We start from the raw sequence: 57,671 nt of genomic DNA on the forward strand, positions 1-57,671 counted from the left end.
AACAATGTCGTCTACCGCCACGCACACCGCCGCGGCGAGGAAGAGGCAAGCATGAGCGACCCGACGCCGCAGGCCTCCGGCTGGCAACCGCCACCGGAATACCGCCAGCCACCACGGCACGAGCTGGCCTACTGGCTCGCTCCCCGGACCTCGGCGGTGGTCCCGATCGAAGCCGGGTCGGCCCTGCGCACCATGGCGCAAAACCTCGGCGCCCGCCGCGGCGCCGCAAGCGTTCCGGTGGGGCTGGGCATCGCGTTGGCCTGCGCAGCCCTCACCAACCTGTTCACCTCCGATGCGCTGCCGGGTGCCTTGCCCTGGATGCTCCTTGCCTCCGTGGTCCTGGCCGGGCTGGGGCAATACTTCTGGCGCCGGGTCAATTCCTCAACGCCCAAGCCCAGCCACGTCTCCACCATGCATGCCAGCCGCAGCGTCGCCGGCGGATGGGCCATGGCCGTGCTGCTCGGCGTTCCGCTGTGCGCCATCGCGCATCTGGTGTTGGTGTCCCAGTTCGATGGCACAGTCCAGGGTGCGCTGGCCTACGCCGGGTACCAGCTGGCCCTGCTCGCCGGCATCACCAGCGTCTTCTTCCTGCCCGGTTATTTTTCCGCGCATTCCCGGCGGGACCTGCGCCGGCACATTGCCGGCAATCCCCGGGTGCGCGCCGAGGTCGAGGAGCTGTCGCGGTCCTGGGTCGATCCGGTTGGAACCATGTCCTTCGGCCCGCTTTAGGCCTCGGCCAGCAGCTGCCCGATGCCATGGACCCCCACCCCGTGCAAGGGGTCACCGGTCGGCAGCCCGGCCATGAGCACCGCGTAGTTCACCGCCCAGGCCCGGGCACGGGCCCAGGTCCCCGGTGAGTACAGCTTGTCCCCTTCCAGCCGCGTGCGGAATACTTCCCTGCCCGACTCGCTGAAGTGCAGCCAGGCCACGGCCAGGTCGCTGGCCGGGTCCCCCGCGGTCAGGTCCCCGAAGTCGATGACCGCGCCCAGCCGGGGCCTCGCGGTGCCCGCGGCATCGCCGCCGTCGGCATCGCGCACGAGCATGTTGTGCGGGTGCGGATCCCCGTGCAGCCACAGGCGCGGCCCGGCGTGCAGGACCTCGGCGAGTCCCCGCTCCCAGATGGCCCGCAGTGCCGCGCGCTCGGGCTCCGGCACCGCTTCCAACCGCTCGCGCAGCGCCTGGTCCCGATCCCGCAGCGGCACACCGCGCACAAGGTTGCGCGGGGCATCGGCCGGGGCCGGGACATGCAGCGCCCGGAAGAACGCGGCCAACTCCCCGGCGTATCCGTCGCGCACCCGTGCGCCCACGGAAGCCGCGCTGGAACCGGCAAACCACGGCACCACCGCCCAGTGGTACGGGTAGCCCTCCCCCGGCCTGCCGCGGTACAGCGGCACCGGGACCGGCAACGGCAGCCGCGGCGCCAGGAACGGGAGCCAGCGCACCTCGTTGAGCAGCAACGCATGGGCAACTTCCCGACGCGGCAGCCGCACCGCCAGCTCGTCTCCCAGCCGGTAGATCACGTTGTCCCAGCCGTCGTCGGCGAACCGAAGTTCCAGTTGGGCCAGGTCCGGGTGCTGGGCGCGCAACAGGGCACGCACCAGCGCCGGATCGACGGCCACGTCGGCATCGGGCACGGGCGTGGGAGTCATTCCCCCGGTGCCTGGATCATCGCGGCGATCTGGATCAGGTTCCCGCAGGTGTCATCGAACACCGCGGTTGTCACCGGTCCCATGGCGGTCGGCGGCTGGGTGAATTCCACGCCCAGGGCCACCAGCCGTTCATATTCGGCCTGCACGTCGGTGACGGCGAAGGAGGTGAACGGGATTCCGTCGGCCACCAGCGCGTCGAGGAACGGCCGCACGGCGGGGTGGCTGTCGGGTTCCAGCACCAGCTCCACCCCGTCCGGGTCCTCCGGCGAGACGACCGTCAGCCAGGAGACCTCGCCCATCGGCACGTCGTTCTTCTTCACGAACCCCAGCTTGGTGGTGTAGAACTCCAGCGCCTTGGCCTGGTCGCTGACCAGCACGCTGGCAAGATTGATCCTCATGGTTTTTTCCCTTTCGATGCGCCCGATGCACCCGTGCGCGGCGCGCCCGGGTCTGTGGAGCTGCCGGTGGCGGCCGGTTCCGACGCGGCGGGTTGCCGCCCGGGGTCCGGCCAGCGCTCCGCAATCCGACGCAACGGCGCGGTGTCCACGTAGTGGAACTTGTAGCGGCCCGAGCGCTCGCTGCGCACGAGCCCGGCCGCCTCGAGCACCTGCAGGTGCTGCGAGATCGCCTGCCGGCTCGGGTTGATGCCATGCCGCGACGACAACCGGTTGCAGATCTCAAAGAGCGTCTGGCCGGTGTGTTCCACCAACTCGTCCAGGATCACCGCCCGGGTCGGGTCCGCCAACGCCTTCAACAGCTCTTCCACACCCACCATTAAGGCAAGTGACCGCTTGCCTGTCAAGTGCCTCGGCAACTTCAAACCACGTTATCCACATCCCCGCGCACCGAGTCCCACTTCGGCATTCAGCGGCGCATCATTGAAGCATGACCACAGCAGCAGCCATCGCCCTGCTCGCGGGAGACCGTGAGGATCCGAGGTACCCAGTGACCCCGGACGATGAGCTGCGCGCCTACACCGCACTGGCGCTGGCCCTCGAAGAACTCGCCCCGCGCATCGCCAAGCACACCAGCTCCCCCACGGACGCCGCGTACTTTCTCCAGGTTGTCGAACGCGCCCACCGAGCCACCGGATTCGCCCAGCTCTCGGCCACCGACCTGGCGCAGCGCACACTGGTCCACGAGCTGCCCGAGGACACCTTGGTCGGGATCAACCGGTGCCTCGCGGACCCGGACGCTTACATCGACGGAACCATCGATGTGCCCGAAGGCCCCGCCACCGCGCCGAAGGGACGGCCCACCTTCAAGGACACCACCGAGTTCCTGCAAAACACGTTCCGTATCGGCTTCATCGAGGCCCGGGACCGTGTGCAGGCCGCCACCCGCTTCTTCCCGCACACCGATGTCCACGGCATCGAGCGGCCCCCTCAATTCCCTTTGCTGGCCGAAGCACTCGCCAGCGGCAAGGCCTCACCGGCCCAGATTGCCGATGCCGCCAAGAAACTTGAGCGGTTGCAGCCGGATATCAAGCAGTATCCGAACGCCGAGGAGCTTGCGGCCCGGCTCGAGGCCCAGGTGGCCGAATCCGTGCGCGAAGAAGATCCCCGCTCCACCAACAAGTTGTTCAGCTCCATCGGGGTCTCGCTCGCTGGGGGCGTCAAGGAACCATCCGAGGAAGTGCTGCGCGCCAAGCTCGGCGCGTTCTACCGCGGCACCAACGCCGGGATCGCGGAGTTCCTGCTACGTGTCCGGGCGGCCGACGCCGAGGCATTGCTTGCGCTCTTTGCCCAAATGGACAACCCGCGCACCAAGGCCGGGGACCGCGACGCGTTGCTTCAGCAGGCAAGCGACATTTGGAACGGTGCCGATGCCTCCAATACCTCCAACGGTTCCAACGAATCAGATGCTGCCACCACCGAGGACGGAAACGGCACGAAAACCGGCACCGCACCTTCGCTCCCGGATTTCCCCGACTTCCTGGTCGATCCGGCAACCGGCCTCCCGCTGACCGACCCTGCCGAAGCCAACAAGCTCACCCTGGACCCGGTGCCCTCCGAAGCCAACATCCTTGAAGCCATGAACAACACCGAATATGGCTCCGACGGACTCACTCCACCGCAGCGGCATCTCCAGGGTTTGATGAACCTGCTCAAGACCAACGGCAGGGAACCCAAGGGAACCAAGACCTCGGGGCTTCCCTCACCGGAAATATTCATCATCACCACGCTGGCCGAGCTCGAGGGCCGGGCGGCGCAATCCGGGCTCACGCTGCACGGGCAGAAATACACCCCGGCCGAGCTCAGACACGCCCTATGCGTCGGCGGGGCGATCCCGATCACGATGAACGGGGAAAGCCGGATCCTGGATCTGGGCACCGAGCAGCGCTACTTCCCCGACTACATGCGCAAGGCAATCCTCGCCATCTATGGCGGGTGCATCTTCCCGGGGTGCACTGTGCCACCGGAGCATTGCGAGATCGACCACGACGACGAATGGGCCAAGGGCGGATCCACCAAAATCAACGAGGGCAGACCATTTTGTTCGAACCACCATCATGCCAAGCACACCGGACTCATCGACGTGGTCCGGGATGCCGACGGGCTCTTCTCCGTCATCCTGCCCAAGTTCTTGGATCCGGAGCAGAAACCGCGACGCAACGCCTACTGGCGGCAGTTCACCAGCAACCCGCCGCTGTTCTGAGCCCAACCGCCGTTCCGAGCCCGGGCCGCCATTGCGGAAAATCCACCTTTAACGAGGTCGAGCCCCGGCCCCACACACAGTGGGTGACCGGGGCTCGAAGCCGTCCAAGCGGAAAACGGGGAACTAGCCCTCGATGCCCAGCTTTTCCAGCACCAGTTCGCGCACGCGGCCGGCGTCGGCCTGTCCGCGGGTGGCCTTCATGACCGGGCCCATCAGCGCACCGATGGCCTGCAGCTTGCCGCCCTTGACCTTGGCGACCACGTCGGGCATGGCCTCCATGGCAGCGTCGATCGCGGCACCCAATGCCGAGTCGTCGTTGACGACTGCCAGCGAGCGCTTCTCGACGATCTCGGACGGGGTCCCCTCGCCGGAGACCACGAACTCGAGCACCTGGCGGGCGATCTTGTCGTTGATCTTCTTGGCCTCGATCAGCGAGTTCAGTTCGACGATGGTCGCCGGGGTGACACCCATGTCGACAACGTCCTTGTCGGCTGCATTTGCCAGACGTGCGATCTCGCCCATCCACCACTTGCGGGCCACCGCAGCGGTGGTACCCGCTGCAATGGTCTCCTCGATCTGCTCGGTGATGCCGGCGTTGACGACGTCGCGGAACTCGGCGTCCGAGTAGCCCCAGTCGGCCTGCAGGCGCTTGCGGCGCTCGGCCGGCGGCTCGGGCAGGCGGGAGCGCAGCTCCTCGATCCACTCGACGGTGGTGATGACCGGAACCAGGTCCGGCTCCGGGAAGTAGCGGTAGTCATCCGCATCCGACTTCGGGCGGCCCGAGGTCGTGGTGCGGGTGTCCTCGTGCCAGTGGCGGGTTTCCTGCACGATGGCAGCCCCGGAGTTCAGCACCGCCGCGTGGCGCTCGATCTCAAAACGCACCGCGTGCTCGACGGCACGCAGCGAGTTCACGTTCTTGGTCTCGGTGCGGGTGCCGAACTTCTCCGCGCCCTTGAGCATCAGCGAGACGTTGGCGTCGCAACGCACGTTGCCGCGCTCCATCTTTGCGTCCGAGACATCCAGTGCCTTGACGATTTCGCGGATCGCCGCGACGTAGGCCTTGGCCAGCTCGGGGGCGCGCTTGCCGGCACCCTCGATGGTCTTGGTGACGATCTCGACCAGCGGCACGCCGGAACGGTTGTAGTCGACCAGCGAGTAGTCGGCACCCTGGATGCGGCCGGTGGAACCACCCATGTGGGTGAGCTTGCCGGCGTCCTCTTCCATGTGCGCGCGCTCGATCTCCACGCGGAAGACCTCGCCGTCTTCCAGTTCGATGTCGATCCAGCCGTCGTACGCGATCGGGTCGTCGTACTGGGAGGTCTGGAAGTTCTTCGGTGTGTCCGGGTAGAAGTAGTTCTTCCGGGCAAACCCGCAGCGCTCGGCGATCTTGCAGTTCAGCGCCAGGCCGATCATGATCGCGTATTCCACCGCGGTCTTGTTGACAACCGGCAGCACGCCGGGAAGGCCCAGGCAGACCGGGGTCACGTTGGTGTTGGGCGTATCACCGAACACGTTCGGTGCGGAGGAGAACATCTTGGTCTTGGTGTTCAGCTCGACGTGGACCTCGAAGCCCAACACCGGGTCGTACTTTTCCAGGGCGACGTCGAAGTCGACAAGTTCTTCTTGGTGCATGGCCATGTTAGGCAACCCCTCCGGTGGTGGCGGCGGACAGTTCGGGGGCCTGATCCAGCAGACGGCCGCCCCACTTGTCTTCCAGCAGTTTCTCAAGTGCCGCTCCGGCACGGTACAGGCGGGCATCCTCGCGGGCCGGGGCCAGGAACTGGATGCCGACCGGCAACCCCTCGGACAGGCCGCCGGGCACGGTGATACCCGGGATCCCGGCCATGTTCGCCGGGATGGTCGCCACGTCGTTGAGGTACATCGCCAGCGGATCGTCGGTCTTCGAGCCCAGCTCGAAGGCCACGGTCGGGCTGGTCGGGGAGATCAGCACGTCGGCCAGCTCAAACGCGGCGTCGAAGTCGCGCTGGATCAGCGTGCGGACCTTCTGCGCCGAGCCGTAGTAGGCGTCGTAGTAGCCTGCGCTCAGCGCGTAGGTGCCCAGGATGATGCGGCGCTTGACCTCGTCGCCGAAGCCCGCGGCACGGGTTGCACCCATGACGCGTTCGATGGTCAGCGGACCCTCCGTGGGAAGCACGCGGGTGCCGAAGCGCACGCCGTCGAACTTCGCCAGGTTGGAGGAGACCTCCGAGGGCATGATCAGGTAGTAGGCGCCCAGCGCGTACTTGAAGTTCGGGCAGGAAACCTCAACGATTTCGGCTCCGGCGGCGCGCAATGCCTCGAGCGATTCGTCGAAGCGCTCCTGGACACCGGCCTCGTAGCCTTCGCCCTGCAGTTCCTTGATGACGCCGACGCGCACGCCGGTCATGTCGCCCGATGCACCCTGTTCGGCGGCGGCAACCAGTGCCGGCACCGGCTCGTTGAGCGAGGTGGAGTCGGCGGCGTCGTGCCCGCCGATCAGCTCGTGCAGGTATGCGGAGTCCAGCACGGTCCGGGTGACCGGGCCGATCTGGTCAAGCGAGGAGGCCATGGCGATCGCGCCGTAGCGCGAGACCCCGCCGTAGGTCGGCTTCACGCCGACGGTGCCGGTGACGGCACCGGGCTGGCGGATCGATCCGCCGGTGTCGGTGCCCAGGGCCAGCGGCGCCTCGAAGGCAGCCACGGCTGCTGCGGAACCGCCGCCGGATCCGCCCGGGATCCGGTCCAGGTCCCACGGGTTGCGGGTCGGGCCGTAGGCCGAGTGCTCGGTGGAGGAACCCATCGCGAACTCGTCCAGGTTGGTCTTGCCCAGCATCGGCAGCTTCGCGGCGCGGATCTTTTCGATCACGGTCGCGTCGTAGGGGCTCATCCAGCCTTCGAGCATCTTCGATGCCGCGGTGGTGGGCTGGCCCTTGGTGACGATGAGGTCCTTGATGGCGATCGGCACGCCGGCGAACGGGTGCAGCGCCTCGGCTGCGGCTCCGCCGGCGGCGCGGATGGCGTCGACCTCTGCGGCAACGGCCAGTGCCTCTTCGGTGTTCACGTGCAGGAAGGCGTGGACGCCGCGCTCCCCGCCGTCAACCTCTGCGATGCGGTCCAGGTGTGCCTGCACGGCGGCCACGGACGTGATTTCGCCCGCGCGCAGCTTGGCTGCGAGCTCGGTGGCGGAAAGTTGGATGATCTGGTTCATGAATTACTCTCCATCCAAAATGGCCGGCACCTTGAAGCGGGTGTCGACGGAGTCCGGTGCGTTCATCAGCGCTTCCTCGGCGGTGAGCGTCGGACCCACGACGTCCTCGCGGAAGACGTTCGACAGGGCAATGGGGTGCGTGGTGGCCGGGACGTCGGCCGAGGCGGCCTCAGAGACCGACGCGATTGATTCGACAATGACACCGAGTTCGCCGGTCATTTTGTCCAGCTCGGCATCGCTCATCTCGATGTGGGCCAGCTGCGCCAAATGCGCAACGTCCTCACGGCTGATGGCAGACATGTATCTCCCTAGGTGGGCGGATGGGGTTTCCCCCCTAGTCTAGTACGCCCGGACCCTGCCAATGGCTTCGCGCGGCCCGCCCGCAGGGCCCTCCCCGGCCCCGCTCCTCCAAGGACCGGAGCACCTTGTGGCTAGGAGAATTCGATGACCGCGCCGCGCACCGGCACACCGGCTTCGGTCCATGGTGAGGTGACCCACGCCGCGGCGCCCGACGAGCCCGCGCCACCGGCCACCGGGCGGCGGATCACGGTGATCTTGCCGTTTCCCGCAGCCACACCCGTACCCTCTCCTGCTCCCTGGCCGGCGGCGCGATCCACGCCCACCAGCGGCTCGAGGGTGTGTGAATCGTTCTGGTGCTGTGCCGCCACGTCCCCGGCCAGCAACGCACGCACCTGTGCCTGCCACACGGGGTCGCCCTCGCCGTCGTAGATCCAGCGCGTGCCCAGCACCCCGTGGTCACTGGTGCCAAGCAGCCATGCCTCTGCCCCGGGCAGTTCCGCCCCGCGGTAGGCCAGCGGCACGTGGTAGATGGCCGGTTCCCCGGCGGCGGTGTCGGCCACGACGATGAATTCCATGCCCACCGCGCCGGCCGGGTCATCGAGCCGGAATCCGCCGAGGGTCTCAAGCACCGCCTCCCCCTCGCCGGCGAACCACTCCTGGCGCGGCAGCCACGCCGCGATGAGCTGGTGCTTGGTGGGATCCATGGTGGTGGCAAAAATCTCGCTCATGTTGCTCTCCTGCACGACGTCGACGGATGGAACCGGCAGCGAAACGCCATCCGCCCGTGCGGCGGCATCCCGGCCCTGGGTCCAACCCTATCGAATCGGCCCACGTCGGTGGTCGGATCACCGTCACACACCAAATGCAGCAGGCTCCCGCGCCGCGGAAGAATCCGCGGCCCGGGAGCCTGGGCCCCGGCACTGTCCCCATCGCTTTCGGACGGCGGGAACAGCTCGGCGGGGAAGCCGATAGGCGCTCATCGCCAAGTACCAAGCGCTAAAGCGCCAAGGTGTAGACGACCAACACGATCTCGGTGTTCGGGACGTACCAGTCGCGCGCCGAAGCATGGATGAAGCCGTCGGCCTCGTAGAGCGCGCGGGCGGCGACCCAGTGGCCGCCGGTGGTCAGCGAGACGGTGTGCACGTCCTCGAGCTCGCGGGCGCGGGCGATCACCGCGTTGAGCAGGGCGCGTCCGGCACCGGAGCGCTGCACGGCAGGGTCCACCACCAGCATGCGGAATTCCAGTTCGCCCTCGAGGGCGATGTCCGCGTACTCGCTGCCCGGGCGCACCAAGGTGACCGAGCCGATGACCACGCCGTCGCGCTCGGCGACCAGGATCTCGGCGGCGGCGTGGCGCTTGGCGACCTGCTGCACGAACTGCAGGTACTCGTGGTCCGGGTCATCGAAGTGCCCGGCGTGCAGGTAGGAGTCCACGGTGATCCGCGCGATGTGCGGGTAGTCGGCTTCGGTGGCCGGACGGATCAACAGGGTGCTGGCGGGTGCGAGGGTTGCGGTAGTCATTACCTTCAAGTGTGCCAGCCCCCGCGGTCACCGGGCACCCGGCAACGGCCGCTTGTTGCCAACCTCACCCCGGAGACAATAGCGAAAGCGGTTCCCTTCCGGCCAACCGATTCGCCGCACCGCACCGCGCTGCGCCATCGCCCCGTTGCCCCGTCACCGCGCCGATCCGGCAGCAACGATCCCCGACCTCTGGTCTTTTGCCCGTTGGTGCCGTTGGCTGGTTGGCATGACCAATTCACGCACGCCTCGGTTTTCCCCGGCCCGCCCAGGCGCCCGCCCAGGCGCCCGCCTGCGCTCCCACCCCTACGCCCGCAGCCTCTCCCTTGCGGTGCCGCGCTGATGTCTTCCGATACCCCCGCTCCGGTCCGTCTGCCGGAGGGCTTCATCGCAACCACGCCGCCAACGATGGCCAAGGCCAAGGTCCCGGCCCGGCCCGGCGAGGCCCGGCTGCGCACCCTCGCCGCGGCCACGCTGATGCCCGGGTTCACCGGCACGCGGATGCCGGACTGGATCGCCGACGCGCTGGCCTCCGGGGTCGGGTCGGTGTGCATCTACGGCACCAACCTCTCCTCCCCGGCGCAACTGGCAACGCTGATGGCCCAGCTGCGCGCCGCCTCGCCCACGGTGCTGCTGGCCCTGGACGAGGAGGGCGGGGACGTCACCCGCCTGCACTACCTCACCGGTTCCAACCAGCCGGGCAACGCGGTGCTCGGGCGCATCGACGACGTCGCCACCACCGAGGCCTCCGCAGCGGCCATCGCCGCGGAGCTGGTGGCCCTGGGCTTCAACCTGAACCTGGCACCGGACGCGGACGTGAACTCCACCGCCTCCAACCCCGTCATCGGGGTGCGCAGCTTCGGCGCCGACGCAGCCCTGGTCGCCCGGCACACCGCGGCCTTCACCAGCGGGCTGCAGCGAGCCGGGGTCGCCGCGTGCGCCAAGCACTTCCCGGGCCACGGCGACACCGCCACCGACTCGCATCTTGCACTGCCCACCATCGAAGTGAATGAGCACACGCTGCGCACCCGCGAGCTGGTGCCCTTTGCCGCCGCCATTGCCGCGGGCACCGCCAGCATCATGACCAGCCACATCATGGTCCCGGTGCTCGACGCGGAGCATCCCGCAACGTTCTCGAGGGCGATCCTGCAGGATTTGCTGCGCGGGGAGCTCGGCTTTACCGGTGCGGTCATCACCGATGCACTGGACATGGCCGGGGCCTGCGCGATCACCGGCATCGAGGCCGCGGCGGTGCGGGCGCTGGCCGCCGGCGCCGATTTGCTCTGCCTGGGTTCACGGACCTCCGCCGAGCGCTACGCGGGAATCCTGGGGGCCATCGTCGATGCCGTGTACGCCGGGGACCTGCAGGCAGCCCGGCTGAAGGATGCCGCCGGTCGCGTCGCGGTGCTGGCCGCCGGCTACCGCCCCCGCGCAGCCGCTTCCCCGGTTCCCGCGGCAGGAACCGCGGGCGCCGTCCCGGATGCCGTGGCCATCACCGCGGCCTTCGACATCGGCCCCGCCGCGCGCGCCTGGCTGGCGGACCGCTCCGTGCCTTTGCTCATCCAGGTCGACAGCGAGGCGAACATGGCCGTCGGGCACGTCCCGTGGGGCCCGGCATCCGCCGGGGCCGCGGGCACCCTGAAGCATGCCGACCCGTCGGCGAAGATCGCCCTGGTCGGCCGCGGACTGGATGACGACCACCGGATCTGGCAGATCGCCGACGAGCTGCGCGCCGATGGGCGCACGCTCATCACGGTGGAATGCGGCTGGCCCCGCGGCGGGGCGGACCTGGTGACCTTCGGCGCCTCGCGCACCGTCTCGCGGGCGCTGGTCGAGCTGTTGGCCCCGGGCCCGGCTGGAATGCCCGGCCACGATCGGGATACGCTCTAGGTTCGCCATGCGTGCCCGCACGGCCGCACCGCTGGCCCACTTTCCCGCACCACCTTGAAGGAACACACACATGGAAGTACTGATCGCCGCCACCGCCGAGGAAGCCGCGAAGTTCGCCGCCGAGGCGGTGCTTGACGGGCTGCGTTCGCGCACCGAAGGCAACACCGTCCTGGGCGTGGCCACCGGGTCCACGCCGCTGGGCCTCTACGGCGAGCTGGCCAAGGCGGTGGCCGGCGGCGAGGTCGACTTCGGCGACACCCTGGCCTTCGCGCTGGACGAGTACGTCGGCCTGGAGGGCACCCACGAGCAGTCCTACCGCCAGACCCTGGTCCGCGAGCTGTGCGGGGTCATCGGCATCCGCGAGGAAAACCTGTTCACCCCCAACGGCTTCGGGGACTCCGAGGAGCAGATCCGCGCGCAGTCCGCCGCCTACGACGCGGCCATCGCTGCGGCAGGGGTCGACGTGCAGATCCTGGGCATCGGCGCCAACGGCCACATCGGCTTCAACGAGCCCGGTTCCTCGCTGCGCTCCCGCACCCGCATCAAGCGCCTGTCCTCCAAGACCCGCGAGGACAACGCGCGCTTCTTCGACGGGCTCGACGCGGTCCCCACGCACTCGGTGACCCAGGGCCTGGGCACCATCCTCGAGGCCCGCCGCGTGGTCATGGTCGCCACCGGCAGCCACAAGGCCGCCGCGGTGGCCACCGCACTGGAGGGCCCACTGTCCTCGGCCTGCCCCGGCTCGGTGCTGCAGCTGCACCCTGACGCCGTGGTGGTGCTCGACGAGGCCGCCGCCGCGGGCCTGAAGAACCGCGACTACTACGACGATTCGGCCGCCGGCCTGCAGTTCGGCATCTAGCCCTCCGCCCGGCAGCACGCCCAGGCGCCGGCGGTTTCCCGCTTTTTGGGTGCCGACGACGAAGCCCGCCGCACCCGTGGTGAAGCCACGGGGGCGGCGGGCTTTTGCGTGCCCGCTGCGCCAGGTCCCGGCCCACCATGTCCTGGCCCGCTGTGGCGCGGGCTGCTGCGCCAGGTCCCGACCGCTGCGCTACGTCGCGGGTTGCTCTTGGGGCAGCGCGTCGAAGTCCAGGTGGCCGGCGGCCTGCCAGCCCGGGTCGGTGCGCGGGCGCAGCACCGGCAGCCCGGCCTCGGCCACGATGAGCGCGCCCGCCGCCCAGTCGAACTCCTGGGTGCCGTACTCCGCATACGCATCGAGCGTGCCGTCGGCGACCAGGCACAGGTCCAGCGCGGCCGAGCCGATGCGCCGGACGTTGGCGAAGCCGGGCATCAGTCCCAGCAGCGCGCCGACCTGGAACTGGCGGCGGTCCGCGTCGTAGCCGAAGCCGGTGGCCAGCAGGCGGCCGGCTTCTTCCCTGTCGCCGCCGGCCAGCTGCTGTGCCCGGGTCGCGCTGCCGCCGCGGCGGGCATCGGAACCCACGTGCAGCGTCGAATCGACCAACCAGGCACCGTCCCCTGCGGCGGCGTAGTACTCGGTGCCCAGCGCCGGGGCGTTGACGGCGGCGGCCAGCCAGCCGTGCGTGCCCGCATCCATGGCCGCGGCGTCGGCGGCCAGCGAGTTGCCGCCGGATGCGGCCGGGCTCCCCGGGGCCGCAGGTGCATTGGCCGCAGGTGCATCGGCCGCGGCTGCGGCGGTGGCCTTCCCGGCGGGCGTTGCCGCCGCGGTCTCGTCGAGCGGCCCGAAGACCGCCACCGAGGTGCAGTAGTACACGATGCCGCGCACGAAATTCGCGGTGCCGTCGAGCGGGTCGATGGACCAGCGGTAGCCCGAGGGGTCCGCCGGCACCGTGCGGCCGTATTCCTCCCCGGTGATCGCGTCGTTGGGGCGGGCCGCGGCGATCACGTCGCGCACCGCCATTTCCGCCCGGCGGTCGAAGTCCGTGACCCAGTCGCCGGCTGCACTCTTGGTGTCGGCGGCAACCCGGCCGCGGCCGCGTTCGGCCAGTACCGCGGCCCCGGCGGCGGCCGCCTCGCGGGCCACGGCCAGCAGCTGGCGGCGCAGCGCGGGATCCTGTCCGTCGGATGTCTCGGCGGCACCCTGTGCCGATTGCTTGTGCTTGGGGTTGGTGCTCATGTACTGCTCCTTGGTGACGTCGGGACCGGGACCTGCGAACAGGACGGCCGGGATTGCGGGCCGGGCCGCCGTGGGCCCGCGGCGCTAGGCCTCGGGGTTGGGCCGCCCCTGAACGGCTTCGGGTCCGCCATTGAGCAGCAGCACGAAGCCCTCCTCGTCGAGCACCTGCACACCCAACGAGACGGCCTTGTCCAGCTTCGAGCCGGCGGCCTCGCCGGCCACCAGGTAGGCGGTGTTCTTGGAGACCGACCCGGCTGCCTTGCCGCCGCGGATGATGATCGCTTCCTTCGCCGCGTCGCGGCTGTAGGTCGGCAGCGTGCCGGTGACCACGATGCTCATCCCCTCCAGGTGCTTCACGATGGATGCGTCCTGCTCGTCCCTCATCAACACCCCTGCCGCGGACCAGGCCGCGATGATGTCCCGGTGCCAGTCGACGGAGAACCACTCGATCAGGGCGTCGGCGATGATCGCGCCGACCCCGTCGACCTCGGCCAGGGCCTCGCGGGCCCCCTCGGCCTCCAGTGCCTTGATGATCTCGTCCATCGACCCGTACCGGGTGGCCAGCGAGCGCGAGGCGGTGGGCCCCACGTGCCGGATGGACAATCCCACCAGCACCCGCCACAGCGGTCGGCTCTTGGCCTTTTCCAGCTCGTCGAAGAGCTTTTCGGTGGTCCGGGTCGGGCCAGAGGGCTTCTTGGCGGTGGCCTTGGAGTAGAAGTACGGGACCAAGGCGAACTTGCCGGTGCCCGCGCCCTTGGAGCGGATTTCACGCCACACGTTGACCTCGGCGAGCGTCTCGCGCAGCGTGGAATCCGGGTTGCCGGTGGCCAAATCGAAGATCGCCGCCTCGTTGCGCAGCGGGCCGGGGCCGGCCGGGGCGATGAGACCGCCGTTCTCCGCCGGGTCTTCGCCGGGTCCGATGGTCAGCGCCTGGGCGGCCTCGTAGCCCAGCGCCTCGATGTCGAAGGCGCCGCGCCCGCCCAGGTGGGCGACGCGTTCGGTCAGCTGCACCGGGCAGGACTCCGCGTTGGGGCAGCGGATGTCCACGTCTCCCTCCTTGGCCGGGGCCAGCGGCGTCCCGCAGGAGGGGCAGGTGGTGGGCATCACGAATTCGCGTTCGCTCCCGTCGCGCAGCGGGAGCACCGGGCCGACGATTTCCGGGATCACGTCCCCGGCCTTGCGCAGGATCACGGTGTCCCCGATCAGCACGCCCTTGGCCTTGACCACGTCCTGGTTGTGCAGCGTCGCGCGGTTGACGGTGGACCCGGCGACCAGCACCGGCTCCATGATGCCGAAGGGGGTGACCCTTCCGGTGCGGCCCACCTGCACCTGGATGTCCAAAAGCTTGGTGTTGACCTCTTCGGGCGGGTACTTGTAGGCCACGGCCCAGCGCGGGACGCGGGAGGTGAAGCCGAGGTTGCGCTGGATCTCGAACGCATCGGTCTTCACCACGATGCCGTCGATCTCGTGCAGCAGGTCGTGGCGGTGTTCCCCGTTCTGGGCGATGAACGCGAGCACCTCGTCCAGGGTGTCGACGACGCGCGAGTACGGGGAGACCGGCAGCCCCCAGGAGGCCATGAGCTCGTAGGTTTCCGACTGCGTGGCCGCGTTTAGGCCGGCGCGCACGCCGAAACCGTGGACGAACATCTGCAGCGGGCGCTTGGCGGTCTCCGCCGGGTCCTTCTGCCGGATGGAGCCGGCCGCGGCGTTGCGCGGGTTGGCCAGCGGGGCCTTGCCGGCCTCGATGAGCGCCTCGTTGTAGGCGACGAAGTCGGCCGAGGGGATGAAGATCTCCCCGCGCACCTCGACCTCCTCGGGCCAGTCCTGGCCGGCCAGCTGGGTGGGGATCGACTTGATGGTCAGCACGTTGTGGGTGACGTCCTCCCCGGTGGTGCCGTCCCCGCGGGTGGCTGCGCGCACCAGCTTGCCGTGGCGGTAGAGCAGGTTCACCGCCAGCCCGTCGATCTTGACTTCGCAGAGCCACTTGAGCTCGTGCCCGGCGGCGCGCAGCGCGGCGTTGGCCTCGGTCTTCTCGCCCCAGGCGGTGACCTCCTCGAGGGAGAACACGTCCTCCAGGGAGTACATGCGCGAGAGGTGGACGACCTCGGCGAAGGCGGCGGAGACCTCGCCGCCGACCTCCTGGGTGGGCGAGTCGTTGGCGACGATTCCGGGGTGCCGGGCCTCGAGCAGCTCGAGCCGGGAGTACAGCTTGTCGAACTCGGCGTCGGAGATCAGCGGCGCGTCGTCGTTGTAGTAGGCGGCGCGGTGCCTGCGCACCTCGTCGATGAGCTGCTGGTATTCGGTGCGCAGGGCCTCGTCGGGGACCACTGCCTCGGCTTCGAGGGCTTCGGCCAGCGCGTGGGCATCCTCGGGCGGGCGGGCGGCAACGGGCTGGTGCGTCTCGGGCTGCGGGGTCGGTTCTTCGTGGCTCACCCCTCCATTTTGCCCCAGAACGCCCCCGGGTTGGTGTCCGGGGCCGATGCCCGTGTGGCGCGTCGTGCCCGGCGTGCGGCCGATCAGGCCGCGGGGCCCTCGATATCGACGATGACCACCGAGATGTTGTCCCGTCCGCCGCTGGCCAGGGCGGCGTCGATGAGCCGGCCCACCGCCTCGGTGCGGTCCGGGGTGTTGGCCAGGATCTGTTCCATGGCCGCGTGCTCGACCTCGCCGGTGAGCCCGTCGGTGCACAGCAGGTAGCGGTCCCCGGGGCGCGGGTGGTGGAACTGGGTGTCGGGGACCGAGTTGCCGCCGGCGCCCAGCGCCCGGGTGATCAGGTTGCGCTGCGGGTGGATGCGGGCCTCGGCCTCGGTGATGATGCCGCCGTCGATGAGTTCCTGGACCGCGGAGTGGTCGCGGGTCAGCTGCTTCAGCACTCCGGCGCGCAGCCGGTAGCCGCGCGAGTCCCCCACGTTCAGCAGCATCAGCCGGACCTCGTCGGCCTCCGGCGGGGTGCCGGCCCCCGGGAGCGGGATCTGCGTGACCTTCGCGGAGATGTCGGCAACCGCCGGCGGCACGGAGCCGGCGGCGAGTGCCGCGTCGGCCTGCGCGCGCGGGAGCACATCGGTGGTGGGCTCGGGGTCGGTCGCCCCGGCATGGCCGGTCGCATTGGATGTCCCGGGCCCGTCGCCGGCTCCGGGGGAATCTTGGGACGCGACCGGCTCGTTGGATTCGCGGGTGCTGGACAGGTAGCGCGGGGTGCCCAGCGCCGGAAGCGGCAGGTGCAGCGCCTCGGTGGTGGCCGGTCCCTGCCCGGCGGGCCCGGCGACGGCCGGAAGCGCCGCGGTTTCGGGGGTTGCGGGGGTGCCGGCGTTCGCCGAGGGCCAGGTGCCGCCGTCGTCTTCCACGCGCACCAGCGCCAGCGCACAGAGCGTGGTTCCGCCGCGGGCCCCGATGGCCTGGCGGATGCGGGCGTCGGCCGCGGTGACCTGCGCCAGCACGTCGCGCGCGTGCGGCAGCAGCGGCTGCTGGTCTCCGGCATCGCAGGGGCCGGCGGCGATCTCGTTCAGGGTTCCGATGCCCAGGCGCGAGGCCAGGTCACCGGCCTCGTGCCCGCCCATGCCGTCGGCCACGGCAAAGATGGTTCCGGCCTCAAGCACCGCGTCCTCGTTGACGGCGCGGCGCAGCCCGATGTCGGTTGCCGCCGCGGCATGGACCTGACCGAATCCGAAGCGCATCTAGTCCAGCACCAGCCCCGAGCCGGTGCCCGGTGCCAGGAGCACCGGGTTGATGTCGCCGAAGCCGCGCACCGAGGTGGTTTCCTGCGGGTGCAGCACGAAGCGGGCGTCCCCGGCCAGCGTGGAGGCTGTCAGTTCGTCGGTGAGCACGGTGCCGGGCTCGGCCAGCGAGGTCAGCCTCGCGGCCAGGTTCACCGTGGGCCCGTAGATGTCGCCCAGCCTCGAGAGGATCCGTCCCCAGACCAGCGCGACGCGGGTGTTGGGCAGCAGCTCGTCGGCCGCGAACTCCCGGGACATCGCCAGGGAGATCTGCGCGCCGGCCTGCGGCGTCTCGGCCACGAAGAGCACCTCGTCGCCGACTGTCTTGACCAGCCGGCCGCCGCCGATGGAGATGATTTCCGCGCACTTGGATTCGAAGCGCTGCACCAGCTGGGCCAGGGTGCGTTCGTTCATCCGGCGCGAGAGCGAGGTGTAGGAGACCAGGTCCGCGAAGCCGACGGCGCGGGCCAGCGGCAGCGGGGCGTCGTCCTCGGAGCCGTCGCGGCCCTCGGCGGAGGCGGCCAGGCCGGTCTCGGCGCGCACGGCCAAGCGGTGGACGGCGGCGTTCAGCTGCCGGCGCCAGGAGTAGACCAGCAGTTCCTCGAGCGGCGAGATGAGTTCGGGCAGCAGGTTCACCAGGTTGCGCCGCGCCTCGGGGTCGCTCAGCTTCTGGTTCTGCACCATGTCCTCGACCAGTGCCTCGACCTGCCAGACCACCATGCGGTCGGTCATCTGCCCGATGGAACGGGTCAGCGAGATCGCGGTTTCCTCGGTGAGGATGCCGTCGCGGACCATGTTGAGCATCAGCTTGAGCGCGTCTTGGTCGACCGTGGTGAAGAAGACCTCTTCGTCGCCCAGGTTCGGGAAGCCCATGGCGCGCCAGATCTTGCGGGCCGAGAGCAGCGAGACGCCGGCCCCCGCGGCCATTTCGCGCCGCCGCATGGTGCGGTCGGCTCCCAGCAGGCGCCGCTCCAGTTCGCGGACCGCGTCGCGTGCCGGTGCCGGGGTGGACCCGTTGACCTGGTCCGGGCGCTTCATCGCCTCGACCAACTCGGCCAGCGGGTCATCGAGCGCCGGTTCGATCTCCGCCGCCTGCTGCACCGTGGCCGGGTGGACCGTGGCCGGGTGCCCGGTGGGTGGGTGCGTCGTGCCGTTGCCATCGGACGCCGGGGACTCGGGCGCCTCGGAGGGATGGCGCTGGGCACGCGCCGCGTCGCGGGCAGCGGTGGGCGCGGCGGGTTGGGTGCCCGTCGCCGGCGACCGCTCACTCATGCTGCGTCCATTCTCTTCGTTCGTGGTGGTGTTGCTGGTCATGCTGGTGGGGCGCTTCGTTCGTCGGATTCGCCGGCGGCCCGCTGCCGTCGGCTTCTTCCATGTTTACACCATCAACCCGGGGGAAGTGCGGCAGTGCGCCGATCGCCCCGATGCAGTATCCGCGCATGCGGGCCACCGCCGGGACGTGCGGGATGTTGAAACGTTGTTCGGCCAGCACCAGGGTCAGCGTCCCGGGGGCAAGCTGCGGCGCATTGGGTCTCACCACGGCAACGATATCGTGGATTGCGTACAACCCGATGGAATGTTGCCCCGCGGCCCGGCGTCCGCGCTTGGTGACGATGCGCTCGGTGGTCAGGTAGATGAAGCTGTTGGCCCAGCGGATCCACGGCCGCAGGCACCAAATGACCAGCAGCACGGCGAACACCACTGCCAACAGTGCCAGCGCCAGCGCGCGCGCCTCGATGAGCCAGCCGGGAAGGTCCTCGCGCAGCAACAGGCCCAGCAGGTAGCAGGTGCCGGCGACCAGGAGCAGGAAGCGCAGCAGCGGCCAGCGCAGCACCCGGCGGTGCGCACGGGTCTTGACGAGGACTCGCTCGCGCTTCTCCAGTATCAATTTCACGTCCCGGCTCCTTCAACCCACACACCGGTTGTGCGTGCCGGTCTTGCTCCTTCCATGGTAGGGCCAGTGCACCCACGTTTCGGGTCCGGGCGCCGCACATCGTTGCGTGATGTGTCCTTCACCGGCCGCATTGCTTCGGTGCCCGGGGACTTGTGCCGCCGGTTCGAGGCACCGGCCGGGGAGGAGTTTTCGCCAATGCCCGCCGGGCGGCCCCGGTGCCCGGTGCTAGGCGTAGGAGCCGTCGGAGCGGCGCAGGTGCTTCACGTCCCCGGCCATCACGCTGTGCACCGTGCCGTCGTCCCCGCGCACCTTCAGCGATCCGTCGGCGTCCAGGTCGATGGCGGTGCCGCGCAGCACCGTGCCGTTGGGCAGGTGCGCATCGACGCGGTGCCCGATCGTCACCATGACCGAGCGAACCACCTCGCGCAGAGTGGCTTCCGGCGCCTCGGCATCCGGGGTTTCGGGTGCAACCGCGTAGCGGGCCTTGGCCGACGCGTTCCCGCCGGCGGCCTCGAAGGTCCCGAAAAGCTGCGCCACCCGGCGCAGGTAGCCGCCCAGCAGCTCGGTGCGGTCAAGCGTGGCCGCACCCAGCATCCCCAGGCTGGCGGCGGTGTCCACCGGCAGCTCGGCGGCGGTGAGGCTCACGTTCAACCCGGCACCGACCACAACCACCGGGCCCTCGGGCCGCATGACCAGTTGGGCCAGCACGCCGCAGACCTTCTTGCCCTCTGCCACCACGTCGTTGGGCCACTTCAGCCCGGCGGCCAGGGAAGCGTCCTCGCGCAGCGTCTGCACCATGGCCGCGGCGCAGAGCATCGACAGCCAGGCCAGGCCCGAGGAGTCGAAGCCGGGGCCCGGGCGGAAGTAGATGGACGTGGCCAGCGCGCTGCGCGCCGGGGTCTGCCAGCCGCGCCCCAGCCGCCCGTGCCCGGCCATCTGGTGCTCGGTGGTTTCCACCGACAGGTTGGCCAGGTCCGCGCCGTGGGCGCGTGCGGCCAGGTCGTCGTTGGTGGACCCGGTGTGCTCGGAGATCCACAGCTCCCCCATGCCGGCCGCGGCCATGCCCCGGCGCAAGGCGGCGGCATCCAGCGTCGCGCGCCCGGCCTCGGAGATCTCGAAGGCGTTGAAGGTTTCGTGCTCCGGCCCGGGGCCCTGTTGGTTGCTCATGCACCCCAGACTATCCAGTCCCCGGCCGCATCCGCCATGGGGCCGGCGGCCCGTCGCCGCCGGTGGCAACCGGCGGCGGGCACCGGCGCGTTCCTACAGGAAGATGTCGCCGATCAGGTCGGATTCGGCCGCTCCCATGGAATAGCCGGACAGGTCGGTGGTGCCGGCGGCGGCCAGCACGGCCTCGTCGGTGAAGAAGTTCCCGCTGCAGGCTCGCGCGTCCGAGGTCAGGATCGCGTGCGCGGCGTCGGCCACGATGCGCGGGGAACGGGCGGCCTTCATCAACTGCTCGCCGCCGGGCATGTTGCGGATCGCGGCGGTGTCGATCAGCGTCGCCGGCCACAGCGAGTTCACCCCGATCCCGGTGCCGCGCAGTTCCTGCGCCAGGCCCAGGGTGGTCATCGACATGCCGTACTTGGCCATGGTGTAGGCCAGGTGCATTCCCGCCCATTTGGGGTCCAGGTTCAGCGGCGGGGAGAGGGTCAGGATGTGCCCGTTCGCACTTTCGCGCAGGTGCGGCAGCGCGGTCTTGGACAGCAGGAAGGTGCCGCGGACGTTGATGTCCATCATCAGGTCGTAGCGCTTCATGGACACATCGTCGGTCTTGGACAGGTCGATGGCCGAGGCGTTGTTGACCACCACGTCGATGCCGCCGAAGCGCTCTTTTGTTTGCGCGACGGCGGAGATGACGTCCTCGTCGTTGCGCACGTCCCCCACGATGGCCAGCGCCGCCCCTCCGGCGGCGGTGATCTGGTCGGCGGCGGTGAACACGGTGCCGGCCAGGTTGGCCTGGGCCGTGGCGGTCTTGGCCATGATGGCCACGTTCGCCCCGTCGGCGGCGGCGCGCAGCGCGATGGCCAGCCCGATGCCCCGAGATCCCCCGCTCATCAGGATGGTCTTGCCCTTCAGGGGCTTGGCGTTGGCGGCGACCACGTCGCGGTTCGATTCACTCATGTGAGCCACATTACGGGAAGCCACGGCACTAAAGCTACTCGTGAGTAACTTGATTTATGGACGACTTGGCCCCCAACACGACATGATTTTGTAGCTTTCCTACACACGAATGCGCCCAGAGCCTCATTAGACTGGCCAAGGTGGCATGGTTGTTGTGCCTTTCCTACTACGTAACTACTTCAAGGGAGCCATGGGATGACCCAGAGCCGCATCGCTGACGCCACGGAATCGATCGACCTGTCGACAACTGCCGGCAAGATCGCCGAGTTCCGTCGCCGCGAGGCCCTCGCCCAGGCACCCTCGGGCCAGGAAGCGATCGAGAAGCAGCACGCCCGCGGCAAGCACACCGCCCGCGAGCGCATCGAGATGCTGATGGACGAGGGCTCGTTCGTCGAGTTCGACGCCCTGGCCGTGCACCGCACCTCCGCCTTCGGGATGGACAAGAAGCGCCCGCTGGGCGACGGCCTGGTCTCCGGATACGGCACCGTCGACGGGCGCCAGGTGGCGGTCTACTCGCAGGACTTCACGGTCTACGGCGGCTCGCTGTCACAGGTCAACGGCGAGAAGATCGTCAAGGTGCAGGAATTCGCGCTGCGCAACGGCTGCCCGGTCGTCGGCATCCTCGACGGCGGCGGCGCCCGCATCCAGGAGGGCGTGGCCTCGCTGGCGATGTTCGCCGACATCTTCCGCAACAACGTCCACGCCTCGGGCGTGGTCCCGCAGATCTCGCTGATCATGGGCCCGAGCGCCGGTGGCGCTGCGTACTCCCCCGCGCTGACCGACTACGTGATCATGGTCGACAAGACCAGCCACATGTTCATCACCGGACCCGACGTCATCAAGACCGTCACGGGCGAGGAAGTGGACATGGAGACCCTGGGCGGGGCGCGCCAGCACAACGCCAACACCGGCACCGCCACCTACCTGGCCACCGACGAATCCGACGCCATCGAGTTCTGCAAGGAACTGCTCGAGTTCCTGCCCTCGAACAACATCTCCGACGCCCCGGCCACCGAGTTCGACGAGGAGCTCGAGCTCACCGCCGAGGACCTCGAGCTGGACACGCTGATCCCGGATTCGGCCAACCAGCCCTACGACATGCGCAAGGTCATCGAGCACATCGTGGACGACGGGATCTTCCTGGAGATGCAGTCGCTCTACGCGCCGAACGTGATGATCGGCTACGCCCGCGTCGAGGGCGCGACCATCGGCATCGTCGCCAACCAGCCGATGCAGTTCGCCGGCACCCTGGACATCGCCGCCAGCGAGAAGGCCGCACGCTTCGTGCGCAATTGCGACGCCTTCAACATCCCGCTGCTCACCCTGGTCGACGTGCCGGGCTTCCTGCCGGGCAAGGACCAGGAGTTCCAGGGCATCATCCGCCGCGGCGCCAAGCTGCTTTACGCCTACGCCGAGGCCACCGTGCCGAAGCTGACGGTGATCACCCGCAAGGCCTACGGCGGGGCGTACATCGTGATGGGCTCCAAGAAGCTCGGCGCGGACATCAACCTGGCCTGGCCGACGGCGCAGATCGGCGTCATGGGCGCCCAGGGCGCCGTCAACATCCTCTACCGCCGCGACCTTGCGGCCGTGGCCGCCGAGGGCGGGGACGTGGAGGCACGCCGCACCGCCATCATCGAGGGCTACGAGGCCGAACTGCTCAACCCGTACCAGGCCGCCGAGCTCGGCTACGTCGATGCGGTCATCGCCCCCTCGGAGACCCGTCTGCAGATCGTGCGCGGATTGCGTGCCACCCGCGACAAGCACACCTCGCTGCCGGCCAAGAAGCACGGGAACATCCCGCTGTGACCGGCGACCGGAACATGCATCCCGCCGCCCAGGCCCAGGCCGCGGCGCTGTCCATCACGCATGGGAACCCCACCGACGAGGAAGTCGCGGCCCTGGCCGCCGTCGTCTCGGCGCTGGTGTCCCAGGATTCTTCCGCGTCGCTGCCTTCGGGCACGGCGCTGCGCCGCGGGCGCATCCGCCGGCGCCGCGAACTGGCCGGGGCCCCGCTGCCCTGGAAGGTCGGCCGGCACTAGCCAGGCACCCGGTGTCCCCGTCGCCTACGCATCGTTGGCGCCTACGCGTCGTCGGCGTCGGCGACGGGGCCCTCCAACATCACCAGGTCCGCCCGGGTGACCAGATGGGAGCTGACCGCGTGTTCCACCAGGCGCGCCTTGCGGTTGGAGGCCAGTCGGCCGATGCCGCCGCGCAACCCGGCGATCCCGGCCTTGTCGAGCTTGTCGCACACGTTGTCGAGCTTGCGGTTGAACTTCGTGATCTTCCAGCCCAGCCTCGCCGCAGCCTCGGCGCTGGAGGGAATGGCGCTCAGGCCCGTCCCGTCGCGGCTCAGCATCGGCTCTGCCAGGGCGACGACCAGCGCCCGCTGCGACTCGGTGAGCAGCACGGGCCCGATGGTCGTGGCACCGTCCGGGTCGTCCTCCATCGGCTCCTGCCTAAACGCCGGCTGGGCCACGTGCAGCGAGAGCTCATAGGTGGTTGGTCCCGCGGTGAACACCACCGAGGTGAGCGCGAACACCAGTGGCAGCCGCGATCCGGGTGAGAGCCAGGCCTGCAGCCCGCCGGTCCGGTCGGCAACCGTCGCGGTCAGCCGGCTGCCGTTGTTGGACAGCCACCAGATCCCGTCGTGACGCGCCACGGTGAGGAAGTTGCGGTGCAGGTAGGGGTTGTCGTCCACCGCGAGGTCGCCCTCGCGGCCGATGGTGAACACCTTGTCCTCGGCCACGTCGAACCACTCCCCGCAATACTCGACATGCACATGGTCAGCCATCGGTATCCTCCGTGCAGTAGCGGGCCGGGGCGGACACCGCACCGGTGGCGCGCACCAGCTTGACCTCGATGCAGGTGGGCCCCTCGGCGCGGTGCCCGGCGGTGGCGCTGGTTTTCGCGGTCCGCTCCACCGTTCCGGTGCTGGTGGCGGTGATGGGTGCCCAGCGATAGAAGTCCCCCTCGACCGGTTTCGGGTTCACCCAGCTGAAGGTGACCTTGTCCCCCGCGATGCGGTGCTCGAAGCCCTGCACCGGCGGCACGCCGCCGCCGATGAACGGATCGGCCGGGTCGATGGACGCCGATGCGATGGGCGGAGGGTTCTGCGCCCGGGGGTCCTCCCGCGTGGACAGGCTGGCCCAGACGGCACCGCCGGCGATCAGCGCCAGCCCGATGCCGGCGGCCAGCAGGGCCTTCGGGACACGGCGCGGCGAAGACCCCGCATCCCGTTCGGGGGCGGGCGCGGGGGCATCGAGTCCGCCCAGGCCCTGGTCTTCGCGGGGCACGGCCCGGGGCGCGCCGGTTGCCTCCGCTGCCGGGTGCCTGACGGATCCCGGGGCGGGGTGCCGGGCGGAATCCCGGGCCGGGTGGGCCGGGTGGTCCGCGGAGTCCGCGTCCGGGCGCTGCCCAGGGGTGGTGAAGACGCGCGGGGCGGCGCGCAGCTGCGCGCTGTCGATGGACCGCACGCTGCGCACCCGGGTGGCCTCGCCGCCGGCCTCGAGCTGCCGGGCATCGCCCGCCGGATCCCCAAGCACCTCGAAGGGCGTGACAGCCAACCCGAGTTCCTCCTGGATGCGCTGGAACGCCCGGGCCAGTTCGGCGGCCGAGCCGAAGCGGGAGGTCGGCGACTTCGCCATCGACACCGCCAGCGCCTGGTTCAGCGACGCCGGAACGTCGGGCCGCGCCAGGGGTTCCAGCGGCGAGTTGGTGATGCGGTCGATCAACTGGGCCTGCGAGTTCTCCCCGCCGCGCCGCACGAACGGCGAGTGCCCGGCCAGCGCGGTGTAGATGGTCGCGCCGAGGGAGTACACATCCATGCGGACCCCGGGCGGGTTCCCGCCCTCGAAGGCCTCCGGGGCCGACCACGGGATCGAGAGTCCCGCGGCCGCGGTGCCGGAGGTGCCGGAGATCCCGAAGTCGGTCAGCGCGGGCCGGTTGTAGTCGGTGGTCAGCACGTTGGCCGGCTTGATGTCGCGGTGGATGATCCCCGCCCGGTGCGCCGTCTCGACCGCCGACCCGAGCTGGATCCCCAGGGTCAGCGCCTCGTCCACCCCGAGCCGCCCGCGCCGGTAGCGCACGTCCAGCCCCGGGCGCGAACAGTATTCCATCGCCAGGTAGGAGCGGCCGTCCGCGGTGATCTCGGCCTGGTAGATGGTGACGATGTACGGGTGGCTGGACAGCTGTGCCATGAGGTTGGCCTCGTCCTCGAAGCGGCGGCGCGCGTCCTCCAGGGTGACGTCGGCCAGCAGCACCTTGACCGCGACCTTGCGGTGCGGACGCGCCTGCTGGTACAGGTACACGTCGGAGAACCCGCCGGAGCCCAGGGGGTTCAGGAAGGTGAAACCCTCGATGTGCGGGGCGGGCGCCGGCGGGCGGCTTGTGCTCACGGCAGCTCCTCGAAGCGCAGGCTGACCCCGTCGCCCAGGTCCGCGACATCGCCGTCGAGCAGCATCACCGCCTCGTTCCTGGCCAGCCGGCGCGGGGAATTGCCCGCGCGCAGCAGGACGGAACCGTTGGTGGCACCCATGTCGACGAGTTCGACGTGCCAACCCTCGAGGCGCACCTGCAGGTGGTTGCGCGAGATGTCGCCGCTGGGGCTTTGCACCTGCACCAGCTGCGGGTTCAGGTCCCGGGGCAGGCCTTGGGCCGAGGGCTGGCGGCCCAGCAGCACCGAGCGGGTCAGCTCATGCACTGTTTCCCGTCCGTCGGGCCCGTCGGCGATGACCATCTTCCCGAGCGGCGGGCGCGGCTCCTGGTGCGCCTCGCCGCTCAGCACGGCTCCGCACTTCTTGCAGCTCGCTGCCGTCGGCGGGTTGGGGTGCCCGTTGCGGCAGCTGCGGGCCAGGACGAATTCCCGCGGGGCCGAGGTGGTGTGGTGGCCGGTCAGGGTCAGCCCCTCGTCGGATCCCCCGGAGGGCCCCTCGGCGGAGCTTGTGGTGGATCCCTCGGCGGGCCCGTTGGCAGGTCCGTTGGCGGGCCGGGCGTCGGGATCTTCGGCAGCGGCCGCGACTGGGTTGGCCGTGGGCAGGTCGCTGCGCAGGATGGTGTTTCCGTCGTCGTCGCCGTCGAGGTCTTCGGCCTGCGGCACCCCGGTGACCGACGGCTTCGGCGGGGCGGGCGGCGGTTCGGTTGCGGCCTTGCGCATCCACGGCATCGACCCGATCAGGCCGGGTCCCGGGGCGGGGGCGGCAGCCTGGGCCGGCGCGGCGGTTGGGGCCGGCGTAGCGGTTGGGGCGGGCGCGGCGGAAGCTTCGGTCCCTGCCGCCCGAGTGGCCGGCTTCGGCGCCCGGGGAGTCAGGATGGTGTCCAAGTTGTCGACGTCATCCTCGAGGGGTTCGGCGGATCCGGTCGAGGCACCGGGCAGCACCTGGCCGTCGGCGGTGTCCTCGCGGCGGCCCAGCAGCTCACTGGCCAGCGAGACCTGTGCCAGGTCCACCGATTCGCCGGAGCGATCAGTCTCTTCGTTCGTGGTGCCTGCCGGCAGCTGGCCAGAGGTGTCCTCCGTGTCGGCTTCTGCGGCGTCGTGCCTTTCCGTGGCCGGTTCGGCGTTCTGCCGAGTCGGGGTCGCATCGTCGGCGGGCTCGGCGGGCTCGGCGGGCTCGGTCTTCAGGTCGGGCGCGGCTTCCTCCGTGTCGGCCTCGGAGGCGTCGAGCCCGTCAGTTGCCGGTTCGGCGTTTTGTTCCGTCGCGGTTGCTTCGTCGGCGGCATCGGCGGGCGCGGACCTTGGTTCCGTCGCGGCCTCCTCGGCATCGGCATCGGCATCGGACGAGTCTTCGCCCTTCGTGGCCGCCGCTGCCTGGATCACCCCGGGTTTCGCGCCGGTGACTGGAGATACCAGTGCCACCCGTGCCGCAGTGGCAGTGCCGGCATCGGCATCGGACTCGGCGTCGGAGGCGATTGCGTCTTGGGGCGGGGTTGGGTGCACGGCCGTGGTTGCGTCCTGCGCCGGGAATTCCGCCCCATCGGGGTTCGCTCCGTGGCGCAGCCCGGACACGCGGACGATGCCCTCGGCGATGGGCAGCCAGTGGCCGTCGTCGCCCGCCCCGACGCCCACGTCCCACCCGTCGGCGGCACCGAAGCGGCGCTCCAGCCAGGTGGCCACGTCGCGGCCGCGGGCCTGCTCGGACCCGTTGGCCGTTGCGAAGGAGACCTGCCCGCGCACCACCACGTGCGGCGCGTCCTCGCGCGAGACGATCGCGAAGGGCGGCATCGAGCTGATCTTCATCTGTGCCGCGGACAGGATGCCGGTCAGCAACGACTCCACGGTGGCCGCGTCGTCCATCTGCTCCCAGAGCGAGGACACATCCGTTGCAGCGGTGTCGCCGGGCAACAGGACGACGTGGGCGGGGCGGATGAGGGCGAACCAGTCACCGGGAAGGTAGCGCAGGGCGTTCATGATTTATCCTCCATGGGTGCCGTTTCGCCGCCGGGAACGGCGATCGGCCGGGTTTTGGTCTGGTGTTCCGGATTGATCGGGCGCGGCACGGTGTCGAACGTTTCGTCGGCCGTCGGGCCCACCGCATCGGCGATGATCACCGAGATGTTGTCGCGGCCGCCGCGGCCCAGGGCTGCGGCGATGAGCTCGTCGGCGGCCTGCTGCGGATCGGGGAACCGCGTGATGGTGTCGCGCAGCAATGCGTCGGACAGCTCGGTGCTCAACCCGTCCGAGCAGATCAGCAGGCGGTCCCCGGGCAGGAGGGGCAGCAGCCAGAAATCCGCGCGGCCGTCGCCGCCGGCACCCAGGGCCCGGGTGATGACGTGGCGGCGCGGATGGGCAGCCATCTGCCCGGCGTCGATGACGCCGCGTTCGACCAATTGCTGCACCTCGGAATGGTCGACGGTGACCTGTTCCAGCAGCCCGCCGGAGAGCCGGTAGGTGCGCGAGTCGCCGACGTTGAACACCAGCCAGTGCAGGCCCGAGTCCCGCTCGATCACTGCGGCGCCGCTGACGGTGGTGCCGGCCCCGCGCGGAGCGCCGGCGGCAATGGCATCGCCGGCTTGGCGCAGCAGCACGTGGATCGCCTCGGCGTCCAGCCGGCCGGAGGCCTTGCGGTAGCCGGCGGCCAGCGTCTCGACGCAGAGGCGGCTGGCCACCTCGCCGGCCGCGTGGCCTCCCATGCCGTCGGCGACGGCGAAGAGCGCATCGGCGACGAACAGCGAGTCCTCGTTCAGCCGGCGCTTGAGCCCGCGGTCGGTGCCCTGGCCGTGTCGGATGACCACGCCGCCCTCCGGTCCGTCCCGGTTCACGCGAGCTCCACCGTGAAATGGCGTTCGCCCAAGTACACGGTGTCCCCCGCACCGGCGGGGCTTCGCTGGCCGGGGAGCAGGTCCCGCTCGCTGCCTGCGGCGTCGATAACCCGCGAGCCGTTGGTGGAGTTTCGGTCGGTGACCCAGATGCCCGAGCTGCCGGGTTGGACCAGCAGGTGGGTCTTGGACACCGAACGGCCGCTGTCGCCGAGTCTCAGCAGTTCCGCGTCGTCCTCGTCGGCCGCGGCGGACGGGTTCCGACCGATCAGCAGGCCGTGCTCCAGCTCGTGGACCTTCCCGTCGTCGAAGACCAGGCGGGTGACGGTGTGCTGTTCCACGCGCAGGCGGGTGTGGGTGAAGGCATCGTCCGGGTGGGCCTCGGGCACGGGGGCGGGAGCGGCCTCGGGAGCTGGTTCCGGCGAGGCTTCCGGTTCTTGCGCGGGGTCGGGTTGCGGCGCGCGCGACGCGCCGGGCACCGAGGTGATGACCCCGTCGCCGCGCGGGGAATCGTGGGCGGGAGCGGCGTGGTCCGGCGCACCGTGGACCGGCGCACCCTGGGCAGTCATGCCTTGGGCGGAAGCGGCGGCCGGGGCCCCGGCGGGGGCGAAGGATTCCGCGCCGGCCAACCCTCCGGCGGCCAGCGGGTCGCGCCCGGCGTTGATGTCCAGCACCAGTGTGCCGGCGACCCTGTCATGCCACCCCTTGCGCTTGCCGTGGGTGTCGAACAGGTTGGAGATGACCACCAGCACCGGCCCGGCGACGGGCACGACGCCCGCCAGGATGATGAGCAGCCGGCGTTGGACCACCGCGGCCCATCCGGGCACCGACCCGTCGTCGGTGGTGGTGCGCAGCTTCAACAACAGGTTCCCGACGGTCTTTCCCGTTTTCGCCTCCCACCACCAGAGGAACCCCGTGTACCCGAGGGCCAGCAGCGCGAAGAACGCGCCGGCCAGCGCGGCCTGCACCAGGTTCCCCGGCCCGGTCGGCTTCTGGAGCAGCAGCGGTCCGGGCGCCAAGAGGAAGATGCCGGACAGGACCACGAGCGGGGCGGTATCCAGCAGCCACGCGCCCAGTCGTTTTCCCGCCGAGGCATCGACCGTGTTCATCGTTCCGGCCACCGGTTACTCCTTCGTTTCCATTGCGTGTACCTTACCGAGTGTGCGGGCGCGTGCACCAGGACGGCGCCACGCCGGCTTGCCGCCCAGCGGCCCGGGTGCGGCCCGCGCCCCGCGCGCCGACAGTGCGGCCAGCCACTCGTGCAGCAGCGAGCGGGCGGAGAACCTGGCCCGCTGGCGGCGCCAGAAGCTCGTCGCCGCGCCCATCTTCGCCGCCTGATCGTCAACGTCGCGCCAGTAGTTCGCGGCTTCGTCCTCCCCGGGAACGCCGGTGGAGAACGTGGCCCTGTCGGCCCGCGCGGCCAGTTCCAGCGGGAGCGTGCCCAGCACCGGGAAGCCCGCGGCCAGGGCGCCGGCGTTCTCCCGGCGGGTGGCCCCGCCGCGGGCGATGATCCCGTAGTCGGTGCCCTGGCTGAGCACCTCCTGCCAGCCGCCGGCGATGCGCGCACCGATGCTGCCGGCTTGGGCACGGCGCCGGCGGCGGCGCAGTTTCAGTCCCAGGATCAGCAGGAACGGGGAGGCGAGCAGCAAAAGCGAACCGAGGCCGATGGCCGTGCCGATGACCAGCGCGCCCCAGGTTTCCCAGAAGGAAGGTTCCTCCTCCTGGACCTCCTGCGGTTCCGGTGCGGTCTCCGGCGGCAGCTCGGCGTCCTGCTGTTCGGGCGGGGGCGGCTGGAGCACCTGCGGCTGCGGCACCGCCCGCGGTTCCTGCTCCGGCGGGGTGGGCTGCTCGTCGTCGTCCGGGGTCGGGTCGAAGGTGACCCAGCCGATCGACTCGAAGGCGATCTCGACCCAGGCGTGCGCGTCGGAGCCCTTCAGCTCCACCGCCGCGGCCGGGTCGTATTTTTCCGGGTAGAAGCCCATCACGACGCGGGCGGGCATGCCCTGTTCGCGGGCCATCAGCGCCATCGCGACCGCGTACTGCTCGTCGTCGCCGATCGGGTCCTCGGCGTCCAGCAGGCTGGTGATGCGCCCGGCCCCGTGCCCGGAGAGCGAGGGCACCTGCCCCTCGGCGCCGCTGGAGAGGAAACCGCCGGTCTTCAGCGCGGTTTCCAGGGCCCGCGCCCGCTGCAGCGCGGTGCGCGCGGAGCCGACGTATTGAACGGACTTGGCCGCGGCCAGCGGCGGCACGTTGGCCAGTTCCGGCATGCGCAGCTGCGCGAAGTCGGCGTTTTCCAGTTCCGCGTCGGTGGCCCGCACCGGGAATTGCACCTGCGCGGTGTAGCTGTCCCCCTTCTGCAGCCCGATGGAGCTCAGCGCGGTCTCCGCCTCGTCGGAATAGAACAGCGAGCGGGCCAGCTGCTCGCGGCCCTCATCGGCGACGTGCACCCCGGCGAGCCGGCCGCCGCCGGGCAGCCACACCCCGGCGTAGTCGCCGATGCCGATCTCCAGTTCCCCGGCGGCGCGCTGCGCCGCGGAGCCGGAGCCGCGGATGTCCGCGGAGTCGCCCACCGGGGCGAAGTTGCCCCCGGATTTCGGGTCGAGGTTGAACACCATCCCGTTGTAGGAATCCAGCGCCGCCAGCCGCACGCGCTCGCCCTCGGGCAGGCCCGTGACGGTGAGCAGCGTCGCCTCGGCCATGGTCTTGGTGTATTTGCGGAAGTTGGTCAGCGGGCTGGGGTAGGTGTAGAGGTCGACCGGGGGTTCGACGGCATCGCGCAAGACCTGCCGCGGGGTCGGCGGGCTGATCAGCGGGGCCGCGGCGGCGGTGATGCCGCTGGCCGCGAGCAGCACCACGGCCCCGATGCCCACGCGCCGGATGAGCCCTTCGCGCACCGAGCGCACGTCGTCATCGGGGTGGTTCAGCGAGCGGAAGCCGTCGGCGACGAGGCTGCCGATGTGCCGGCGCCAGGCGAGCCAGCCCACCAGCACCGCCATGAACGCGCCGCCGCGCAGCACCGGCAGCGGCACGTCCCGGGTGCCGAAGGCGATCCCGACGACGAACATCGCCAGCAGCGGCAGCAGCGTCCAGTACGGCGCGCGCAGCCGCCATGCGGCCAGCCCGGCCAGCAGCCCGGTGAGCGCCGTGGACAGGAACGCGACGATCAGCACCCCGCCGTAGGAGCCCACCGGAGGGGCGACGGTGAGCATGTCCTTCCAGGAGAACACCACCCCGGCCAGCAGCACCCGCAGCGACTCGAACGTCGGGAGCACCCCGAAGAGGGCCTCGCGCGGGGTGGCCAGCACGGTGCCAAGCAGCAGGTAGGCCCCGGCGAACAGCGCCATGGTCTGCCAGGCCCGCAGCCGGAAGTACACGTGCGCCCAGGCCAGGGCCAGCCCGGCGATGATGCCGCCGAGGCAGGCCAGCAGGTAGTGGGCGCTGGTCCCGTAGGCGTCGGCCAGGCCCAGCGCGCCGAGGAACAGCGCCACGCCCAGGCAGCCGGCATCCAGGCCGTAGCGCCACATCGGCAGCTTGGCGTTCCTGGCGTTCATGGGGTTCATGGGGTTCATGGGGTTCATGGCGTTCATGCCGCGGCCCTGCGCAGCAGCAGCCCGAGCTCGTCGAGGCTGCCCAGGGTGAGCACGGTGAGTTCGCCGATGTCGGAGCGGGCGGCGCGCAGCCCGTGCCCGGCGCGGATGGCGATGGCGCGCACCCCGAAGGGCACGTGCATGGATGCCTCGCGCAATTGGCGGGCGGTGGTGCCGGCCCCGGTGAGGATGAACACCACCGAGGCCCCCGGCACCGCCTCGATGGTGCCGCGGACCAGGCTCGCGACGTCGTGGCGGGGCAGCGTGCGGGCCTGCAGCCGGGTCAGCGAATCGAGCATGTTCCGTCCGGTGTCGGTGCGCACCGGCCCGGTCTGCGCCAGCACCGAGAGCTTGCGCTGGTCGGTGACGGCCTGCAGGCCGATGGAGGCCGCGGCGGAGACCGCGAGCTCGAAGTCATCGGGCGCCGTGGCCGGGTCCCCGTATTCGCCGAGGTTTGCCGACAGCGCGATGGCCAGGTGCGAGCGCCGGGTTTCCTCGAACTGGCGCACCATCAGTTCGCCGGTGCGTGCCGAGGACTTCCAGTGGATGTGCCGGCGGTCGTCTCCCGCGACGTAGCCGCGCAGCGCGTGGAAGGAGACATCGGAGTTGGACAGGTCGCGGGTGGTCATGCCCTCCAGGTCGCGGATGAACCCGGCCGAGGAGCCGTGCAGCGCGGTGGTCCTGGGGTGCACGAACAGCTCGTAGCTGCCGGTGAAGCGGACCTGGCGGCGCAGCAGCCCGAAGGGGTCCTGGCGCACCGAACGCACCGGGCCGACGGTTAGCACCGCCCGGCGGCGGGTGGGGATGGTGAACAGGTCCTCGTGCTCGGCCCCGGGTGCCAGCCGCGGCACCCGGAAGGTGGCCACGGCGGCGCCCACGGACAGTTCCATCAGGGTCGCGAACGAGGTCCGGCCCGTGGGGTTGGCCACTTCCATGAAGCCGACCGCGCGGTCCCCCACCGCCACCCGGGTGCGGTTCAGTTCCAGGTTGATGCGGAAATCGGAACGGCCGATGATGAAGCCCAGCGCCACCAGCAGCAGCAGGGACGCCATGAACGCCCCGAGCAGGGCCTCCTGCCACCCGAACGCGACCCCGAGCAGCCAGAGCAGTCCCGCGGTCCCGGCGACGACGAACCCCAGCGGGGAGACGACGCGTCCGGCCGGTGCCAGGTACGTGGCGAACAGCGTGCGGCAGCGCACCAGCAGCGGGTGAAGTGCCTCGCGCAGCAGCGCCGCGGCATCGGCGAGCATGCCCGCCGATTTGTCCGCGGTGGCCTTCAGCGCCCGCGCGGTGGCGCGGGTTGCGGCCCGGGTTGCGGCCCGGGTCGAGGCCCGGTTTCCAGCGCGGGTGGACCCTCGGCTCATGCCCCGCCCACGTCCCGGCGCAGCACCGTGGCCTCGTCGGCCTCGGCCTCGCCGACGCCGGCGGGCACCGCCGCATCGACGGGGGCGGCGCTGCCGGTGCCGCTGGCGCCATTGCCGCCGCTGGGGCTGGTGCCGTTGCCGCCGGCGCCATGCCCGACGGCGTTGCGGCGGCCGCTGCCGGTGCCGTTTCCGGAGACGCTGCCGGTGCCGATTCCGCCGTGGCCGGTCGGTGCCGGCACCGCGCGCAGCACGTCGGCGATCACCGCTTCGGCACTGGCCCCGGTGAACTCGGCCTCCGGGTCCAGCACCAGCCGGTGCGTCCACACCGCGGCGGCCAGCGCCTTGATGTCGTCGGGCAGCACGTAGTTCCGTCCCTCGGTGGCCGCCCAGATCTTCGCGGCGCGCACCATCGCCAGCGCCCCGCGCACCGAGACGCCCAACCGGGTCTCGGACGCCTCGCGGGTGGCCTCGCACAGCTGTGCCACGTACTCCAGCACGCCCCGGTCCACGTGGGTGGTGGCGGCCAGGTCGGCCATGTCGGCGACGGCCTCGGTGGTGATGATGGCGCCCACCGATCTCGAGCGGTCACGCTGCGCGCTGCCGGCGAGCAGTTCGACGGTCGCGGCCCGGTCCGGGTAGCCGATGGAGGTCTTGATCAGGAAGCGGTCCAGTTGCGCCTCGGGCAGCTTGTAGGTGCCGGCCTGCTCGATCGGGTTCTGCGTGGCGATGACCATGAACGGGCGCTGCTGCGGGTAGGTGGTCCCGTCGACCGTCACATGTCCCTCCTCCATGACCTCCAGCAGCGCCGACTGCGTCTTCGGGGAGACGCGGTTGATCTCGTCGGCCAGCACCAGGTTGGCGAAGATCGGGCCGCGGTGGAACTCGAACCCCTGGGTCTTCTGGTCGTAGATGGTGATGCCGGTGACATCCGAGGGCAAGAGGTCGGGGGTGAACTGGATGCGCGAGTTCGTCCCCTGGACGGTGGCCGAGAGTGACCGGGCCAGCATCGTCTTGCCCGTCCCGGGGGCATCCTCCAGCAGCACGTGTCCCTCGGCCAGCAGTGCGGTGAGCACCATGCGCACCACCTCGTCCTTGCCGAGCACGGAGATGCCCACGTTGTCCACCAGCTTGGCGAAGGTGTCGGCGAACCAGCCGGCCTGCTCGTTGGTCATCGTCATTGGATGTGGCTCCTGTTTCTCGTCATCGTTCGTGCACCGGTTGCGGCGTCAGAATCCGGTCGTATTCGATTTCACGCCATCGACCGTCGCGTAGTAGGGGGACTTGTATCCCGGTTCCACCACGCAGGGCAGGTCCCCCGAGGCCCGGCCGTTGGATCCGACGTTGAACGTCATGGTGTGGGACGCGAAGTTCCCGCCGGAGTGGTAGCAGCTGGTCGCGTAGGTGTGGGTCCCGGGGTCGAAGTTGAACAGCTCCACGTGGTACTTGTAGCAGTTCGGGTCGCAGGTCGAGTTGGGATACCCGTTGTAGTTCGGGCCGCGGCTCAGCTGCACCGAGCGGGCCGGTTTCGGGTTGGTCTGCTCGGTCTTCGACCACGACCTGGATTGGCCCTCGGAGTCGCGGGCGACGATCTTCAGCGTCCGGGCGGTCGAGTAGCCGAGGCTCTCCACGCGCTGCACCCCGTCGTTGGCGCTGTTGTTGCCGTTGATGGTGACCGTGTGGGTGACCTTGCGCCCGTTGGCCTCGCCGGCGGCGGCGTTCCAGGTGAACTTGATCCAGTGGTCCCCGTGCGTGGCGGCGAGCTGCGCGTTGTCGCGCAGCGGGCCGTAGGCGCTCATCTGGTTGCTGGCCGGGCTTGGCTTGGCCGGGCCGGCGGCGTTCAGCGCGCGCACCTGCCAGGTGTGGGCCTGGCCGTTGGCGCCGCTGTCGATGGTCCCGCCCGGGCCGCCGAAGGACGTCCAGGCCCCGCCGTCGGTGGAGTACTGGTAGCCGGTGACCGGCGAGCCGTTGGCGCCGGGCGCCTGGAATTCGAGCCTGACCATGCGGTCGGCGCCGGTGGCCTTCGCCGCGACAGAGCCGACGGCCTTCGGGCGCCCGTACGGGGTGACCGCGGTGGACTGCGGGCTCTGTTCGGAGGCACCGACGCGGTTGGTGGCCTGCACCGTGAAGCGGTAGGACTTCGAAGTCCCGAGCCCGGTGACGGCCTGCCGCTGCCGGCTGGCCGGGATGCCGGAGACGGTCTTGACCAGCGTCGCGGATTCGTAGACCCGCACGGTGTAGCCGGTCAGGGCGGCGCCGTTGGCGCCCGGGACCTGCCAGGACACGTCCACCACGCCGCCGTCGATCGCCGAGTCCTGGCGCACCGCGGTGGGCGCGTTCGGGGTGAAGGGCTTGCCGGCCGGGGTGACCGAGGCGGAGTAGGCGCTGAATTGCGAGGGCCTGGCGGCCTTGTTCACCGCGCGCACCCTTACCTGGTAGGCGGTGCCGTTCTTCAGTCCCTCCCAGGTGTAGGAGGTGCCGGCGATCCCGGAGACCTGGGTGATGCCGTTGGCCGGGGCCGGGGAGATCTCCAGGGTGTAGCCCTGGATCGCCGAACCGCGGCTCACCGGCGCCTTCCAGCTGAAGGTGGCCTGGGTGTCCCCGTCCTTCCCGGTCGGGGCGGCGGGCTGTTCCGGTTCCACGTCGGGGCGGACGTCGGCGGAGGGCGGGGAGGCCGGCGATTCGCCCACGGCGTTGGTGGCGGTGACCGTGAAGTTGTAGATGGTGTCGTTGGTCAGCGGCGTGATGGTGCAGGTGGTCGTCGTGCACTTTTGTGTGTGCCCGCCGCCGGAAACCGTGTAGTGGGTGATCGGCGAACCGTTGTTCGCCGGCGGTGCCCAGGTCAGCACGGCTTTTTGGTCGCCCGTGGATTCCACCCGGGGCAGCGAGGGCACGTTCGGGGCGCCCTTGACGTTCAGCGTCACGGTGCCGATGACGTTGCGCGAGACATCCTCGGTGACGTCTCCGATGGTGTATTCCACCCGCATGGTGCCCACGAAGTCCTCGCTCGGGGTGATCGCGACCTTGTCCCCGGACACCGTTGCGGTGCCGTGGCCGCGTTCCAGCGGGCGCGCGTTGATCAGCCGCAGCGGCCCTTGGTCTGCGTAGGGGTTGTGGTCGTTGGCCAGCACCTCGACGCTCTCGGTGCGTCCCTGGGCCGCGTCGGCGACGTTGTCCGCGACGGCGACCGGCAGCTCCCGGGTGGAGCCGGTGACGGTGATGCCCATGGCGACGGTGGTCGGCGGGTTGACCCCGTCGCTCACCGAGACCCCGACGCTGCCGCGGGTGCCCTTGGGGGTGTCAGCCGCCGCGCGCACGCGCAGCGTGTGCCCGTCGACGATTTCGGCCTCCACGCCCTGGATGTCCACGGCGCCCAGGGCGAAGGCGAGCTTGGGCACGTCTTCCTCGTTCGGGTCGTTCGCGGCCATGCGCAAATCCATTTCGGCAGGTTCCCCGCCCTGGCCCACGGACAGCGCATTGGCCTGGAGGGTCGGCGGGAAGTTCACCGGATCGGGCTGCTCTTCCTCTTTTTCTTCTTCCGGGTCGTCCTCGGGGCCCTGGCCCTCGCGCTGTTGGTTCGGGTCGTTGCCCGGGGCCGGGTCGACGTTGATCGGCACGGTCAGCGTGGAGGTCAGCCCCTTGGAGTCGTCGGGTCCGGACCCGTCGGTGACCTCGAAGGTCACCGCGGCCGGGCCGGAGAAGTCCACGGGCGCCCGGAAGGCGAGCTCGGTGGCGGAGAGCACCAGGTCCCCGTCGTTGGCCGGCATCGAGGTCACGGAGTCCGCGGTGGTCAACCGGGGGCTGCGGCCCTCTCGCACGAGCACCAGCTCGTCGAGCTTCAGCGGCAGCAGCTGGCCGGCCTCGACCTTCAGGGCCAGGCCGCTGCGCAGGATCGGGCGCGCCCCGCCGGTGCCGGGCACGTGCACGAACGCGTTGGAGGCCAGCCCGTCCGGGTCGGTGAGCGTGTAGGCGATGACCTGGCGTTCGGCGCCGATCGCCACGGTGAGGCCGTCCTCGCCCATGCGCACGCCCTTCGGCGCGTCGGGCAGGCTGACCTCGAGGTCCGCGGCGCTGCCGTCGGGGTCCTCGTCGTTGCGCAGGATGTCGATGGTGACTTCATCGTTCTCGATGACTTCCTCGAGCGAGACGCGGTCGTCGCGGGCGATCGGGGCCAGCAGGCGGGCCTCGGGATCCGACTTCACGGTCAGGGTGGCGCTGGCGGTGCCGCCGCGCCCGTCGCTGATCCGGTAGCGCACCGAGATGGTGCCCTCATCCGGCGGGGAGCTGAGCACCACGCGCCCGTCGATCACCTCGGCCTTGACCGAGGACTCGGAGCCGACCTCGGAGAGCAAGGCCAGCGAGTCGCCGTCCGGGTCGGTGTCGTTGTCCATCACGTCCACCGCCACGGGGCGTTCGGGGCGCACCGTGATGAAGTCGTTCACCGCCACCGGCGGGTTGTTGGCCTCGGCCAGCGGGGCGATGCCGATCTTCACGGTGGCGGTGGCCCGCGCGCCGAGCCGGTCCTCGACGATATAGCTGAACTCGTCGGTGCCCGAGGCATCCTTGTTGGCGGTGTAGTCGATGGCCGAGCCGCGGATCCGGGCGGTGCCCAGGCGCGGGGCCGAGCCGAACTGGACCAGCGCCACCGAGTCCCCGTCGGGGTCGATGGCCTCCAGCGGCACCTGCACGCTGGTGCTGCTGCCGGCAAAGACCCGGCCCTTCACCGGCACCGGGTTCGGCGGGGTGTTCTTCTCCAGGTCGTTAGCGTCGGCGGCGGGCTGGACGTCGAAAGTCACGCTCGCGCTGGCCTCCTGGCCGTCGGGCCCGGCCACGGTGTACACGGCCGAGACCTGGCGGGGCTTGCCGTCGAAGTCCCCGGCGCGGAAGCGCACGGTGGAATCCGCGACGGAGATCAGCGAGCCCTCACCGAGGTCCCCGGTCTCCTCCAGCTCCGGTTCCAGGGTCAGCTTTCCGCCGTTGGGGTGGATGTCGTTCTCCAGCACCTTCACGGTCGCCACGTCGCCGGCGCGCACCGTCACCGTGTCCGGGTTGGCCTGCGGCGGGTCAAGGCGCGGCGGGGCGGGGATCGGCACGACCCGGATCTCGCCGGTGGCCTGCACCGCGCCGTTGGAGATGGTGTAGCCGATGGTGGTCGGGTCGGTCAGCCCGCGCACGTCGGTGATGCGCACCAGCGCATTGCGTTCGACGCTGGTGGAGAACGGGGCCTCGGTGTTGTTCTCCACGCCGGTGACCACCAGCACGCCGCCGGCCGGGTCGGAGTCGTTGCCCAGCACGTCGACCAGCACGTCCTGCCCGGAGGGCAGCAGCGCCATGTCGCGCACGGCCACCGGGGCGGCGTCGCTGGGCTCGGGCGCCTTGATGTCGATGCGCACCAGGCCCGGCGCGCTGGCCGGTCCGTTGGTGGCCAGGTATTCGGCGTAGAAGGTCCCGGGACGTTCGCCGGTGACGGTCACGGTGCCGGTCTCGGTGTTGGTCTTCAGTTCCAGGCCGGTGACGTCGTCCACCCCGGCCAGGCGCAGCCCGGCCCCGGAGGGGTCGATGTCGTTGAGCAAGGGTTCGAAGGCCGTCGCCTCGTTGACGCGGGCGACCACGTGGTCGGTGGCGGTGACCGGCTTGACGGCGGTGTCGGCGAGCACCTCGACCAGGACGCGGCCCTTGGTGCTTTCGCGGCCGTCGGAAACCTGGATCGTGACCTCCTTCTGGCCGATGCGCTTGCCGTCGTCCTGGAAGGTGAGGGTGCCGTCGGGGCGGACCCGGATGACGTCGTCGCCCTCGCTGGTTCCGCCGAGCAGGCGCAGGTCGTCGCCCTCGGCGTCGGTCCAGTCGGTCAGCAGGTTGCGGCTGGCCGATTCGCCCTGGCGGACCTGCAGGATGGTGGTGCGCCGCTGTTCCGGGGCCTCGTTGGTTTCCTGGTCCACGACCTTGAGGCTGACCGACGCGGTGTCGGAGCCGCCGCGCCCGTCGGAGGCGGTGTAGCTGAATCGCGCCGCGCCGGTGGCGTCCTTGGGCACCACGATCTGGAAGCCGGTCCCGTCGTGCACCGGCTGCAGCTCGCCCAGGGACGGCCCGCCGCCCTCCACCTCGGCGAGAAGCAGGTCGCCGTCGGGGTCCACGTCGTTGTAGAGCACCGGCAGCAGGGTGGCCCGGCCGGGGCGCACCGCGAAGGTGTCGTCCTCGGCGATCGGCTTTTCGTTCTTCTCGGTGCGGTTGGGCAGCTCGATGGCGTCGGTGATCTCCTTGGTCTCCTCCTCCTTGGCCTCGCCCTCGCCCTTGGGCGGTTCCAGGTCGCTCCAGTTGCTGACGATCTCCATGCCCTCGTTCATCAGCCAGACCTGGCCGGTGGAGATGTCGTTGAGCACCACGACGTTGCGGTTGACCCGGAATTTCAGCTCGGTTCCCTGGGGCATCTCGGGGATGGGCATGTTCTGGTTCTGCGCGGGGTCCGCGCAGTGGCGCAGGTACTGGGCGCTGGTCTGCCAGGCGGCATAGGTGCAGCTGCCCACGCGCACCGGTTCGATGGGGGTTCCGGCGGTCTCGACCTGCTCGTAGTTCACGTCCCGCCCGTCCAGCGACACCGTGGCCAGCGCGTTGTCCAGCGCGATGGCCACGCCCGCGGCCTCCGGCCCGGGGGCCTGGATCCTGGCATTGGCCGGGTTCTCCACGGTGGCGTGCCGTCCGGTGGAGGTGTAGATGTCCCCGGTGGCCGCGTCGAAGACCACGCCGGTCGCCCCGACGGCGCTCAGCTGCGGCTCTTCCATCGAGGTCAGTTCCTCGATGGCGATCTTGCTGAGGGGCTGCGCGGCGCCCTCGGCGTCGAGGGTGTGGGCGGCGAGCACCCCGGACTGGTAGTCCACGCTCCACACGGTGTCGTCGGCGCCGACCACGGCGTCCACCTCGCCGTTGGAATCGATGATCGGAGTGGCGCCGTCGCCGGAGAATTCGGAGATGTTCTCCACCATGGTGGCCTGCACGGTGCCGTGCTCGTCGTCGGTGACCGCCACGACGGAGGCGCCGAACGAGAAGGATGAGTTGGCGGGCAGGTTGTTGTCGCCCGCGAATTGGACCATGGCCGGGTCGATGGTGGTCAGCGACGCCTGCTCGAGGTTGCGCACGAAGACCCGTTCGTCGTGCTGGGCCAGGTCGTAGCGCGGCAGCGGCGTGACCACGCCGCCGTCGATGACGCGCGACTGGTAGTTGACGTGCCCGATCTTGCCCTCGGCCTGGTTGGTGACCCAGACGCCGCCGTCGTTCAATTCCACGTCCGCGGTTTCGAATCCGGGATGGATGATGGCCCCGGCAACGGCGAGTGCGGCCACGAGGGGGACGACCACTGCCTTGAAGGCGGTGCCCTTCAATGGTTCGGTCCACCGGGCGCGACGGGGCTTGTCCATGTGCGGTCATTCCTTGCTGTGTGTTCACGAATCGGCCGGATTCGAGCGCTGCGATGCCCCACCGCGGAAAGGTCGAACTTACCCAGTCTACAAAGAATGGACAATCCCCTGCCATGGTGAGTTCTCCCCATGCCCCGTGCCGGGCCCCGGCACCCGGATTCCACGCGGTGCCGGGCCCCCGGATTTCACCACCGATTTTCCTTCAACATCCATTTCACGTCGGCTAGTGTTGGGGTTATGACTGATATCACTGCCCCGCGCACGCCCAGCGCCATCGACGCCGTCGCCAACGAGTACTTCGCCCGCCTGCTCGAACTCGTCCCGGAGTTCGCCACCGAGCTGGGCCTGCCCGGCCAAGAGGCCGCCTACTCCGACTACTCGCCCTCCGGCGTGGCGGCCCAGACCGCAGCGGCCCGCGACGCCCTGGCCAAGCTCGAGCCCCTGGCCCCGGTGGACGGGATCGATGCGACCACGCTCGACGCGATGAACGAGCGCCTCGGGCTGGACATCGAGATCGCCGAGACCCGGCGCACCGAGCTGAACAACATCGCCTCCCCCGCCCAGGACCTGCGCGCCATCTTCGACCTGATGCCGCAGGAGACCTCCGCCGACTACGGGTTCATCGCCCAGAGGATGCACAACCTGCCCGCCGCGATGGACGGGTACATCGCCTCGCTGCGCGATTCGGCGGCCCGCGGGCTGGTCGCGGCCTCGCGGCAGGTGAAGATCGTCATCAGCCAGGGCCGGGAGTACGCCAAGGAAGGCGGCTTCTTCGACGCCCTGGCCGCCGCCGGCACGAAGGTCGACCCCGAACTCGGCGAGCGCCTGGGCGCCGGGGCCGCCGCCGCCAACGCCGCCTACCTGCGCCTGGCCACGGTGCTCGAGTCGGAGCTGCTGCCGCTGGCGCCCCAGGAGGACGCCGTGGGCAGGGAATACTATGCGCTGATGTCCCGCCGCTTCCTGGGCGCCGCGGTCGACCTGGAGGAGACCTACGCCTGGGGCGTGAACGAACTGGCGAACATCATCACGGAGCAGGAACGGGTGGCCGAACAGATCCGCCCCGGGGCCTCCATCGCCGAGGCCAAGGAGGTCCTGAACCAGGATCCCGCACGCCAGCTGGCCGGAACCGACGCATTGCAGGCCTGGATGCAGGAGAAGTCCGACGCGGCGCTGGTGGCGCTGGCCGGCACGCACTTCGAGATCCCCTCCCCGATGGACCAGATCCAATGCATGATCGCCCCCACCCAGGAGGGCGGCATCTACTACACCGGGCCCTCCGAGGACTTCAGCCGCCCGGGCCGCATGTGGTGGTCGGTGCCCGAGGGCGAGGACCAGTTCACCACCTGGTCGGAGTTGACCACCGTGTACCACGAGGGCGTGCCGGGCCACCACCTGCAGGTGGCCACCGCCGTCATGTCCCGCGACACGCTCAACGACTGGCGACGGCATGCCTGCTGGGTCTCGGGGCACGGCGAGGGCTGGGCGCTGTATGCCGAGCGGCTCATGCACGATCTGGGGTACCTTGCGGATCCGGGTGACTACATGGGCATGCTCGATGCCCAGCGCATGCGTGCGGCGCGCGTCGTCTTCGACATCGGCGTCCACCTGGGGCTCCAGATTCCCGAGGCCTGGGGTTCGGGGACCTGGGACAGCGAGTCGGGCTTCGCGTTCCTGGAAAGGAACCTGGACATCTCGGCCGGACAGCTGGAATTCGAGTTCACCCGCTACCTGGGTTGGCCGGGCCAGGCGCCGGCCTACAAGGTCGGGCAGCGCCTGTGGGAGCAGATCCGCGACGAGCGGGCAGCCCGCGCCGGTGACGGGTTCGACCTGAAGGCGTTCCACACCCAGGCGCTGGCGCTTGGTTCGGTGGGACTGGACACCCTGCGCCGCGCCCTGCTGGCATAGCCCGGGATCTTTCCTCCTCCGTTTCGGACAACCGGTGCCCGGCCGCTCCCTTCGAAGGCCGGGCACCGCTTGGCGGCACCGTGGCTCCGAAACCCACCCTGGCGAAATTCCCGAGTCTGATTAGGCATTTTGCGTGCGCTCCGAATAGCTTCCCGGACCTTTTGTCCATTTGCGTTGGTTTGAGGGTGAAGGCAAGGGTGAAACCGCGCACCGACACTGATATCCCGCTTGATTACCTGCGATAGTTGGACTTGTTGCTGCAGAACACGCCGAGGTGACCACAACCCGGGAAACCGGAAAACTCCACTTCGCGTACAAAAGCGTTCACCGCTGGGGAAGTTCGCAGTGCGGCATGGATGCATTGCTTGGGGGCTGCATCAGTGCCGATGGGGGGAATGTTCCGAGTCGTGTTTTGGTGGAAACCCTACCCCCGCCCCGGGCATCGCATGCCACCGGACCCGTCCGATATCGCCTTGCGGGGTTTGCCGTTACCGTTCCCTCGGACCGCCGCGGCTTAATCGACCGCTTCGACGTCCTTGCTCGGGATCAGGCCCTGTACGCGTGCCGATTCCAGTGCGGAGGCGCGGTCTGACACTCCCAGCTTCCGGTAGATGCTGCGCAATTGGCTCTTGACCGTGTTCACCGAGACGAATTGCCGCTCGGCGATCTCGGCGGCGCTCCCGGTGGAAACCAGCTCCCCCAGCACCGCCAGCTCCCGGGCGCTGAGCACCGCACGACCCAGGCCGCCGGGGATGTTCGAGACGGTGTTCGGATCGACCTTCAGCCTGATGCCCAGCTCCCTGGCTTCGGTGAGTATGCGCTCCAGGTCCGGGGCAGGCAAAAGGTTCAGTGCCATGCCCAGTCCGTATTCCTCGCTCAGCGCCGCCACCATGCGAAGGGCCCCGCCAATGGCGGGACGATTGTTCTGCTGCAGGGTTGCGGCCAGGACCAGGACCGCCTGCTGGAAGCGGGTGCGCGGTTGCACGGCGGCTCCCAGCGAGGTGCAAAGCCGCAAGACCTCCGCGGCATCCCCCTGGGCCAGGCGCACCCGCGCCTGCATCAAGGTCCGCGATGTTTCCGAGCCGGACTTGGCGGCGACCTTCAACGCGTTGACCGGATCCCCCACCGCCAGGTTCAGCAGGCAGGAGGCCGAAACCAGCATCTGTTTGCCGTACTTCTGGGCGACGGGTTGTTCGCGTTCGCGCACCAGGTAGCCCTGCATCCGCACCAGGGACGCCGTCGTTTCGCCGGTGACCACCGCCAGCATCGCCTCGGCCAACCGGATGGCCGGCCAGAACTCGTTGTTGTGCTGGTCGATGCGCAACAGATCCACCCAGCGTGCGGCATCCTCGAAACGCTGTTCCTCCATGGCACACAGGAACGACGCGGCCCTGAAGGGGGTGGCGAAGTAGGCGCTGGTGGCCGGATTCGCCCAGTGTTCCGGCAAGGACTCGGCCAGCAGTGCCGACGCCTTGTGGATGTCCCCGGCGAGGGCATAAAGGTAGGCCTGGACCGTGGTTGCGTAGTGGTCGTTGTCTGCGCGGTTGTGCCGCTGGTCGGCGGAGACCCCGATCTCGGCGGCGATGAGCGCTTCGTCGTGGGCGCCGCCTGCGTGCAGGCCCAGTGCCAGCTGGACGATCATCGGGCCTTCGAACGGCCCCAGTTTGTCGCGCTGCCCCGGGTCCATGTCCCGATGCAGGGCCAGGGCGCTGCGTGCGGTCTTGACCGACAGCTCGCCGATGCCGCTGAGCCTTGCGGCGACCGATTCGATCAGGACCATGACCATCTTGTCCGCGGGCGGGGCATTGCGTCCCACGGTGCGCGCACCGGTGGCGGCCAGGGCCAGCAGTTCCAGGGTCTTGAGCTTGAACTTCCCGGTGGCGCTGTAGGCGATCGCCAGGCTGATGGCGAGCAGCGGGTACCGCGCCAGCACCGCCAGGGGCAGTTCGTCCAGCAGCACCGATCCGCGGGTGCCCAGTTCCCCCTCGAGGTATTCGTCCGCGTGCATGCGCAGGATGTCGGAGGCCAGCTGGTGGTCCGGCGCGGCCAACGCGTGGCGCAGTGCCCGGAACGCGGACCCCCGGGTCATCTCGTATCGTGCGCAAATCCGGTGCAGTGAACGCAGCCGTTCCTTGTCCGGGGCCAGGTAGGCGTTTGTCAGCACCCGGCGCAGCACGGGGTGCAGGCAGTATTCCTCGTCGGGGTTCCGCGACGAGCGGTAGACCAGGCCCCTGCTTTCCAGATCCGGCAACCACGCCGCGGGGTGGCTCTCGGCCAGCAGCGGCAGCAGCGCCCGGGGCACCGTGGTGGGCACGGCGAGCACCGCAAGGAAGTCGAGCTGTCCGGGCTCGAGTGCTTCGCCCTCCAGCATCGCCTTCATGTCGCGGTCCACCGCGGCATTCACCTCGGCCAGAAATGACCGGGCCGGCGGGTCCAGTTCCAGCAGCGCGGGTGCCGGCGGTCCCAGGGGCGAGGCATGCTTGCCCGGCTTGACCCGTGCCGGCGTCGGCTCCGGGGCGCGCATGGTCTGCGCCCGGAGCTTGGCCATGCGCATCAGCTGCGGGGTGCCGCACAAATCGAGACACAACGGCTCGGCAAAACGCCCAAGCGCGCTACCGCGGAAATAGGCCGCCGTCTCGTCGGCGGTAAAGGGGAATTCATGTGGCGGAACCACGGCGAGATCGAACGAAAGCAGCGTGCGCTGGCGCTCGAGGTCCAGGTACTCGTTCGTGAGAACCAGTGCGCGTCGCCCGGGATGCTCGCTTGCCATCTGCTGCACGAAGCCGGTCAGCTGGCCGTTGAACCCGGCGGTGCAGTCCTCGAGCACCACCAGGTGCGAGTCCGGGTCTTCGGCCGCCTCATAGTGTCTGGCCAGCACCAGATCCAGCGGCTCCTCGAGCTCGCTGCATTTGATCCAGCTCCAGTTCCTGGCCTGGGGATCTCTCCGGGACAGCCAATCGCGAACGGCCACGCTCTTGCCGGCTCCGCGCGGTGCCCTGGCGATCACCGCCGAAGATGCCACCGCCTGGTCAAGCAAGGCATCGAGTCGGGGCCGGGACAGAGTGTCGTCGACTTTTCCCCAGATCATGCGTTCCGGCCTCCATTCCCCAGCTGCGATCCATCGGGCCCGGAGCCCGGTTTTCCGCGGGCACGAACAATTAACATACAAACCGTTTGGTTGAAAGCTCAGCTTAACACCGGGGCGCATCGCTATGTAATGGAACACAAATTCCCCGCAACAATCCGCTGGGGAGGACTTTTGCGTAACATTGCTCAATGCTGGCTATCCGTTGCCAGTCTCCACCGCCTAGCTTCTAATCGTGACTACCTCAAATACGACGCCCACGAGGCGCATCCCCGCATGGGCCACGGCATTCGGCCCGCAAATCATCATCGCCCTGATCCTGGGTCTTGGCCTTGGCCTGCTGGCCAAGTACACCGGGCACAGCAAGGAAACCCCCACGGGGCTCGGCACGACCCTGGCAACGATCGGTTCCAGCTACGTCTCGCTGCTCAAGGCCGCCGTCATCCCGCTGGTCTTCTTCGCGGTGGTCGCCTCGATCGCCAACCTCTCCAAGGTGACCAACGCCGCCCGCCTGGCCTGGCAGACCATCCTCTGGTTCGCCATCACCTCGCTGATCTCCGTGGTCATCGGCATGGTGCTGGGCACCGTGCTGCGTCCCGGCGCCGGCACCGGCCAGGACACACCGGCCGAGTACGACGGGCGCACCGGCGACTGGTGGTCCTTCCTCATCGGGCTGATCCCCTCGAACTTCCTGGGCCTTGGCGCCACCTCGCAGGTCGCCGAGTCCGGCGCCGTCGCCACGTCGCTGAACTTCAACGTGCTCCAGGTGCTGGTCATCGCCATCACCGTGGGCATCGCGGCGCTGAAGGTCGGCGACGCCGCCCGCCCGTTCCTGGACTTCTCCGCCGCCACGCTGGCCGTGATCCAGAAGATCCTGTGGTGGATCATCCGCCTGGCGCCGCTGGGCACCGTCGGGCTGATCGGCAACGCCGTGGCCACCTACGGCTGGGACACCATCGGTGCGCTGGGCAAGTTCTCGCTGGCCATCTACATCGGGCTGGCCGTGGTGCTCTTTGGCCTGTACCCGGTGCTGGTGCGTGCGCACGGGCTGAGCGTCAGGCAGTACTTCTCCGGCGTGTGGCCGGCCGTGCAGCTGGGCTTCGTGTCCCGCTCCTCCATCGGCACCCTGCCGCTGACCCAGCGCGTGACCGAACGCAACCTCGGTGTGCCCTCGGCCTATGCCTCCTTCGCCGTGCCGCTGGGCGCCACGACCAAGATGGACGGCTGCGCCGCGATCTACCCGGCGATCTCCGCGATCTTCGTCGCCCAGTTCTTCGGCATCGACCTTTCGCTGACCGACTACCTGCTGATCGCCCTGGTCTCGGTGCTGGGCTCGGCCGCCACCGCCGGGACCACCGGCGCCGTGGTCATGCTGACCCTGACGCTGTCGACCATCGGCCTGCCGCTGGCCGGCGTGGGACTGATCCTGGCCGTTGACCCGATCCTGGACATGGGCCGCACCGCGGTCAACGTCGCCGGACAGGCATTGGTGCCGACCATCGTGGCCAAGCGCGAGGGAATCCTGGACACGGAGCTGTACAACGCACCGCGCCACGGCGACCCGTTCAACGACGAGTTCAAGACGACCGCCGATTCCGCCGGATCGACCGAACCCGAGGCACGCGAGGTGCAGCCGGCCCCTGTCGGCTAGCGGCAACGCAGTGCGGTAGTCACGATTCCTACCAGGGCGGGTCGCCTGGTTCCCGGGATGCAACATCCACCGGGCGCCAGGCGGCCCGCCCCTTGTTGTTCCCCCGCATGCATTCCCCGTTCCAGGGAGTTGGCAGGGAATCAGCACGAAAATTGCACGGCATGCAAGTTTGCACGTAGTGTAGAAAGGTGAGCTCCTCCCCCATGCCCCCGCCCTCGCGGCGCGAACTGAACAAGGCCGCCACGCGGGCGGCCATCGTGCAGGCGGCCTTCGGCCAACTGGAGTCCGCCGGCTACGCGGCACTGACCGCCGAGTCCGTGGCCGACGCCGCCGGGGTCTCCCGCCGCACCTTCTTCAACTACTTCCCCTCGATCGAGGCTGCCCTGAACGAGCCGACCAAGCTCCTGCTGGAAAACGCCGTGGCGGTGCTCGACGAGCTGGACCCGGAGCTGGACCTGCTCTCCGCCGCGGTGGCGACCGTCGAATCCCTCGTGGACCCGGCCCTGCTCGAGCCCATAGCCAACCTGTACCTGCTGGCCTCCGAGCACCCGCAGATGGCGCGGATGCAGCTGGAGGCGTGGAACGACTGCGCCGGGGCGCTCACCGGGATCATCACCGCCCGCGCCCCGCACGGCACCCCGCTGGCCGCCACGGTCTTCGCCCACTGCGTCATCGGCGCCGGCAAGGCCGCCTTCGCCCAGTGGTCCCGCGAGCTCGCAGCCGCCCCGGACCCCGCCGATCCGCGCCGCACGCACATGCTGCGCGCCACCCTCGCCGAGGCCATCGCCCAATTGCGCGACGGCTTCCCCTCCCTGCAACAACGTGCACAGCACACACGAAAGGCCTAAGACACCATGGCTTCCTTCCTTTACCGACTTGGTGCACTGGCCTACCGCAGGCGCTGGGCCGTCGTGGGCATCTGGGCCGTCCTGCTGCTGGTGATCGGCCTGTGCGCCGGCGCCTTCATGGGCAAGCTTTCCAACACCTTCACCATCCCAGGCACCGAAACCCAGCGCACGCTGGACCGGATGAAGGTCGAGATGCCCGAGCTGGCCGGCGGCACCGGCTCGATCGTCTTCCGTTCCCAGGACGGCGAGGCGCTGAGTCCCGCCCAGCACCGGGCCATCGAATCCTCGCTGGAGGACTTGGCTTCCCAGTCCGAGATCACCGAGGTCGCCAAGCCCTTCGAGCTGCAGAAGCAACTCGATGAGGCCAAGCCGAAGATCGCCGAGGGGCAGGCAAAGCTCGACGACGCCGCCAAGCAGCTGGAAGACGGCAAGAAGCAACTTGCCGATGGCAGGAAGCAGCTGGCCGAGGCGCAGGACGGCCTCGACTCCGGGCGCGTGCAGCTGGGCGATGCCAAGAAGGAGATCGCCGAGGGCCGCACGCAATTGGCCGCGGGGCAGGCGAAGCTCGATGCCGCGGCCAAGGAACTGGCCGGCGGTGCCGCCGCTCTCAAGAGCGGGCAGGGCCAGCTGGATGCGGGGCAGCGCAAGTGGGACGCGGGCAACCGCGAATACCAGGCCGGGGCGAAGCAGATCGCCGATGGCCGCAAGGCACTGGCCGCCGGAGCGGCCAAGCTCGATGCCGGGGCCAAGGACCTGGCCACCGGGCGGGCGCAGTACGACGCCGGCATGAAGCAGCTCCCTGTGGGCATTTCCGCGTTGGACTCCCAGATCAAGAAGCTCACCGCCAACATCAGCAAAGTCACGAGCCAGCTAGAGGTTGCTAAACGAGAACTGGCGGGCGCAGAAACCGACGAGCAGAAACTGGCCGCCGAGCAAAAGGTCGCCGTCCTCACCGGCAACCTCAAGACTCTCGAACCTCAAAAGTCGGAACTGCTTAAGCAAAAGGCCAAGCTCGAGGCACAGGTGGCAATGCTACCGGCCATGAAGAAGAAGCTTGATGCCGGGGCCAAGGAACTGGCCACCGGGCAGGCGACGCTGAAGGCCAAGAAGGCCGAACTGGAGGCGGGAGCCGCGAAGCTTCCCGCAGCCAAGGCGAAGTTGGACGCCGGGGCCAAGGAACTGGCCGCCAACCGCTCCAAGATCCAGGCCGCAGCGGCGAAGATCTCCGCCGGCCGGGCGCAATTGCGCGCCGGGCAGGCCGAGATCGACACGAATGCCGCCAAGCTGGCCGCGGGCCAGAAGACCATCGAGGAGAACCAGGCCAAGCTTCTCGCCGGGCAAAAGACCGTGGACGAGAAGACCGCGGCGCTGCCGGATGCCGAGGCCAAGCTTGAGGCCGGCGCCAAGGACCTGGCCGCGGGTCGCGCCGAGCTGGCGTTTGCCGAGCGCCAGGCCGGCGCCTCGGCGGGCATGCGCTTCATCTCCGCGGACGGTTCCACCGCCGTGGCGCACGTGACGTTCGTCGGCTCGGCCGACGCGCTTTCCACCGCGCAACGCGCCGACATCCAGTCCATTGCCGCCGGGCCCGAGGCCGCGGGCGTCGAGGTGCTCTTCTCCAAGGAGATCCTGCAGGACCTTTCCTCGATCTTCGGGGCCGCTGAAATCATCGGCCTGGCCGTGGCCGCCGCGGTGCTGCTGGTCATGCTCGGCACGCTGGTCGCCGCCGGGCTGCCGCTGCTGATGGCGGTGCTCGGGGTGGGCGCCGGCGTGGGCGGAACCCTCGCACTGTCCTCGGTCATCGAGATGGCCTCGATCACCCCGGCCCTGGCACTGATGCTGGGGTTGGCGGTGGGCATCGACTACTCGCTGTTCATCGTGCACCGGCACCGCCGCCAGCTGTTGGAGGGCGTGCCGCTGGGCGAATCGATCGCCCGGGCCACCGGCACCAGCGGCAACGCCGTGGTTTTTGCCGGACTGACAGTGGTCATCGCGCTGTCCGCACTGGCCGTGCCGGGGCTCCCGTTCCTGGCCGTGTTGGGCTTCTCCGCCGCGTTCACCGTGATGATGGCGGTGCTGATCGCGATCACGCTGACCCCGGCGCTGCTGGGGATCATCGGCACGAAGCTGGTGTCCAAGCGGGCCTGGGCCCGCCGGGGTGCGGCCGGCGAGGCACAGGCCCGGGCCCCGCGCAACGACGCGGGCAACCGCGGCTGGGGCGCGGTGGTCACCCGCCGCCCGTGGATCGCCACCATCGCGTCCATCGCGATCCTGGCCATCGTGGCGCTGCCGGCGCTGCAGCTGCGCACCGCGTTGCCCGACGGCAGCGCCGAACCGGTGGATTCGGGCGCCTACAAGGCGTACGAGCAGATGAGCGACGCGTTCGGTGCCGGCTACAACGGCCCGCTGCTGGTGCTCGCCGACCTGCCGGCCGGGCTCGATGCCCGCGGCGCGGATGCGGCGAACCTCGACGTTGCCGACGCCGTGCGCAAGATCCCGGGCGTCGTGGCCGCGATCCCGGTGCAGGTCAACAAGGCCCGGAACCTCGGTGCGATCCAGGTGATCCCGGATGCGGGGCCGGCCAGCGCCGAAACCGAGGCACTGGTGCACGCGCTGCGCGACGCGGCGCCCGGCATCCAGGAGGCCACCGGATCGCAGATCGCGGTGACCGGACAGGTCGCCGCGCAGGTGGATGTCTCGGAGAAGCTCGCCGAGGCGCTGCCGATGTACATCGGCATTGTCGTGGGGCTCTCGCTTCTCCTGCTGCTGCTGGTCTTCCGCTCGGTCGTGGTGCCGCTGCTGGCAACCGCCGGCTTCCTGCTCTCGCTGCTGGCCGCCTTCGGCGCCACCGTGGCTGTCTACCAGTTCGGTTGGCTGGGCGGTTTCTTCGACGTGAACGTGCCGGGGCCGATCATGAGCTTCCTGCCGATCCTGCTCACCGGCATCCTGTTCGGGCTGGCCATGGACTACCAGGTGTTCCTGGTGGCGGGCATGCGCGAGTCCTTCGCGCACGGGCAGCCGGCACGTGCAGCTGTGCGCTCGGGCTTCGCCCACTCGGCCCCGGTGGTCACCGCCGCGGCGTTGATCATGACTTCGGTGTTCGCCGGGTTCGTGTTCTCCCACCTGACGATGATCCGGGCCATCGGCTTCTCGCTGGCCATCGGCGTGCTCTTCGACGCGTTCATCGTGCGCATGACGCTGACCCCGGCAATCATGCACCTGCTGGGGCACCGTGCCTGGTACATCCCGCGCTGGCTCGACAAGATCCTGCCGGACGTGGACGTGGAGGGTTCGAAGATCGCCGCGCTCGCCGCCGGGCCGGACGGGGCCGGGGCACCGGATGCGGGCCACGGCGACGGGCACGGGCCGCAGGCGCCCTCCTCCCGGGATACGGTTGATGCATGAGCCAGAACCTGAACCCCAGCAGCAACGCAACCGCCACCGATCCGCGCGGGGAAATCGAGAACCCCGAGGACCTGCCCTTGCTGGTGCTGGCCTCGGCTTCCCCGGGACGGGCCAAGGTGCTCACCGACGCCGGCATCGACTTCGCCGTCCAGGTCTCCGCGGTTGACGAGGACGCGGCGCTGGCAAGCGCCGTCGAGCGCTTCGGCGAGCTGGGCCCGGAGGACACCGCGCTGCTGCTGGCAAAGTCCAAGGCCGAGGACGTCGCCTCCACCGAAGAGGCCGACGGCGCGGTGGTGCTGGGCTGCGACTCGGTCTTCGAGTTCGAGGGCGCGATCTACGGCAAGCCGTACACCGCGGAAATCGCCACCGAACGCTGGGCGGCGATGAGCGGGAAGTCAGGAATCCTGCACACCGGCCACTGGCTCATCGACAACCGCTCCGAGGAAGACGGGGACGGCGGTTCCGGGGCGACCATCGGCGCCATCTCCTCCACCCGCGTGGACTTCGAGCAGGTCGATGCGGAGGAGATCGCCGCCTACGTGGCCACCGGCGAACCGCTGCCGTGCGCCGGCGGGTTCACCATCGACGGGCGCGGGGCCGCCTTCATCCGCGGCATCGAGGGCAACCCGCACACCGTGATCGGACTGAACGTGGCCACACTGCGCGAGCTGCTGCACGAGGCCGGGCTGTCGATCTCCGACGTCTGGGTCTAACCACGCACGGCACCGCCCGAGGGCCCGCACCGAGACCCGGTGCGGGCCCTCGGGCGGTTAACCCGCCGAAGCAGGTGCCGAGTGCCCGAAACAGGTCCCCTGCGCGGGGAGTCGTGAACTTACTCCAGAAACTACTTGCAACAATGGAAAGTAGTTTCTAGACTAGATGAACACCCACCGCCCAGGAGGACCACCGGCATGAACACCCCCGCGAACACCCGCAACAGCAACCAGGGCCGCGCCAAGGGAGCGCTTTACTCCTGGATCGGCTTCGCCACGGGAATCGCCTGCATGGCGGCCCTGATCATCTTCGGACTGGTCAAGGGCAACGCCGGAATGGTCGTGATGGGATCCTCGACGGGGGCCATGCTGGGAGCCCTGTGGGCAAGCACGAGCGCCGCCACCCGAAAGAAGGCGCCGACCTCGGCCTGAGGCGTCCGGGGGCGCCAGGAGTCGCACGCTGCCACGGGTGGCCACGGGCCGCTTCGCAGCAGGTGCCGCAACAGTCGCCGCGACGGCCGGCTCTTGTAGGACTCCTACAAAGAAATCACGACCTACTGCCGACACAGGGGGTTTTGGGGGTGCACATCCCACAAACGCAGGTAGGCTCCACAAGAGCATATTTAAGGAGATAGCCCCTGCCATGAGTCAGTTGACGAAGGTTCTCATCGCCAATCGCGGAGAAATCGCCGTACGCATCATCCGCGCCGCCCGCGATGAGGGCATTGGATCGGTTGCCGTATACGCCGAACCGGACCGCGATGCCTTGCATTCCCGCCTGGCCGACGAGGCCTATTCCCTGGGCGGTTCCACCGCTGCCGAGTCCTACCTGGACATCAATAAGATCCTCGAGGTCGCCAAGCGCTCCGGCGCGGACTCGGTACACCCGGGCTACGGCTTCCTCGCGGAAAACGCCATCTTCGCCCAGGCAGTGATCGACGCCGGGCTGACCTGGATCGGCCCCCCGCCCTCGGCCATCGACCAGCTGGGCGACAAGGTCCGGGCCCGCCACCTGGCCGAAAAGGTCGGCGCCCCGCTGGTGCCCGGCACCAAGGACCCGGTCGCATCCACCGACGAGGTGCTGGCCTTCGCCGACGAGCACGGGCTCCCACTGGCCATCAAGGCCGCCTACGGCGGCGGCGGACGCGGCATCAAGGTCGTGCGCAACCGCGAGGAAATCCCCGAGCTCTACGACTCGGCGGTCCGCGAGGCCGTTGCCGCCTTCGGGCGCGGCGAATGCTTCGTCGAACGCTTCCTGGACGCCCCGCGCCACGTGGAGACCCAGTGCCTGGCCGACGTGCACGGCAACGTCGTGGTGGTTTCCACCCGCGACTGCTCGCTGCAGCGCCGCAACCAGAAGCTCGTCGAGGAGGCCCCCGCGCCGTTCCTGACCCAGGAGCAGAACACCCGCCTCTACGAGGCATCCAAGGCCATCATGCGCGAGGCCGGGTACGTGGGAGCCGGCACCTGCGAGTTCCTCGTGGGCCAGGACGGGGTCATCTCCTTCCTGGAGGTCAACACCCGCCTGCAGGTCGAGCACACGATCTCCGAGGAGGTCACCGGCATCGACCTGGTCCGCGAGCAGTTCCGCCTGGCCCGCGGCGAGGCGCTGGGCTACACCGACCCCGAGGTGCGCGGACACTCCTTCGAGTTCCGCATCAACGGCGAGGACGCCGGGCGCGGCTTCATGCCGGCGCCGGGCACCATCACCACCATGAACCTGCCCACCGGGCCGGGCGTACGCATCGACTCGGGCGTCGAGGCCGGGGAAACCGTCTCGGGGAACTTCGACTCGATGATCGCCAAGCTGATCGTCACCGGCGCCACCCGCGCCCAGGCCGCAGCCCGCGCCCGCCGCGCGCTTGACGAGTTCCGCATCGAGGGCATGCCCACGGTGCTGCCGTTCCACCGCGCGGTGATGGCCGATGCCGCATTCACCCCGGAGTCGGGCCCGTTCTCCATCCACACGCGCTGGATCGAGACCGAGTTCTCCAACGAGATCCCCGCCTGGGACCCGGCCACCGCCGGCACCCCCGGTGAGGACGAGGGGCGCAACGCCATCACCGTCGAGGTCGGCGGCAAGCGCCTGGAGGTCGTGCTGCCCTCGTCCCTGGGCACCTTGTCCTCCTCGCCCAACGGCAAGACGCGGAAGAAGAAGCGGTCCTCGCGCTCCACCGCCGCAGCCGGCAGCTCCGGGGCGGACCTGGTCTCCCCCATGCAGGGCACCATCGTCAAGGTTGCCGTGGCCGACGGGGACACCGTCTCCGAGGGCGACTTGATCGTGGTCCTGGAGGCCATGAAGATGGAACAGCCGCTGACCGCGCACTGCGACGGCGTGGTCTCCGGGCTCAGTGCCGTTCCGGGAGACACCGTCTCGGCCGGAACCGTGCTGGCCTCCATCGGCGAATAGCACCGCCCGAACACCGCACCGATCGGGGCGGCCCGGTCTTCCTCGTGAAGACCGGGCCGCCCTTTCGCATTATCGTGCCACTGCTTGTCTTGTTGTCGCCGGTTCGCTGGATTCCTTCCAATCCTCCGCGCGCGTTGCCTCGGGGGCGGGCGTTCGGCCATAGGCTGGTGCCCATGTCAGCAGGAGAGATGGCGGTGCCTGCGCCGGACCCGCGCACCGACCCGCCGCCGCGCGGCGGCGAGCGCGAAACCCTGATGGGATTCCTGGACTACCAACGCCGCACCCTGGAGCTCAAGTGCGCCGGGCTCACCGCGGCGGAGCTGGGCACCCGCGCGGTGCCGCCCTCCGGGCTGTCCCTGCTGGGCCTGGTGCGGCACCTGAGCGACGTGGAGCGGTTCTGGGTCCGGTCGGCCCTGGCCGGCGACCCGGCACCGCCGCTGTACCGGGGCACGGATGGGAACGACACCGATTTCGACTTCCCGGCAGCCGATGCCCGGATGGTGGCACTGTCCCTCGCCGCATGGAAGGACGAGATGGCTTTTGCCGATGCCGCCCTGGACTCCGAGCCACTGGATCGTGCGGTGCCGGCCGGGCACCACGGGACGGTGTCGGTGCGCTGGATCCTGGTGCACCTCATCGAGGAGTACTCCCGGCACAACGGACACGCGGACCTGTTGCGCGAATGCCTCGACGGCACCGTGGGCGAGTAGCCGCCCGGGCATTAACGCGCGCTGCCCGCCATCCACGGGGAGGGCGGGCAGCACGGGAAGCCGGTGCTAGGAGACGTTGTTCTCGTAGTCGACGTTGGTGGTGTCCTTGGTCAGGAACAGGGCGATGAGCGTGAGCACCGCGGCAGCGGCCAGGTAGACACCCACCCAGACGGTGTTCCCGCCGCCGAACTGCCACAGCGCAATGGCCACGAACGACGCGGGAGCCGCACCGATGACCGAGGACATGTTGTAGGCCACGGCCGATCCGGTGTAGCGCACGTTCGAGGGGAACAGCTCGGGCAGGTAGGCCGCCATGGGCCCGAAGGTCAGGCCCATGAGCGTGAAGCCGATGACCAGCCCGGCCATCGCCGCGCCCTTGCCGGGGCCGAACATCAGGGTCCAGGTAGCGCCGAAGAGCAGGATGCCCAGGGTGACCCAGATCAGGAACTTGCGGCGGCCGAACTTCTCGGCCAGTGGGCCGGAGACGACGGTGAAGATGCCGAAGAAGACGACGCCGATGATCAACATGGTCAGGAACTCGGGGCGCGCGATGCCCAGGCCCGGGACGAAGGCGGCCTCGGCGGCTGCGTCAAAGACCTTGCCCTTGGCCTCGGCGGCGGCGCGGGCCGCCTCCACGGTGGCCGGGGCGGTGCCGTAGGTCAGTGTGAAGGCGGTGGTGAGGTAGAAGAGCACGTAGGTGGCCAGCATGATGAACGTGCCGGCGAGCACCGGGCGCCAGTGGTACTTCATGGTGGTCTTGAACGGCGACTTGGCAACCTTGTCCTGCGCCACGACCTTCTGGAAGGACAGTGATTCGACAAGTTTCAGCCGGACCCACAGGCCCACGGCAACCATCACGGCGGAGAGGATGAACGGCACGCGCCAGCCCCAGTCCATGAACTGCTCGGGGGTCAGGCCCAGCTGCAGGCCCACGAACATCAGGTTGGCGATGATGAAGCCGATGGGCGCGCCCAGCTGCGGGAACGTGCCGTAGATGGCGCGCTTGTTCGCCGGGGCGTTCTCGGTGGCCAACAGCGCGGCTCCCGACCATTCCCCGCCCAGGGCCAGGCCCTGTGCGAAGCGAAGCAGCACCAGCATCAGCGGGGCCAGAACCACGAAGTTGCCCTGGGCCGCGGGCAGGAAGCCGATCAAGAAGGTGGCGATGCCCATGAGCAGCAGCGAGGCCACCAGGGTGCCCTTGCGTCCGACCTTGTCGCCGAAGTGCCCGAAGAGCACCGAGCCAACGGGACGGGCCACGAAGGCCACGCCGAAGATCGCGAATGAGGACAGGATCGCGTTGACGTTCGAGGCGTTCGGGAAGAACAGCGTCGGGAAAACCAGCACCGATGCGGTGGCATAGGCGTAGAAGTCGAAAAATTCAATGGTGGTGCCGATGAGGCTGGCAAACAGCACGCGTCCGCGTGTGTTTTCCTTCGGTGCGACGACCGCGGTCTTGTTGGACATGGGCTCGTGATTCTCTTGGTGGATTCCTGCAAGTTACTACGTGACAAGTTTAGGTTGGACGTCCACTCTGCGGACAGTCCTTCCACTATTTGGACAAGTGTGCTGTGGATCTCACCCGTTCCGTGCACCAGCATGCCACGGGGCGGCACCGAATGCGGGCAAAAAAGAACGAACCGCCGCAACGGGCACCAAGGTTGGTGCACATTGCGGCGGTTCGGCCATGGTGCCGGCGGGCCGGCGGAAGGTCCCTAGAGGTGGACGTGGAGGCGGCGCGCCGCCTCGGAGATGGATCCGGAGAGCGAGGGGTACACCGAGAAGGTCTCGGCAATGTCATCGACGTGCAGCTTGTTGTGCACCGCCAGTGCGATCGGGAAGATCAGCTCGGAGGCGCGCGGGGCGACCACGACGCCGCCGATGACGGTTCCGGAGCCGCGGCGCGCGATGATCTTCACGAAGCCCTGGGTCACGTTCATCATCTTGGCCCGGGCATTGGTCGCCAGATCCAGCTTGATGATGTCGGCCTGGTACTTGCCCTCGTCGACCATCCGCTCGGTGACGCCGACCGTGGCGATTTCCGGGGAGGTGAAGATGTTGGAGGAAACCTCGTTGAGCTTCAGCGGCTTGACCGAGTCGCCCAGCAGGTGCGCCATGGCAATGCGGCCCTGCATCGCGGAGACCGAGGCCAGCGCGAACACGCCGGTGCAGTCGCCCGCGGCGTAGACGTTGGTGGCGGTGGTGCGCGAAACGCCGTCGACCTGGATGTGGCCGGACTCGGTGAGCTTGATGCCCGCCTCTTCCAGCCCGATGCCGGCGGTGTTGGGGATCGAGCCGACGGCCACCAGGCAGT

The 57,671-nt window shown here is 69.6% G+C and carries 40 protein-coding genes and 1 pseudogene (1 of these 41 cut by a window edge); 14 read left to right on the top strand and 27 right to left on the bottom strand.

Annotation, left to right across the window (positions count from 1 at the left end; genetic code table 11):
- The first annotated feature begins 51 nt into the window (after window positions 1–51).
- The gene (locus JOF46_RS18865; RefSeq protein ID WP_209910078.1) at window positions 52–729 is read left to right on the top strand and encodes a hypothetical protein; all 678 of its coding nucleotides are present in this window, start codon (window positions 52–54) and stop codon (window positions 727–729) included.
- Here JOF46_RS18865 and JOF46_RS18870 read toward each other — a convergent pair.
- From JOF46_RS18870 to JOF46_RS18880, 3 genes are read right to left on the bottom strand one after another with little or no spacing between them, the layout of a single operon-like run.
- Complete coding sequence (locus JOF46_RS18870; RefSeq protein WP_209910081.1) at window positions 726–1,649, bottom strand: aminoglycoside phosphotransferase family protein; 924 nt, start codon at window positions 1,647–1,649, stop codon at window positions 726–728. The genes JOF46_RS18865 and JOF46_RS18870 overlap by 4 nt on opposite strands.
- The gene (locus JOF46_RS18875) at window positions 1,646–2,047 is read right to left on the bottom strand and encodes a VOC family protein (RefSeq protein WP_209910083.1); all 402 of its coding nucleotides are present in this window, start codon (window positions 2,045–2,047) and stop codon (window positions 1,646–1,648) included. The genes JOF46_RS18870 and JOF46_RS18875 overlap by 4 nt, the downstream gene beginning before the upstream one ends.
- A complete protein-coding gene (locus tag JOF46_RS18880) occupies window positions 2,044–2,415 on the bottom strand; it encodes an ArsR/SmtB family transcription factor (protein WP_209910085.1) in 372 nt (123 codons plus the stop codon). The genes JOF46_RS18875 and JOF46_RS18880 overlap by 4 nt, the downstream gene beginning before the upstream one ends.
- 119 nt (window positions 2,416–2,534) lie before the next feature.
- Between JOF46_RS18880 and JOF46_RS18885 the strand changes: the two genes are divergently transcribed.
- Window positions 2,535–4,307 carry an HNH endonuclease signature motif containing protein gene (locus JOF46_RS18885; protein WP_209910088.1) on the top strand — a complete coding sequence of 591 codons (1,773 nt, stop codon included), beginning with the start codon at window positions 2,535–2,537 and terminating at the stop codon, window positions 4,305–4,307.
- A 123-nt stretch (window positions 4,308–4,430) separates the two neighbouring features.
- Here the strand turns inward: JOF46_RS18885 and gatB are convergent, their stop codons facing one another.
- From gatB to JOF46_RS18910, 5 genes are all read right to left on the bottom strand, one after another.
- Entirely contained in the window at window positions 4,431–5,945 is a 1,515-nt protein-coding gene (gatB, locus tag JOF46_RS18890) for an Asp-tRNA(Asn)/Glu-tRNA(Gln) amidotransferase subunit GatB (protein ID WP_425355067.1), read from the bottom strand.
- Between the two features lies 1 nt (window position 5,946).
- Window positions 5,947–7,494, bottom strand: a complete 1,548-nt coding sequence (gene gatA, locus JOF46_RS18895) for an Asp-tRNA(Asn)/Glu-tRNA(Gln) amidotransferase subunit GatA (RefSeq protein ID WP_209910091.1) — start codon at window positions 7,492–7,494, stop codon at window positions 5,947–5,949.
- A 3-nt stretch (window positions 7,495–7,497) separates the two neighbouring features.
- A complete protein-coding gene (gatC, locus tag JOF46_RS18900; RefSeq protein ID WP_071215532.1) occupies window positions 7,498–7,794 on the bottom strand; it encodes an Asp-tRNA(Asn)/Glu-tRNA(Gln) amidotransferase subunit GatC in 297 nt (98 codons plus the stop codon).
- A 131-nt stretch (window positions 7,795–7,925) separates the two neighbouring features.
- Window positions 7,926–8,522, bottom strand: a complete 597-nt coding sequence (locus JOF46_RS18905; protein WP_209910093.1) for a maltokinase N-terminal cap-like domain-containing protein — start codon at window positions 8,520–8,522, stop codon at window positions 7,926–7,928.
- 268 nt (window positions 8,523–8,790) lie between these two features.
- A complete protein-coding gene (locus JOF46_RS18910; RefSeq protein WP_209910096.1) occupies window positions 8,791–9,315 on the bottom strand; it encodes a GNAT family N-acetyltransferase in 525 nt (174 codons plus the stop codon).
- Between the two features lie 339 nt (window positions 9,316–9,654).
- On the opposite strand from JOF46_RS18910, the gene JOF46_RS18915 reads away from it, so the two are divergent.
- The gene (locus tag JOF46_RS18915; RefSeq protein ID WP_245348192.1) at window positions 9,655–11,202 is read left to right on the top strand and encodes a glycoside hydrolase family 3 N-terminal domain-containing protein; all 1,548 of its coding nucleotides are present in this window, start codon (window positions 9,655–9,657) and stop codon (window positions 11,200–11,202) included.
- A 70-nt stretch (window positions 11,203–11,272) separates the two neighbouring features.
- Window positions 11,273–12,061, top strand: coding sequence for a glucosamine-6-phosphate deaminase (locus tag JOF46_RS18920; RefSeq protein WP_209910098.1), 789 nt, complete (start codon window positions 11,273–11,275; stop codon window positions 12,059–12,061).
- Window positions 12,062–12,250: 189 nt separating this feature from the next.
- Here the strand turns inward: JOF46_RS18920 and JOF46_RS18925 are convergent, their stop codons facing one another.
- The 7 genes from JOF46_RS18925 to JOF46_RS18955 form a co-directional block, all read right to left on the bottom strand.
- On the bottom strand, window positions 12,251–13,294 hold the full coding sequence (locus tag JOF46_RS18925) for an inositol monophosphatase family protein (RefSeq protein ID WP_209910101.1): 1,044 nt from the start codon (window positions 13,292–13,294) through the stop codon (window positions 12,251–12,253).
- An 84-nt stretch (window positions 13,295–13,378) separates the two neighbouring features.
- Window positions 13,379–15,727, bottom strand: coding sequence for an NAD-dependent DNA ligase LigA (gene ligA, locus JOF46_RS18930; RefSeq protein ID WP_425355068.1), 2,349 nt, complete (start codon window positions 15,725–15,727; stop codon window positions 13,379–13,381).
- Window positions 15,728–15,810: 83 nt separating this feature from the next.
- The gene (locus JOF46_RS18935; protein ID WP_209910104.1) at window positions 15,811–16,968 is read right to left on the bottom strand and encodes a hypothetical protein; all 1,158 of its coding nucleotides are present in this window, start codon (window positions 16,966–16,968) and stop codon (window positions 15,811–15,813) included.
- Window positions 16,969–18,279, bottom strand: coding sequence for an adenylate/guanylate cyclase domain-containing protein (locus tag JOF46_RS18940; RefSeq protein WP_425355069.1), 1,311 nt, complete (start codon window positions 18,277–18,279; stop codon window positions 16,969–16,971).
- Window positions 18,272–18,901: a hypothetical protein gene (locus JOF46_RS18945; protein ID WP_209910106.1), complete on the bottom strand. Its 630-nt coding sequence runs from the start codon at window positions 18,899–18,901 to the stop codon at window positions 18,272–18,274. The genes JOF46_RS18940 and JOF46_RS18945 overlap by 8 nt, the downstream gene beginning before the upstream one ends.
- A gap of 225 nt (window positions 18,902–19,126) precedes the next feature.
- Window positions 19,127–20,068 carry a biotin--[acetyl-CoA-carboxylase] ligase gene (locus tag JOF46_RS18950; RefSeq protein WP_209910108.1) on the bottom strand — a complete coding sequence of 314 codons (942 nt, stop codon included), beginning with the start codon at window positions 20,066–20,068 and terminating at the stop codon, window positions 19,127–19,129.
- Between the two features lie 93 nt (window positions 20,069–20,161).
- A complete protein-coding gene (locus JOF46_RS18955; protein WP_209910110.1) occupies window positions 20,162–21,022 on the bottom strand; it encodes an SDR family oxidoreductase in 861 nt (286 codons plus the stop codon).
- A gap of 195 nt (window positions 21,023–21,217) precedes the next feature.
- Between JOF46_RS18955 and JOF46_RS18960 the strand changes: the two genes are divergently transcribed.
- Window positions 21,218–22,831 carry an acyl-CoA carboxylase subunit beta gene (locus JOF46_RS18960; protein ID WP_209910112.1) on the top strand — a complete coding sequence of 538 codons (1,614 nt, stop codon included), beginning with the start codon at window positions 21,218–21,220 and terminating at the stop codon, window positions 22,829–22,831.
- On the top strand, window positions 22,828–23,064 hold the full coding sequence (locus tag JOF46_RS18965; protein ID WP_209910114.1) for an acyl-CoA carboxylase epsilon subunit: 237 nt from the start codon (window positions 22,828–22,830) through the stop codon (window positions 23,062–23,064). Before JOF46_RS18960 ends, JOF46_RS18965 begins: the two co-directional genes overlap by 4 nt.
- A gap of 41 nt (window positions 23,065–23,105) precedes the next feature.
- Here the strand turns inward: JOF46_RS18965 and JOF46_RS18970 are convergent, their stop codons facing one another.
- The 9 genes and pseudogenes from JOF46_RS18970 to JOF46_RS19010 all read right to left on the bottom strand — a co-directional run bounded on the left by JOF46_RS18970 (window position 23,106) and on the right by JOF46_RS19010 (window position 40,636).
- Window positions 23,106–23,816 (bottom strand): FHA domain-containing protein, encoded by a 711-nt coding sequence (locus JOF46_RS18970; protein ID WP_209910116.1) that lies wholly within the window; start codon window positions 23,814–23,816, stop codon window positions 23,106–23,108.
- Window positions 23,809–25,419 (bottom strand): serine/threonine-protein kinase, encoded by a 1,611-nt coding sequence (locus JOF46_RS18975; RefSeq protein WP_209910118.1) that lies wholly within the window; start codon window positions 25,417–25,419, stop codon window positions 23,809–23,811. Before JOF46_RS18975 ends, JOF46_RS18970 begins: the two co-directional genes overlap by 8 nt.
- Window positions 25,416–27,428, bottom strand: a complete 2,013-nt coding sequence (locus JOF46_RS18980) for an FHA domain-containing protein (protein ID WP_209910120.1) — start codon at window positions 27,426–27,428, stop codon at window positions 25,416–25,418. The genes JOF46_RS18975 and JOF46_RS18980 overlap by 4 nt, the downstream gene beginning before the upstream one ends.
- Window positions 27,425–28,279, bottom strand: coding sequence for a PP2C family protein-serine/threonine phosphatase (locus JOF46_RS18985; RefSeq protein WP_209910122.1), 855 nt, complete (start codon window positions 28,277–28,279; stop codon window positions 27,425–27,427). Before JOF46_RS18985 ends, JOF46_RS18980 begins: the two co-directional genes overlap by 4 nt.
- Window positions 28,276–29,397: an RDD family protein gene (locus JOF46_RS18990; protein WP_209910125.1), complete on the bottom strand. Its 1,122-nt coding sequence runs from the start codon at window positions 29,395–29,397 to the stop codon at window positions 28,276–28,278. The genes JOF46_RS18985 and JOF46_RS18990 overlap by 4 nt, the downstream gene beginning before the upstream one ends.
- 3 nt (window positions 29,398–29,400) lie before the next feature.
- The gene (locus tag JOF46_RS18995) at window positions 29,401–31,854 is read right to left on the bottom strand and encodes a transglutaminaseTgpA domain-containing protein (protein WP_209910127.1); all 2,454 of its coding nucleotides are present in this window, start codon (window positions 31,852–31,854) and stop codon (window positions 29,401–29,403) included.
- A gap of 5 nt (window positions 31,855–31,859) precedes the next feature.
- Window positions 31,860–33,227, bottom strand: a complete 1,368-nt coding sequence (locus tag JOF46_RS19000) for a DUF58 domain-containing protein (RefSeq protein ID WP_245348193.1) — start codon at window positions 33,225–33,227, stop codon at window positions 31,860–31,862.
- Between the two features lie 227 nt (window positions 33,228–33,454).
- Window positions 33,455–34,405: pseudogene (locus tag JOF46_RS19005) on the bottom strand (AAA family ATPase); the annotation flags it as partial.
- A gap of 48 nt (window positions 34,406–34,453) precedes the next feature.
- Entirely contained in the window at window positions 34,454–40,636 is a 6,183-nt protein-coding gene (locus JOF46_RS19010; RefSeq protein WP_209910132.1) for an Ig-like domain-containing protein, read from the bottom strand.
- Window positions 40,637–40,873: 237 nt separating this feature from the next.
- Here JOF46_RS19010 and JOF46_RS19015 point away from each other — a divergent pair, with 237 nt between their 5' ends.
- Entirely contained in the window at window positions 40,874–42,541 is a 1,668-nt protein-coding gene (locus tag JOF46_RS19015; protein WP_209910135.1) for a DUF885 domain-containing protein, read from the top strand.
- 514 nt (window positions 42,542–43,055) lie between these two features.
- On the opposite strand, the gene JOF46_RS19020 is transcribed toward JOF46_RS19015, so the two are convergent.
- Window positions 43,056–45,629, bottom strand: a complete 2,574-nt coding sequence (locus JOF46_RS19020; protein ID WP_209910137.1) for a helix-turn-helix transcriptional regulator — start codon at window positions 45,627–45,629, stop codon at window positions 43,056–43,058.
- A gap of 232 nt (window positions 45,630–45,861) precedes the next feature.
- Between JOF46_RS19020 and JOF46_RS19025 the strand changes: the two genes are divergently transcribed.
- The 7 genes from JOF46_RS19025 to JOF46_RS19055 all read left to right on the top strand — a co-directional run bounded on the left by JOF46_RS19025 (window position 45,862) and on the right by JOF46_RS19055 (window position 55,360).
- On the top strand, window positions 45,862–47,277 hold the full coding sequence (locus JOF46_RS19025) for a dicarboxylate/amino acid:cation symporter (protein WP_425355070.1): 1,416 nt from the start codon (window positions 45,862–45,864) through the stop codon (window positions 47,275–47,277).
- Window positions 47,278–47,480: 203 nt separating this feature from the next.
- Window positions 47,481–48,125 carry a TetR/AcrR family transcriptional regulator gene (locus JOF46_RS19030; RefSeq protein ID WP_209910140.1) on the top strand — a complete coding sequence of 215 codons (645 nt, stop codon included), beginning with the start codon at window positions 47,481–47,483 and terminating at the stop codon, window positions 48,123–48,125.
- A gap of 1,041 nt (window positions 48,126–49,166) precedes the next feature.
- The gene (locus tag JOF46_RS19035; RefSeq protein ID WP_425355087.1) at window positions 49,167–51,527 is read left to right on the top strand and encodes an MMPL family transporter; all 2,361 of its coding nucleotides are present in this window, start codon (window positions 49,167–49,169) and stop codon (window positions 51,525–51,527) included.
- Window positions 51,528–51,598: 71 nt separating this feature from the next.
- Window positions 51,599–52,240: a Maf family protein gene (locus JOF46_RS19040; RefSeq protein WP_245348703.1), complete on the top strand. Its 642-nt coding sequence runs from the start codon at window positions 51,599–51,601 to the stop codon at window positions 52,238–52,240.
- 198 nt (window positions 52,241–52,438) lie between these two features.
- A complete protein-coding gene (locus tag JOF46_RS19045; protein ID WP_209910149.1) occupies window positions 52,439–52,672 on the top strand; it encodes a hypothetical protein in 234 nt (77 codons plus the stop codon).
- Between the two features lie 211 nt (window positions 52,673–52,883).
- Entirely contained in the window at window positions 52,884–54,650 is a 1,767-nt protein-coding gene (locus tag JOF46_RS19050) for an acetyl/propionyl/methylcrotonyl-CoA carboxylase subunit alpha (RefSeq protein ID WP_209910153.1), read from the top strand.
- A 173-nt stretch (window positions 54,651–54,823) separates the two neighbouring features.
- The gene (locus JOF46_RS19055; RefSeq protein ID WP_245348194.1) at window positions 54,824–55,360 is read left to right on the top strand and encodes a DinB family protein; all 537 of its coding nucleotides are present in this window, start codon (window positions 54,824–54,826) and stop codon (window positions 55,358–55,360) included.
- Between the two features lie 66 nt (window positions 55,361–55,426).
- Here the strand turns inward: JOF46_RS19055 and JOF46_RS19060 are convergent, their stop codons facing one another.
- Window positions 55,427–56,824: an MFS transporter gene (locus JOF46_RS19060; protein WP_209910156.1), complete on the bottom strand. Its 1,398-nt coding sequence runs from the start codon at window positions 56,822–56,824 to the stop codon at window positions 55,427–55,429.
- Window positions 56,825–57,072: 248 nt separating this feature from the next.
- On the bottom strand, window positions 57,073–57,671 hold the 3' portion of the coding sequence (locus tag JOF46_RS19065) for an NAD(P)H-quinone dehydrogenase (RefSeq protein WP_209910158.1). It continues 808 nt past the right edge of the window; 599 of the gene's 1,407 nt are visible here — the last part of the coding sequence; the start codon falls outside the window, past its right edge; its stop codon occupies window positions 57,073–57,075.

This window comes from Paeniglutamicibacter psychrophenolicus (genome assembly GCF_017876575.1).
Taxonomy (GTDB): Bacteria; Actinomycetota; Actinomycetes; order Actinomycetales; family Micrococcaceae; genus Paeniglutamicibacter; species Paeniglutamicibacter psychrophenolicus.

Excerpts from the sequence above, each read along its gene's own strand:
- JOF46_RS18955 (WP_209910110.1), bottom strand. The coding sequence starts at position 21,022 with ATGAGTGAATCGAACCGCGACGTGGTCGCCGCCAACGCCAAGCCCCTG.
- JOF46_RS18920 (WP_209910098.1), top strand. The coding sequence starts at position 11,273 with ATGGAAGTACTGATCGCCGCCACCGCCGAGGAAGCCGCGAAGTTCGCC.
- JOF46_RS18885 (WP_209910088.1), top strand. The coding sequence starts at position 2,535 with ATGACCACAGCAGCAGCCATCGCCCTGCTCGCGGGAGACCGTGAGGAT.
- JOF46_RS19035 (WP_425355087.1), top strand. The coding sequence starts at position 49,167 with ATGAAGAAGAAGCTTGATGCCGGGGCCAAGGAACTGGCCACCGGGCAG.
- JOF46_RS18995 (WP_209910127.1), bottom strand. The coding sequence starts at position 31,854 with ATGAACCCCATGAACCCCATGAACCCCATGAACGCCAGGAACGCCAAG.
- JOF46_RS19055 (WP_245348194.1), top strand. The coding sequence starts at position 54,824 with ATGTCAGCAGGAGAGATGGCGGTGCCTGCGCCGGACCCGCGCACCGAC.
- JOF46_RS18970 (WP_209910116.1), bottom strand. The coding sequence starts at position 23,816 with ATGGCTGACCATGTGCATGTCGAGTATTGCGGGGAGTGGTTCGACGTG.
- JOF46_RS18950 (WP_209910108.1), bottom strand. The coding sequence starts at position 20,068 with ATGAGCAACCAACAGGGCCCCGGGCCGGAGCACGAAACCTTCAACGCC.
- JOF46_RS19020 (WP_209910137.1), bottom strand. The coding sequence starts at position 45,629 with ATGATCTGGGGAAAAGTCGACGACACTCTGTCCCGGCCCCGACTCGAT.
- JOF46_RS18865 (WP_209910078.1), top strand. The coding sequence starts at position 52 with ATGAGCGACCCGACGCCGCAGGCCTCCGGCTGGCAACCGCCACCGGAA.
- JOF46_RS19050 (WP_209910153.1), top strand. The coding sequence starts at position 52,884 with ATGAGTCAGTTGACGAAGGTTCTCATCGCCAATCGCGGAGAAATCGCC.
- JOF46_RS18905 (WP_209910093.1), bottom strand. The coding sequence starts at position 8,522 with ATGAGCGAGATTTTTGCCACCACCATGGATCCCACCAAGCACCAGCTC.
- gatB (WP_425355067.1), bottom strand. The coding sequence starts at position 5,945 with ATGGCCATGCACCAAGAAGAACTTGTCGACTTCGACGTCGCCCTGGAA.
- gatC (WP_071215532.1), bottom strand. The coding sequence starts at position 7,794 with ATGTCTGCCATCAGCCGTGAGGACGTTGCGCATTTGGCGCAGCTGGCC.
- JOF46_RS18870 (WP_209910081.1), bottom strand. The coding sequence starts at position 1,649 with ATGACTCCCACGCCCGTGCCCGATGCCGACGTGGCCGTCGATCCGGCG.
- JOF46_RS18935 (WP_209910104.1), bottom strand. The coding sequence starts at position 16,968 with ATGCGCTTCGGATTCGGTCAGGTCCATGCCGCGGCGGCAACCGACATC.
- JOF46_RS18960 (WP_209910112.1), top strand. The coding sequence starts at position 21,218 with ATGACCCAGAGCCGCATCGCTGACGCCACGGAATCGATCGACCTGTCG.
- JOF46_RS18940 (WP_425355069.1), bottom strand. The coding sequence starts at position 18,279 with ATGAGTGAGCGGTCGCCGGCGACGGGCACCCAACCCGCCGCGCCCACC.
- gatA (WP_209910091.1), bottom strand. The coding sequence starts at position 7,494 with ATGAACCAGATCATCCAACTTTCCGCCACCGAGCTCGCAGCCAAGCTG.
- JOF46_RS18910 (WP_209910096.1), bottom strand. The coding sequence starts at position 9,315 with ATGACTACCGCAACCCTCGCACCCGCCAGCACCCTGTTGATCCGTCCG.
- JOF46_RS18925 (WP_209910101.1), bottom strand. The coding sequence starts at position 13,294 with ATGAGCACCAACCCCAAGCACAAGCAATCGGCACAGGGTGCCGCCGAG.
- JOF46_RS18875 (WP_209910083.1), bottom strand. The coding sequence starts at position 2,047 with ATGAGGATCAATCTTGCCAGCGTGCTGGTCAGCGACCAGGCCAAGGCG.
- JOF46_RS19045 (WP_209910149.1), top strand. The coding sequence starts at position 52,439 with ATGAACACCCCCGCGAACACCCGCAACAGCAACCAGGGCCGCGCCAAG.
- JOF46_RS19010 (WP_209910132.1), bottom strand. The coding sequence starts at position 40,636 with ATGGACAAGCCCCGTCGCGCCCGGTGGACCGAACCATTGAAGGGCACC.
- JOF46_RS19030 (WP_209910140.1), top strand. The coding sequence starts at position 47,481 with ATGCCCCCGCCCTCGCGGCGCGAACTGAACAAGGCCGCCACGCGGGCG.
- JOF46_RS18915 (WP_245348192.1), top strand. The coding sequence starts at position 9,655 with ATGTCTTCCGATACCCCCGCTCCGGTCCGTCTGCCGGAGGGCTTCATC.
- JOF46_RS19000 (WP_245348193.1), bottom strand. The coding sequence starts at position 33,227 with ATGAGCCGAGGGTCCACCCGCGCTGGAAACCGGGCCTCGACCCGGGCC.
- JOF46_RS19060 (WP_209910156.1), bottom strand. The coding sequence starts at position 56,824 with ATGTCCAACAAGACCGCGGTCGTCGCACCGAAGGAAAACACACGCGGA.
- JOF46_RS18980 (WP_209910120.1), bottom strand. The coding sequence starts at position 27,428 with ATGAACGCCCTGCGCTACCTTCCCGGTGACTGGTTCGCCCTCATCCGC.
- JOF46_RS19015 (WP_209910135.1), top strand. The coding sequence starts at position 40,874 with ATGACTGATATCACTGCCCCGCGCACGCCCAGCGCCATCGACGCCGTC.